55 protein-coding genes (1 of these 55 cut by a window edge) are annotated in these 55,591 nt (G+C 69.7%); 22 read left to right on the forward strand and 33 right to left on the reverse strand.

Features of this window, described 5'->3' with window-relative positions; translation table 11 throughout:
• Positions 1 to 22: 22 nt before the first annotated feature.
• The gene (locus IEY95_RS29090) at positions 23 to 655 is read right to left on the reverse strand and encodes a DUF6230 family protein (RefSeq protein ID WP_189189131.1); all 633 of its coding nucleotides are present in this window, start codon (positions 653 to 655) and stop codon (positions 23 to 25) included.
• 621 nt (positions 656 to 1,276) lie between these two features.
• Entirely contained in the window at positions 1,277 to 2,254 is a 978-nt protein-coding gene (locus tag IEY95_RS29095) for a tetratricopeptide repeat protein (protein WP_189189132.1), read from the reverse strand.
• Positions 2,255 to 2,499: 245 nt separating this feature from the next.
• On the opposite strand from IEY95_RS29095, the gene IEY95_RS29100 reads away from it, so the two are divergent.
• Positions 2,500 to 3,126 carry a TetR/AcrR family transcriptional regulator gene (locus tag IEY95_RS29100; RefSeq protein ID WP_189189133.1) on the forward strand — a complete coding sequence of 209 codons (627 nt, stop codon included), beginning with the start codon at positions 2,500 to 2,502 and terminating at the stop codon, positions 3,124 to 3,126.
• A gap of 110 nt (positions 3,127 to 3,236) precedes the next feature.
• Here IEY95_RS29100 and icmA read toward each other — a convergent pair whose 3' ends face one another.
• From icmA to IEY95_RS29120, 4 genes are all read right to left on the reverse strand, one after another.
• Positions 3,237 to 4,937 carry a coenzyme B12-dependent isobutyryl-CoA mutase large subunit gene (icmA, locus tag IEY95_RS29105; protein ID WP_189189134.1) on the reverse strand — a complete coding sequence of 567 codons (1,701 nt, stop codon included), beginning with the start codon at positions 4,935 to 4,937 and terminating at the stop codon, positions 3,237 to 3,239.
• 75 nt (positions 4,938 to 5,012) lie between these two features.
• Positions 5,013 to 5,351 carry a DUF3817 domain-containing protein gene (locus IEY95_RS29110; protein ID WP_189189135.1) on the reverse strand — a complete coding sequence of 113 codons (339 nt, stop codon included), beginning with the start codon at positions 5,349 to 5,351 and terminating at the stop codon, positions 5,013 to 5,015.
• 118 nt (positions 5,352 to 5,469) lie between these two features.
• Entirely contained in the window at positions 5,470 to 5,979 is a 510-nt protein-coding gene (locus IEY95_RS29115) for a MarR family winged helix-turn-helix transcriptional regulator (protein WP_189189136.1), read from the reverse strand.
• Positions 5,980 to 5,989: 10 nt separating this feature from the next.
• A complete protein-coding gene (locus tag IEY95_RS29120) occupies positions 5,990 to 7,459 on the reverse strand; it encodes an MFS transporter (protein WP_189189137.1) in 1,470 nt (489 codons plus the stop codon).
• A gap of 92 nt (positions 7,460 to 7,551) precedes the next feature.
• On the opposite strand from IEY95_RS29120, the gene IEY95_RS49300 reads away from it, so the two are divergent.
• The gene (locus IEY95_RS49300) at positions 7,552 to 8,535 is read left to right on the forward strand and encodes an ArsR/SmtB family transcription factor (RefSeq protein ID WP_189189138.1); all 984 of its coding nucleotides are present in this window, start codon (positions 7,552 to 7,554) and stop codon (positions 8,533 to 8,535) included.
• A 134-nt stretch (positions 8,536 to 8,669) separates the two neighbouring features.
• Here the strand turns inward: IEY95_RS49300 and IEY95_RS29130 are convergent, their stop codons facing one another.
• Entirely contained in the window at positions 8,670 to 8,963 is a 294-nt protein-coding gene (locus tag IEY95_RS29130) for an MTH1187 family thiamine-binding protein (protein WP_189189139.1), read from the reverse strand.
• Entirely contained in the window at positions 8,960 to 9,304 is a 345-nt protein-coding gene (locus IEY95_RS29135) for a DUF3817 domain-containing protein (protein ID WP_189189140.1), read from the reverse strand. The genes IEY95_RS29130 and IEY95_RS29135 overlap by 4 nt, the downstream gene beginning before the upstream one ends.
• A gap of 178 nt (positions 9,305 to 9,482) precedes the next feature.
• Here IEY95_RS29135 and IEY95_RS29140 point away from each other — a divergent pair, with 178 nt between their 5' ends.
• The 4 genes from IEY95_RS29140 to IEY95_RS29155 all read left to right on the forward strand — a co-directional run bounded on the left by IEY95_RS29140 (position 9,483) and on the right by IEY95_RS29155 (position 12,133).
• Entirely contained in the window at positions 9,483 to 10,115 is a 633-nt protein-coding gene (locus IEY95_RS29140; protein ID WP_189189406.1) for an AIM24 family protein, read from the forward strand.
• Between the two features lies 1 nt (position 10,116).
• Positions 10,117 to 10,767, forward strand: a complete 651-nt coding sequence (locus IEY95_RS29145; RefSeq protein ID WP_189189141.1) for an AIM24 family protein — start codon at positions 10,117 to 10,119, stop codon at positions 10,765 to 10,767.
• Positions 10,764 to 11,564: an AIM24 family protein gene (locus IEY95_RS29150; protein ID WP_189189142.1), complete on the forward strand. Its 801-nt coding sequence runs from the start codon at positions 10,764 to 10,766 to the stop codon at positions 11,562 to 11,564. The genes IEY95_RS29145 and IEY95_RS29150 overlap by 4 nt, the downstream gene beginning before the upstream one ends.
• Before the next feature lie 92 nt (positions 11,565 to 11,656).
• Positions 11,657 to 12,133 (forward strand): MarR family winged helix-turn-helix transcriptional regulator, encoded by a 477-nt coding sequence (locus tag IEY95_RS29155; protein ID WP_189189143.1) that lies wholly within the window; start codon positions 11,657 to 11,659, stop codon positions 12,131 to 12,133.
• A 42-nt stretch (positions 12,134 to 12,175) separates the two neighbouring features.
• Here IEY95_RS29155 and IEY95_RS29160 read toward each other — a convergent pair whose 3' ends face one another.
• The 3 genes from IEY95_RS29160 to IEY95_RS29170 form a co-directional block, all read right to left on the reverse strand.
• Positions 12,176 to 13,453 carry an MFS transporter gene (locus IEY95_RS29160; RefSeq protein WP_189189144.1) on the reverse strand — a complete coding sequence of 426 codons (1,278 nt, stop codon included), beginning with the start codon at positions 13,451 to 13,453 and terminating at the stop codon, positions 12,176 to 12,178.
• A 322-nt stretch (positions 13,454 to 13,775) separates the two neighbouring features.
• Positions 13,776 to 14,732, reverse strand: a complete 957-nt coding sequence (gene meaB / locus IEY95_RS29165; protein ID WP_189189145.1) for a methylmalonyl Co-A mutase-associated GTPase MeaB — start codon at positions 14,730 to 14,732, stop codon at positions 13,776 to 13,778.
• Between the two features lie 43 nt (positions 14,733 to 14,775).
• Positions 14,776 to 15,978: an acetyl-CoA C-acetyltransferase gene (locus tag IEY95_RS29170; protein ID WP_189189146.1), complete on the reverse strand. Its 1,203-nt coding sequence runs from the start codon at positions 15,976 to 15,978 to the stop codon at positions 14,776 to 14,778.
• 146 nt (positions 15,979 to 16,124) lie between these two features.
• Between IEY95_RS29170 and mce the strand changes: the two genes are divergently transcribed.
• From mce to IEY95_RS29195, 5 genes are all read left to right on the forward strand, one after another.
• Positions 16,125 to 16,565: a methylmalonyl-CoA epimerase gene (gene mce / locus IEY95_RS29175; RefSeq protein ID WP_189189147.1), complete on the forward strand. Its 441-nt coding sequence runs from the start codon at positions 16,125 to 16,127 to the stop codon at positions 16,563 to 16,565.
• Between the two features lie 243 nt (positions 16,566 to 16,808).
• Positions 16,809 to 20,657 carry a polarized growth protein Scy gene (gene scy, locus IEY95_RS29180; RefSeq protein ID WP_189189148.1) on the forward strand — a complete coding sequence of 1,283 codons (3,849 nt, stop codon included), beginning with the start codon at positions 16,809 to 16,811 and terminating at the stop codon, positions 20,655 to 20,657.
• Between the two features lie 183 nt (positions 20,658 to 20,840).
• The gene (locus IEY95_RS29185) at positions 20,841 to 21,776 is read left to right on the forward strand and encodes a coiled-coil domain-containing protein (RefSeq protein WP_189189149.1); all 936 of its coding nucleotides are present in this window, start codon (positions 20,841 to 20,843) and stop codon (positions 21,774 to 21,776) included.
• Positions 21,777 to 22,000: 224 nt separating this feature from the next.
• Complete coding sequence (locus tag IEY95_RS29190) at positions 22,001 to 22,969, forward strand: ABC transporter ATP-binding protein (RefSeq protein ID WP_189189150.1); 969 nt, start codon at positions 22,001 to 22,003, stop codon at positions 22,967 to 22,969.
• Between the two features lie 2 nt (positions 22,970 to 22,971).
• Complete coding sequence (locus IEY95_RS29195) at positions 22,972 to 23,742, forward strand: ABC transporter permease (protein ID WP_189189151.1); 771 nt, start codon at positions 22,972 to 22,974, stop codon at positions 23,740 to 23,742.
• Between the two features lie 42 nt (positions 23,743 to 23,784).
• On the opposite strand, the gene IEY95_RS29200 is transcribed toward IEY95_RS29195, so the two are convergent.
• Positions 23,785 to 24,669: a hypothetical protein gene (locus IEY95_RS29200; RefSeq protein ID WP_189189152.1), complete on the reverse strand. Its 885-nt coding sequence runs from the start codon at positions 24,667 to 24,669 to the stop codon at positions 23,785 to 23,787.
• A gap of 272 nt (positions 24,670 to 24,941) precedes the next feature.
• Between IEY95_RS29200 and IEY95_RS29205 the strand changes: the two genes are divergently transcribed.
• From IEY95_RS29205 to IEY95_RS29215, 3 genes are all read left to right on the forward strand, one after another.
• Positions 24,942 to 25,832 carry a hypothetical protein gene (locus IEY95_RS29205; RefSeq protein WP_189189153.1) on the forward strand — a complete coding sequence of 297 codons (891 nt, stop codon included), beginning with the start codon at positions 24,942 to 24,944 and terminating at the stop codon, positions 25,830 to 25,832.
• A 202-nt stretch (positions 25,833 to 26,034) separates the two neighbouring features.
• Positions 26,035 to 27,324: an ABC transporter ATP-binding protein gene (locus IEY95_RS29210; RefSeq protein WP_189189154.1), complete on the forward strand. Its 1,290-nt coding sequence runs from the start codon at positions 26,035 to 26,037 to the stop codon at positions 27,322 to 27,324.
• Entirely contained in the window at positions 27,321 to 28,166 is an 846-nt protein-coding gene (locus IEY95_RS29215) for an ABC transporter permease (protein WP_189189155.1), read from the forward strand. Before IEY95_RS29210 ends, IEY95_RS29215 begins: the two co-directional genes overlap by 4 nt.
• 52 nt (positions 28,167 to 28,218) lie before the next feature.
• On the opposite strand, the gene IEY95_RS29220 is transcribed toward IEY95_RS29215, so the two are convergent.
• On the reverse strand, positions 28,219 to 28,551 hold the full coding sequence (locus IEY95_RS29220; RefSeq protein WP_189189156.1) for an Rv1322 family protein: 333 nt from the start codon (positions 28,549 to 28,551) through the stop codon (positions 28,219 to 28,221).
• A 221-nt stretch (positions 28,552 to 28,772) separates the two neighbouring features.
• Between IEY95_RS29220 and IEY95_RS29225 the strand changes: the two genes are divergently transcribed.
• Positions 28,773 to 29,801, forward strand: coding sequence for an LLM class flavin-dependent oxidoreductase (locus IEY95_RS29225; RefSeq protein WP_189189157.1), 1,029 nt, complete (start codon positions 28,773 to 28,775; stop codon positions 29,799 to 29,801).
• A gap of 147 nt (positions 29,802 to 29,948) precedes the next feature.
• Here the strand turns inward: IEY95_RS29225 and IEY95_RS29230 are convergent, their stop codons facing one another.
• Positions 29,949 to 30,341, reverse strand: a complete 393-nt coding sequence (locus IEY95_RS29230) for an SCO5389 family protein (protein ID WP_189189158.1) — start codon at positions 30,339 to 30,341, stop codon at positions 29,949 to 29,951.
• A 469-nt stretch (positions 30,342 to 30,810) separates the two neighbouring features.
• On the opposite strand from IEY95_RS29230, the gene nucS reads away from it, so the two are divergent.
• Entirely contained in the window at positions 30,811 to 31,482 is a 672-nt protein-coding gene (gene nucS / locus IEY95_RS29235; RefSeq protein ID WP_189189159.1) for an endonuclease NucS, read from the forward strand.
• A gap of 67 nt (positions 31,483 to 31,549) precedes the next feature.
• Here the strand turns inward: nucS and IEY95_RS29240 are convergent, their stop codons facing one another.
• From IEY95_RS29240 to IEY95_RS29255, 4 genes are all read right to left on the reverse strand, one after another.
• Positions 31,550 to 34,078, reverse strand: a complete 2,529-nt coding sequence (locus tag IEY95_RS29240; RefSeq protein ID WP_189189160.1) for an ATP-binding protein — start codon at positions 34,076 to 34,078, stop codon at positions 31,550 to 31,552.
• A 271-nt stretch (positions 34,079 to 34,349) separates the two neighbouring features.
• On the reverse strand, positions 34,350 to 34,673 hold the full coding sequence (locus IEY95_RS29245) for an STAS domain-containing protein (protein WP_189189161.1): 324 nt from the start codon (positions 34,671 to 34,673) through the stop codon (positions 34,350 to 34,352).
• 212 nt (positions 34,674 to 34,885) lie between these two features.
• Positions 34,886 to 35,734: a 3-hydroxyacyl-CoA dehydrogenase family protein gene (locus IEY95_RS29250; RefSeq protein WP_189189162.1), complete on the reverse strand. Its 849-nt coding sequence runs from the start codon at positions 35,732 to 35,734 to the stop codon at positions 34,886 to 34,888.
• 124 nt (positions 35,735 to 35,858) lie between these two features.
• A complete protein-coding gene (locus tag IEY95_RS29255; protein WP_189189163.1) occupies positions 35,859 to 36,500 on the reverse strand; it encodes a TetR/AcrR family transcriptional regulator in 642 nt (213 codons plus the stop codon).
• An 80-nt stretch (positions 36,501 to 36,580) separates the two neighbouring features.
• Between IEY95_RS29255 and IEY95_RS29260 the strand changes: the two genes are divergently transcribed.
• Genes IEY95_RS29260 through IEY95_RS29270 form a run of 3 tightly spaced genes read left to right on the forward strand, consistent with a single transcriptional unit; the run spans position 36,581 to position 38,739 of the window.
• Positions 36,581 to 37,363, forward strand: a complete 783-nt coding sequence (locus IEY95_RS29260) for an ABC transporter ATP-binding protein (protein WP_189189164.1) — start codon at positions 36,581 to 36,583, stop codon at positions 37,361 to 37,363.
• Positions 37,364 to 37,403: 40 nt separating this feature from the next.
• Positions 37,404 to 38,153 (forward strand): ABC transporter permease, encoded by a 750-nt coding sequence (locus IEY95_RS29265; RefSeq protein WP_189189165.1) that lies wholly within the window; start codon positions 37,404 to 37,406, stop codon positions 38,151 to 38,153.
• Positions 38,154 to 38,166: 13 nt separating this feature from the next.
• A complete protein-coding gene (locus tag IEY95_RS29270; RefSeq protein WP_189189166.1) occupies positions 38,167 to 38,739 on the forward strand; it encodes a cob(I)yrinic acid a,c-diamide adenosyltransferase in 573 nt (190 codons plus the stop codon).
• On the opposite strand, the gene IEY95_RS29275 is transcribed toward IEY95_RS29270, so the two are convergent.
• On the reverse strand, positions 38,656 to 39,270 hold the full coding sequence (locus IEY95_RS29275; protein WP_189189167.1) for a hypothetical protein: 615 nt from the start codon (positions 39,268 to 39,270) through the stop codon (positions 38,656 to 38,658). The genes IEY95_RS29270 and IEY95_RS29275 overlap by 84 nt on opposite strands.
• Positions 39,271 to 39,422: 152 nt before the next feature.
• Here IEY95_RS29275 and IEY95_RS29280 point away from each other — a divergent pair, with 152 nt between their 5' ends.
• The 3 genes from IEY95_RS29280 (at position 39,423) to IEY95_RS29290 (ending at position 43,181) form a co-directional block, all read left to right on the forward strand.
• Positions 39,423 to 40,610 (forward strand): sensor histidine kinase, encoded by a 1,188-nt coding sequence (locus IEY95_RS29280; RefSeq protein ID WP_189189168.1) that lies wholly within the window; start codon positions 39,423 to 39,425, stop codon positions 40,608 to 40,610.
• The gene (locus tag IEY95_RS29285) at positions 40,607 to 41,248 is read left to right on the forward strand and encodes a response regulator (protein WP_189189169.1); all 642 of its coding nucleotides are present in this window, start codon (positions 40,607 to 40,609) and stop codon (positions 41,246 to 41,248) included. Before IEY95_RS29280 ends, IEY95_RS29285 begins: the two co-directional genes overlap by 4 nt.
• A gap of 106 nt (positions 41,249 to 41,354) precedes the next feature.
• The gene (locus IEY95_RS29290; protein ID WP_189189170.1) at positions 41,355 to 43,181 is read left to right on the forward strand and encodes a glycoside hydrolase family 18 chitinase; all 1,827 of its coding nucleotides are present in this window, start codon (positions 41,355 to 41,357) and stop codon (positions 43,179 to 43,181) included.
• 10 nt (positions 43,182 to 43,191) lie between these two features.
• Here IEY95_RS29290 and IEY95_RS29295 read toward each other — a convergent pair whose 3' ends face one another.
• The 14 genes from IEY95_RS29295 to IEY95_RS29360 all read right to left on the reverse strand — a co-directional run.
• Positions 43,192 to 43,638 carry a DUF2550 domain-containing protein gene (locus IEY95_RS29295; protein WP_189189171.1) on the reverse strand — a complete coding sequence of 149 codons (447 nt, stop codon included), beginning with the start codon at positions 43,636 to 43,638 and terminating at the stop codon, positions 43,192 to 43,194.
• 129 nt (positions 43,639 to 43,767) lie between these two features.
• Positions 43,768 to 44,142, reverse strand: a complete 375-nt coding sequence (locus tag IEY95_RS29300; protein ID WP_189189172.1) for a F0F1 ATP synthase subunit epsilon — start codon at positions 44,140 to 44,142, stop codon at positions 43,768 to 43,770.
• Between the two features lie 132 nt (positions 44,143 to 44,274).
• The gene (gene atpD / locus IEY95_RS29305) at positions 44,275 to 45,711 is read right to left on the reverse strand and encodes a F0F1 ATP synthase subunit beta (RefSeq protein ID WP_189189173.1); all 1,437 of its coding nucleotides are present in this window, start codon (positions 45,709 to 45,711) and stop codon (positions 44,275 to 44,277) included.
• Complete coding sequence (locus IEY95_RS29310) at positions 45,711 to 46,628, reverse strand: F0F1 ATP synthase subunit gamma (RefSeq protein WP_189189174.1); 918 nt, start codon at positions 46,626 to 46,628, stop codon at positions 45,711 to 45,713. The genes atpD and IEY95_RS29310 overlap by 1 nt, the downstream gene beginning before the upstream one ends.
• 21 nt (positions 46,629 to 46,649) lie before the next feature.
• Positions 46,650 to 48,239 carry a F0F1 ATP synthase subunit alpha gene (gene atpA / locus IEY95_RS29315; protein WP_189189175.1) on the reverse strand — a complete coding sequence of 530 codons (1,590 nt, stop codon included), beginning with the start codon at positions 48,237 to 48,239 and terminating at the stop codon, positions 46,650 to 46,652.
• 130 nt (positions 48,240 to 48,369) lie between these two features.
• A complete protein-coding gene (locus IEY95_RS29320) occupies positions 48,370 to 49,185 on the reverse strand; it encodes a F0F1 ATP synthase subunit delta (RefSeq protein WP_189189176.1) in 816 nt (271 codons plus the stop codon).
• Positions 49,182 to 49,727 carry a F0F1 ATP synthase subunit B gene (locus tag IEY95_RS29325; RefSeq protein ID WP_189189177.1) on the reverse strand — a complete coding sequence of 182 codons (546 nt, stop codon included), beginning with the start codon at positions 49,725 to 49,727 and terminating at the stop codon, positions 49,182 to 49,184. The genes IEY95_RS29320 and IEY95_RS29325 overlap by 4 nt, the downstream gene beginning before the upstream one ends.
• 41 nt (positions 49,728 to 49,768) lie before the next feature.
• Positions 49,769 to 50,005 carry an ATP synthase subunit C-like protein gene (locus IEY95_RS29330; protein WP_019060721.1) on the reverse strand — a complete coding sequence of 79 codons (237 nt, stop codon included), beginning with the start codon at positions 50,003 to 50,005 and terminating at the stop codon, positions 49,769 to 49,771.
• A 74-nt stretch (positions 50,006 to 50,079) separates the two neighbouring features.
• Positions 50,080 to 50,901, reverse strand: coding sequence for a F0F1 ATP synthase subunit A (gene atpB / locus IEY95_RS29335; protein WP_189189178.1), 822 nt, complete (start codon positions 50,899 to 50,901; stop codon positions 50,080 to 50,082).
• Between the two features lie 225 nt (positions 50,902 to 51,126).
• On the reverse strand, positions 51,127 to 51,564 hold the full coding sequence (locus IEY95_RS29340) for a Cg1360 family ATP-synthase-associated protein (RefSeq protein WP_189189179.1): 438 nt from the start codon (positions 51,562 to 51,564) through the stop codon (positions 51,127 to 51,129).
• 291 nt (positions 51,565 to 51,855) lie between these two features.
• The gene (locus tag IEY95_RS29345; RefSeq protein WP_189189180.1) at positions 51,856 to 53,208 is read right to left on the reverse strand and encodes an MraY family glycosyltransferase; all 1,353 of its coding nucleotides are present in this window, start codon (positions 53,206 to 53,208) and stop codon (positions 51,856 to 51,858) included.
• 129 nt (positions 53,209 to 53,337) lie between these two features.
• Positions 53,338 to 54,576: a serine hydroxymethyltransferase gene (gene glyA, locus IEY95_RS29350; protein ID WP_189189181.1), complete on the reverse strand. Its 1,239-nt coding sequence runs from the start codon at positions 54,574 to 54,576 to the stop codon at positions 53,338 to 53,340.
• A gap of 238 nt (positions 54,577 to 54,814) precedes the next feature.
• Complete coding sequence (locus IEY95_RS29355) at positions 54,815 to 55,480, reverse strand: arsenate reductase/protein-tyrosine-phosphatase family protein (RefSeq protein ID WP_189189182.1); 666 nt, start codon at positions 55,478 to 55,480, stop codon at positions 54,815 to 54,817.
• Positions 55,477 to 55,591 carry the 3' end of an L-threonylcarbamoyladenylate synthase gene (locus IEY95_RS29360; RefSeq protein WP_189189183.1) on the reverse strand. 533 nt of this gene lie beyond the right edge of the window, so only the last 115 of its 648 coding nucleotides appear in the window; the start codon falls outside the window, past its right edge — the gene reads right to left on this strand; it ends in the stop codon at positions 55,477 to 55,479. The genes IEY95_RS29355 and IEY95_RS29360 overlap by 4 nt, the downstream gene beginning before the upstream one ends.

Here is a 55,591-nt window from a genome sequence, read left to right on the forward strand (position 1 = left end):
CCCCCCCCCGCCCCCGGGGTGCTTAGTAGCACTCCTTGACGCCCTTGGACAGCGACATCTTCAGGCCGCTGAGCTTGAACGTACCGGCGGTGGTCGCCCACGCCGTCTGCTTGACATCGGTCAGGTCGGCCGAGTCGGCCTGCTGAGCGAACCCGTACGGGTTGGCCGCGTCACCCTTGCCGATGCCCGGACCCTTGCTGGCGTCCTTGGCCGCAACACCGATGTCGATGTTGTGGAACGTCGCGTTGGCCTCGAGGTCCTCGACGTCGATGTACAGGTTCTCGGCCTGGACCGGCGTGCCACCGCCGCCCGCCTTCAGGATCAGGCTGACTGATCCGAGCAGCGGGATGTCCGGGGTGACCACCGACTGGCACATGTTGGTGATCGACGCGTTCTTGAACGCCGAGACCGCGACGGGGTGAGCCGTCTTCTTTCCGTCGAGGGTGTACCCCGAGTCGATGGCTCCGTACTGCGAGAAGCCTTCGCCGTGGAGCGAGTCCGCCGTCACCTTGAACGACTGACCCGACACACTGAACGACGCGGCGAGAGCGCCCTGCGCGAGGGCGACACCTATCGCTGCCGTGGCGGCCACGCTGGGCACCATCACGACCGCGAACCGCTTCCATCTGGTCCCGCCACGCACCTGGGACTCCATATTTCCTCCTTCTCGGACGTACATCTCCTGGCCCTGACTGCCCCATGTCGGCGGCTCAGCCGGGCAGGGATGGGAGAAGTGCTACGTCCTCGGGAAGGAGAGCGCCCGATCTCGGAGGCGCGAACAGCGCCCGAATCACCGGCGATCACCCCCGAGCGACAACCACTGGTCGCGCCTGACACACATCACGCACAACCCTGCTGGACAGGCTCTGCCGAACGGCAAAGACCCCCCTGCCCAAGAGACGGCGCCACTGCCGCCGCCTCTACTCGGTGGGGACCCAGAAAACCCCTTGACCCGATTGGTTGTCGGGGTGGGGGAATGGACCGAGCGTCGCCGATCGTGGTGCATTCTCGCCGCCCGCACAAGGGGGTTCGTTACTCGCTAGTAACGGCCGGATAACCGAACAACGACCCGTCGGTATCGGTCGGCGACACAGGGTGGCCTCAGGCCGGGTGGCAGAACGGTTGATTAGCGGACGAAATCCGACAGATCAAGGCCCCTGACTTACTCCAAGTAACAGCGGCCGCGTTTACCAAGATTTGGTAAAGCGCGGCCACGTGTCGCTCTCTCGGCCAATCTTTCACCTGGGCATCACAAGCCCCGGTGTTTAGGGACAGGTCAGAACAGGGCCCTGGCCAGTGCCCGGCGCGCCGCGATCACCCGCGGATCGTCGGCACCGACCACCTCGAAGAGCTCGAGCAGCCGCAGCCGTACGGCGTCACGGTCATCACCCGCCGTGCGACGCACCGTGTCGATGAGCCGCCCGAACGCGTCTTCGACATGCCCGCCCACCAGGTCCAGGTCGGCGGCGGTGATCTGTGCCTCTGCGTCACCGGGCTTGTCGGCGGCGTCCTTACGCGCCTGCTGCGGGTCGACGCTCTGCACGCGCTGGAGCAACTCGGCCTGGGCGAGGCCCAGTTTGGCCTCCGTGTTGCCCGGGTCGTCACTCAGGACGTTCTTGTACGCCTGGATGGCACCGCCCAAGTCGCCCGCGTCCAGGGCCTGCACGGCGGCCTCGAGGAGCGCGTCGTACGGGCCGGCCGGCACCTCGGGCGCCTCCGGGGCGCTGCCGGGCTCGGCGTCCGCGTCGACGGTCAGGCCGGTGAGGCCGAAGCGCTGCTCGGCCACCTGGACGAGCTGGTCGAGGGTGCCGCGGATCTGCGCCTCGCCGGCCGCACCCTGGAAGAGCGGCAGCGCCTGCCCGGCGACCACCGCGAAGACGGCCGGGATCCCCTGGATCCCGAACTGCTGCATCAGCATCTGATTGGCGTCGACGTCGACCTTGGCGAGGACGAAGCGCCCGTTGTACTCGACGGCCAGCCGCTCCAGCACGGGGCTCAGCTGCTTGCAGGGCTCGCACCACTCGGCCCAGAAGTCGATGACGACCGGCACCTCGGTGGAGCGCTGCAGGACGTCACGCTCGAACCCCGCCTCGTCGACGTCGATGACGAGACTGGCGGGTGACACGGCCCCGCCCCCACCGCCCTGCCTGGCCGCTTCGGCGCGTGCCTGCTCCGCCTTCGCCTTGGCCTCCTGGGCCGCCTTCACCGCGGCGAGGTCGACGACTCCGCTCATGGACATGTTCCGTGGCTGCATGAGTACATCCTCCCCCTTCTGTGCGCGCGCGTGAAAAGCGTTCCGAAAGCCAGGCGTTTTACGACTTGATACGTGATGCTCGGCGCCGGGTCCCCACCTGGCGCCAGTGGTTGTCGCTCGCACACGATCGCGGTGCACGAGCTTTCGCTACGCGTCGTAGCGTAACTGTCGGGAGACCTCTTCGTGGGCGATACCCCGGTGATCTCCCTCACGACTTCACAGAACGGCCGGATATGGTCACTGGCATGCAAAGTCGCACTTCCGCCCCCCGCACGGGGCGCCCGCGCAGCGCAGCCGCGGACGCCGCGATCCTGGAGGCGACGCGCGCGGCGCTGGTCGAACTGGGCTGGTCCAAGCTGACGCTGGGAGACGTGGCGACCCGCGCCGGGGTCGCGAAGACCACGTTGTACCGCCGCTGGGCGGGCAAGAACGAACTCGTGGTGGACGCCGTCGCCGTCCTCTTCGACGAGCTGGAACTCCCCGACCGGGGGAGCCTGGCGGCGGACATCGAGGGCGTCGTGCTCCAGTTCGCGGCGATCCTGGGCCGCCCGGAGGCCAAGACGGCGCTGATGGCCGTCGTGGCGGAATCCACCCGTGACGAGCCCCTGCGCGAGCGCATCCGTACGTCGATCGTCGACCGGCAGAAGCGCCTCGTCCTGGAGGGCCGCGCCCGCGCCACCGCCCGCGGTGAGCTTCCCCCGGAGTCCGACCCGGCCGCCGCCGCCCGGACCGCCGACCTGATCTTCGACATGGTCGCGGGTGCGGTGGTCCATCGCACCCTCGTCAGCGCGGAGCCCGCGGACGAGGAGTGGGTCCGCAGCTTCACCCGTGTACTGCTGCTGGGGCTGAAGGGGGCGACGGGGCAGGACTAGTACGCGCGGTTCCCCGGACCCCTTCAGGGGCGCGGGAAACCGCGCGGGCGGGGTCCGGGGCGGAGCCCCGGGTCGGGACGGGCAGGGGGCGGAGGGGGCGAAGAAACCCCTCAGAAGCCCGCCGGCTCCGTGTACACCCCCCACTCGTCCCGGAGGGCATCGCAGATCTCGCCGAGCGTGGCCTCGGCCCGCACGGCGTCCAGCATGGGCGCGATCATGTTGGCCCCGTCCCGCGCGGCCGCCAGCATGGCGTCCAGAGCGGTCCGGACAGCCGCGTCGTCCCGCCCGGCCTTGCGCCCGCCGAGCACCCGCACCTGCTCCCGCTCGACCTCATGACTGACCCGCAGAATCTCCAGGTCGCCCGTCACCGAGCCATGGTGGACATTGACGCCCACCACCCGCTTGTCGCCCTTCTCCAGCGACCGCTGGTACTGGAACGCGGACTCGGCGATCTCCCCGGTGAACCACCCGTCCTCGATCCCCCGCAGGATCCCGGAGGTGATCGGTCCGATCGGATGCTGCCCGTCGGGGTGCGCCCGCAGCCCCCGCTCCTTGATCTGCTCGAAGATCTTCTCCGCGTCGGCCTCGATCCGGTCGGTGAGCTGCTCGATGTACCAGGAACCACCCAGCGGGTCGGCCACGTTGGCGACCCCGGTCTCCTCCATCAGCACCTGCTGAGTGCGCAGGGCGATCTCCGCGGCCTGCTCGCTCGGCAGCGCCAGCGTCTCGTCCAGCGCGTTCGTGTGCAGGGAGTTCGTCCCGCCGAGTACCGCCGCCAGCGCCTCCACGGCCGTACGCACCACGTTGTTGTACGGCTGCTGAGCAGTCAGCGAGACACCCGCCGTCTGGGTGTGGAACCGCAGCCACTGCGCCTTCTCGGACGTGGCCCCGTAGACATCGCGCATCCAGCGGGCCCAAATCCGCCGCGCCGCCCGGAACTTGGCGATCTCCTCGAAGAAGTCGACATGCGCGTCGAAGAAGAAGGAGAGACCGGGGGCGAAGACATCGACGTCCAGTCCGCGCGACAGGCCGAGCTCCACGTACCCGAAGCCGTCCGCCAGCGTGTACGCCAACTCCTGCGCGGCGGTGGCCCCCGCCTCGCGGATGTGGTAGCCGGAGACGGACAGCGGCTTGTACGCGGGGATCTTCGACGCGCAGTGCTCCATGAGGTCGCCGATGAGGCGGAGGTGCGGCTCGGGCTGGAAGAGCCACTCCTTCTGCGCGATGTACTCCTTGAAGATGTCGGTCTGGAGGGTGCCGTTGAGCACCGACGGATCGACACCCTGCCGCTCGGCGGCCACCAGGTACATGCAGAAGACGGGGACGGCCGGACCACTGATGGTCATCGAGGTCGTCACGTCACCCAGCGGGATGTCCTTGAACAGGACCTCCATGTCGGCCGCCGAGTCGATCGCGACCCCGCAGTGCCCGACCTCGCCGAGCGAGCGCGGATCGTCGGAGTCGCGTCCCATGAGCGTGGGCATGTCGAAGGCCACCGACAGTCCCCCGCCTCCGTTGGCGAGGATCATCTTGTAGCGCTCGTTGGTCTGCTCGGCGTTGCCGAACCCGGCGAACTGCCGGATGGTCCACGTACGCCCTCGGTAGCCGGTCGGATACAGGCCGCGGGTGAAGGGGTACTCGCCCGGCCAGCCGATCCGCTCGAAGCCCTCGTACTCGTCTCCGGGCCGCGGCCCGTACACGGGCTCCACGGGGTCGCCGGAGAGCGTCGTGAAATCTGCCTCGCGCTTGCGCGAAGCGTCGTAGCGGGCCTGCCAGCGTCGGCGGCCTTCCTCGATGGCGTCAGCGTCCATACCTTCGAATTTACTAGGACGTCCTAGTAAATGTCGATGGGACACCGCCGTACGTTGCCCGCACGGCGGTGGAAGTTATGCCTTCGCGACCGCGGGAGAGTCGTCCGCGACCTTGGACTCCAGCTCGTGGGAGACCTTGCGCTCCACGAAGAAGGCGGCCGTGGGGATCGTCCCGGCGAGCAGCACCCACAGCTGCTTGCCGACCGGCCACTTCGCCTTGGAGCCCAGGTCGAAGGCGAAGACCAGGTAGACGACGTACAGCCAGCCGTGCGCGATACCGACGACGCGGGTGAAGTCCGCGGCACCGTCCATGTCGAGCACGTACTTGGCGATCACGCCGAGGGTCAGCAGGACCAGCAGCACACCGGTGACGTAGGCCATCACGCGGTACCTGGTCAGCACGCTCTTCTTCATGGGGACGAGCGTAACGACCCCATTTGCGCGATCTTCGCGCGCCCCCACTCGTCCTCGGACACCCACCCTGGGAGCGAGGCCCTACTCGTCCTCGGACACCCGCCCTCGGAGCGAGGCCCTACTCGTCCTCGAAGTCCCGCGCGGCGACCCGCAGCGGCCGCAGCATCGCGAAGATCTCCGCGCACTCCTCCTCGTCGTACGCCCCGAGCCCGAAATCCATGGCCATCAGGTCGCGGGTGGCCGCGTCGCAGACCTCGCGGCCCTTCTCGGTGATGGAGGCGAGTGTGCCGCGCCCGTCGTTGGGGTTGGGCCGCTTGTCGACGAGCCCGGACCTCACCAGCCGGTCCACGGTGTTCGTGACGGACGTGGGGTGCACCATGAGCCGCTCGCCGATCTTGGACATCGGGAGCTCGCCGGCCTTGGAGAAGGTGAGCAGCACCAGTGCCTCGTAGCGCGCGAAAGTCAGTCCGTACGGCTTGACGACCGCATCCACCTCGGCGAGCAGGATCTGGTGTGCGCGCATGATCGATGTGATCGCGGCCATGGACGGTACGGATCCCCAGCGCTGCTTCCAGTGTTCGTCGGCGCGGGCGATGGGATCGAAGGCAAGGCTGAGCGGCTTCGGCACGCCAAAGACCTTACCGGCCGGTCACATCATGGTCAGCCCCGTCTCGCGTTTCGGTCGCCCGCCCCGGCGCGAGGGGGATTCCGCCCCCTCCGGCACCGGTCGCGACTCCCCTGTCCACCCTCCGCACGACCCCCTTTCCCGCGCACCGCGCCGCCGCCGATTCCGCTCGTCGCGCCTCCACCGCCAGCAGGACGCAGCAGACGGTGCCCAGCACACCCGCGCCCGCGACGGCAGCCCGCACCCCGGCGAACTCCGCGGCCACCCCCGCCAGCGCCATCCCCAGCCCCTGGACGGTCATCAGCCCCGCCGTGTTCAGGGTCATGGCCCGCCCCCGCAGCTCCTCCGGAACGGCCCGCACGAACCACTGGTCGAGGCCGAGCGTGTACGCCGACCCGGCGCCCGCGAGCAGCAGCAGGACCAGCGACCAGCCGAGTCCGGGCCGTAGGGCGTAGCCCACGTAGGGAAGGAGGGTGACGCAGACGAGCGGGAGGACGAGCCGGGTGCGGATGGCCGGGCGCAGCCTCGCCCCCGCGTACAACTCCCCCGCGATCGTGCCGACCGGCAGCGCACACATCAGCAGGCCGAGCCCGGCCGGCCCGGCGCCCAGCCCGTCGGCGTACGGAGCGGCCAGCGCCTCCGGCGCCACGGCGAACATCGGCGGCACCCAGAACAGCAGGAGCAGCGCACGCACGCGCCGGTCGGCGAGCACGAGCCGGGTGCCGCGCAGCGAGTCCCGCACCAGGGCCCCCGCCTGCCGGTCCCGGGCCGGCCGCCGCCGGGTGCCGAGACGCAGCAGTGCGGCGGACGCCAGGAACGTGCACACGGTGACGACGAGGGCGTGCCGCGGCGTGACGACGGTCAGCAGCAGGCCGCCGGCCGCGAAACCGGTGAGCAGCGCGCTCTGCGAGACGATCCGCAGCAGGGAACGGCCGAGTACGAACAAGTCTCCGTCGCCGAGCACGTCGGCGAGGGTCGCCGTCCGTGTGCCCTGGAAGACCGGTGAGACCACGGCGAGGGCGCACCTCATCGCGAGCAGTACGGCCGTGGGCGCGCCCGGCGTCACCATCACGGCCACGCACCCCGCGCACACCAGGTCGCACACCACCAGCACCCGCCGGGCCGGGAAACGGTCGGCGACGCCCGCGAGCAGGGTTCCGCCGACGAGGTACGGCAGGAAGCCGAGCGCGAAGGTGAGGGAGCTCAGCAACGGGGAGCCGGTCAGGTCGTAGACCAGGACCGACAGGGCGATCTCGCTGACCACCAGCCCGAGCAGCGACAGGGCGTGCGCGGCGAAGACGGCCCTGAACTCCCGTACGGCGAAGACGCGGCCGTAGCCCGTGACGTCGGGGGCGGCGTCCGCGGCGCGCGGCGCCGGGGTGCCCGCCGGCCCTGTTCCCTCTGTGTCCTGCGCTTCTGTGTCCTGCGCTTCTGTGTCCTGCGCTTCTGTGTCCTGCGCCTCTGTGTCCTGTGCTTCCCGCATGGGCAGCAGCGTGCCCGCCCGCCGACGGGACCCGTAGAGTTTCGGTCTCAGCCGAATCTTCCGGACCGTCGAAGCCCAGCGTGGGAGGCGCCGTGCCGTCCCTGCTGCACTTCGGGGAGGACGACCTCCTCAACTGCCGCTTCGCGGTGTCCCCGCTGTGGGAGACCCTCGAGGCGGTGCGGACGCTGAACCGTCCCGCGCGCCACGGCTACCACGCGCACTGGCTGCGGCGGATCCGCGCCGCCGCGGCGGGGCTCGACCTCGCGCCCCTGTGGCTGCTCATGCCGCGGCGCGGCTACTCCCCCGACTGGCTGGGCCGGCCTCCGATCGGCCCGGCCGCCACCTTCGGGGAGGAGATCGCGGCGGTCCGCGCGGCCGACCCCGAGTCGGCCCGTGAGGAGACCGCACGGTCACTCACGGACACCCCCGGCGCCCTCGAGTCCGCCCGCGGGCGGGCCCTGCTGGAGGACCCGGTCCGCATGGTCCGGGAGCTGGCCGACCTGGTGGAGGAGGCCTGGCACACCCTCCTCGAACCGGACTGGCCACGGCTGCGGGCCCTGCTGGAGGCGGACGTCTCGTTCCACTCACGGCGGCTCGCCGAGGTCGGCCTCGGCGGGCTGCTTCCGGAGATCGACCCGCGGTTCGGCTGGCGCGCCCGGACGCTGGCCGTCGAGTGGAAGGGGCTCCACGAGCGGGACCTCGCGGGGCAGGGACTCGTCCTGGTGCCCAGCGTCTTCATCTGGCCGGACGTGGTCAGCTCCTTCGACCCGCCCTGGCAGCCCACGCTCGTCTACCCTGCGCGGGGCATCGGCGGTCTGTGGTCCGGGCCGTCGGACCGAGCGCCCGACGCGCTCGTACGGCTGCTCGGGCGGGGGCGGGCCGCCGTGCTCACCGCACTGGCCGAGCCCGCCACCACGACGGTCCTGGCGCAACGTCTCGGGCTCGCGCCGTCCTCCGTATCGGCCCACCTCGCGACGCTCCGCGACGCGGGCCTGCTCACCTCCCGCCGCTACGGCCACCAGGTCCTCTACGAGCACACGCCCCTGGGCCTGGCCCTGGCGTCCGGAGCTGGGTGACCCGCTGGGGCTCCGCGTTCACGGCGCCGGCCGGGGCGCGCTGACGGACGCAGGCCGCGAGGCACGAAGAAACCCCGGCCCAGGGGCCGGGGTTCGGGAGACGGACCTCCACGGGAGGTCCGGTTGACGGAGGCTTACGCGGACAGGTGCCGCTCCACCGTCTCCACCTTGGAGGTCATACCGTCCGTCACGCCGGGACGGATGTCCGCCTTGAGGACGACCGAGACGCGCGGTGCACGCTCCTCGACGACGGCGACGGCGCGCTTGACGACGTCCATCACTTCGTCCCACTCGCCTTCGATCGAGGTGAACATCGCGTCGGTGCGGTTCGGCAGACCCGACTCTCGGACCACGCGGACGGCGTCGGCGACGTACTCCCCAACGTCCTCGCCGACGCCCAGCGGTGTCACGGAGAAGGCGACGATCATGCGTTCACGATCCCTTCCTTGCGGGCGCGAGACGCGATGACCGCGTTCTCGGCCTCGCGCTTGAGCTTGCGCTCGGCGAAGAAGCCGCCGGTCGGCAGGACGGAGAGAACGAAGTAGAGGATGCCGGTCCCCCCGCTCCACTTGGCGCGGTTCCAGGCGTCCGCCCAGAAGATCACGTACAGGATGAAGAGGACGCCGTGGATGGCGCCCATGACGGGCACCGCGTTGAAGTCCGTGGTCCGCTTCAGCACCGAGCAGACGAGCAGCAGCAGAAAGGAGACAGCCTCGGGGGCCGAGACCAGGCGGAGGCGGCGGAGGGCGGAGGCGGTCTTTATGTCCACGGGTCACCTTCGGTGGGAGAGTCGTCAACGCTTTGTGAACGCAAGCACAAGCGTCCGCCCATTGTGGCACTCGGGCTTCGCGCCTCCCGGCAGGGGGTCTCGGGGTGTCTTCGGGGTCCGGATCATCCCGCGGGCTCTGTCGGCGGCCCCACCCGGCGGCTACCTTCACAGCGTGGCGATGTTTCGACTTCAAGGCAGCAAGGTGCTGGCCGTCGACATGACCGGGGACGCCGTAAAGGCGAAGAACGGCTCGATGGTCGCGTACGACGGCCAGATGGCCTTCAAGAAGCTGAGCGGGGGCGGTGAGGGCATACGGGGGATGGTGACCCGGCGCCTCACCGGTGAGCAGATGACGGTGATGGAGGTGAAGGGACACGGGACCTGCTGGTTCGCGGACCGTGCCTCCGAGATCAACCTCGTCGATCTCCAGGGGGACAAGCTGTACGTGGAGTCGAGCAATCTGCTCGCGACGGACGCGGGGCTGCGCACCGGCACGTCCTTCACGGGCCTGCGGGGCGCCTCACAGGGCAACGGACTGTTCACGACCACCGTCGAGGGACACGGGCAGGCGGCGATCATGTCCGACGGCCCGGCGGTGGTGCTGCGGGTGAGCTCCCAGTACCCGCTGACGGTCGACCCGGGCGCGTACATCGCGCACCAGGGCAATGTGCGCCAGTCCTTCCAGTCCGGTGTGACGTTCCGCACGTTGCTCGGCGAGGGCGGCGGCGAGGCGTTCCAGATCCGCTTCGAGGGCGACGGCCTGGTCTATGTGCAGCCCAGTGAGCGCAACACGATCGCGGGGGACGTGTGACATGCCCTTTCGCGAAGTGAACTCGAAGATGGTCGAGGCCACGGTGCTGCCGGGCCAGCGGATGTTCAGCCAGCGCGGCGCGATGCTCGCCTACCGGGGCGAGGTCTCCTTCACCCCCAACATCCAGGGCGGCCAGGGCGGTGTCATGTCGATGATCGGCCGCCGCCTGGCCAACGAGGCCACTCCACTGATGACCGTCGAGGGCTCCGGCACGGTGCTCTTCGGGCACGGCGGCCATCACGTGCAAGTGATCAATCTCACAGGCGACACCTTGTACGTCGAGGCGGACCGGCTGCTCGCCTTCGACGGCACTCTCCAGCAGGGCACGATGTTCCTCGGCTCGCAGGGCGGGGTCATGGGCATGATGCGGGGCCAGGTGACCGGCCAGGGCCTCTTCACCACGACCCTCAAGGGACACGGCGCGGTCGCCGTCATGGCGCACGGCGGCGTCTTCGAGATCCCGATCACCCCGCAGCGCCCGGTCCACGTCGACCCGCAGGCGTACGTCGCCCACCACGGCGACGTACGCAACAAGCTGTCCACGGCGCTGGGCTGGCGCGACATGGTGGGCCGCGGCTCGGGCGAGGCGTTCCAGCTGGAGCTGAGCGGTAATGGTGCGGTGTACGTCCAGGCCTCGGAGGAGAAGCTGTGAGCGCGTACGGGACTCCGGGCGGCCCGGTGATCCACGACCCGATGTCGCTGCCGGTCGACGACAACGTCAACAAGTACACCTTCTGCGTCGAGCTCAAGGGGAGCCAGTGGTTCCTGCAGAAGGGCAAGATGATCGCCTACTACGGGTCGATGGAATTCAACGGCGTCGGACACGGCCGGCTCGACCGTCTCGTGCGCACGTCGTTCCATTCGCCTCTGCACGCGAGCGACTGGGTCGTGGCCGAGGGTTCGGGCAAGATGCTCCTCGCCGACCGGGCCTTCGACGTCAATTCGTATGACCTGGACGACGGCAACCTGACCATTCGCTCGGGCAACCTCCTCGCTTTTCAGCCAAGTCTTGCCCTCAAGCAGTCGATCGTGCCGGGGTTTCTGACCCTGATCGGAACCGGCAAGTTCGTGGCCGCATCCAACGGTCCGGTGGTGTTCATGGAACCTCCGATTCGGGTGGACCCTCAGGCCCTGGTGGGCTGGGCCGACTGCCCCTCCCCGTGCCATCACTACGACCACGGGTACATGACAGGTGTAATGGGCGGTCTACGTGCGATGACAGGCCTCGGCGGGGCCTCTGGAGAGGAGCACCAGTTCGAGTTCGTAGGGGCCGGCACGGTGCTGCTCCAGTCCACCGAAACCCTCATGGCCGAGCAGGCCACGGGCGCGGTCCCGCACGAGCCGGGAGTACCGGGCGCGAGCGGGGTACCAGGTCATCAGGGACAGCAAGCCGGCACACCGCGCCTTCCCGGACAGCTGGGGGACCTCCAGCGTCGCTTCGGGCTGTGAGCGGTAGTCTGCGGAGTGTGACATCGAACGCGTGCGCACAGTCACACCACCCTCACTAGTTCGCCTTTCAACATTTTAGGTAGACTTCATTTATGGAGACCGAGACGGCCACGCGCTGGCTGACCGATGCGGAGCAGTGCGCCTGGCGCACCCACCTGGAGGTCAACAGGCTGTTGACGTACCAGCTCGAGAGGGACCTGCAGCCGTTCGGGCTGACGATGAACGACTACGAGATCCTGGTCAACCTCTCCGAGTCGGAGGGCCTACGGATGCGGATGAGTGACCTCGCGTCCGCCACCCTCCAGTCCAAGAGTCGGCTCTCGCACCAGATCACGCGCATGGAGAACGCGGATCTGGTGCGACGCGAGAACTGCGAGTCTGACCGCCGGGGCCTGTATGCCGTCCTCACCGAGCACGGCATGGAGACGATGAAGAAGGTCGCGCCGTATCACGTGGCGTCCGTGCGGAGGCACTTCATCGATCTGCTCTCCCCGGAGGCTCTGGAAGACCTCCACAAGTCGTTGCGGCCGATCGCCGAGCATCTGCGAGGGCAGCGGGGCAAACCGTAGCGGTTCGGAAGCTGCCGGACGTCCTGGGGCGGTCTGACGTCCTCAGACGGCCGGCTGCTCGGGAGCTGTCGGCTGTTCGTGGCTGATCGCGCAGTTCTCCGCGCCCTCGACGGGGCGCGGAGAAGTGCCCGCACCCCGCACGGAGATCAGGCCCGCGGCGACGGCCACCGCTCCCGAGGCCGCGAAGCACAGGCCCAGTGACACGTGGCCCACCAGGAGCCCGACCCCTGCGGCGCCCCCCGAACTGCCCGCGTTCACCGCGGTGTTCACCCAGGCGCCCGCCTGGGTGCGGAAGCCCGGCGGAGCCGCCTCGTCGGCGATCAGGTAGGACGTGGTCAGGGCCGGGGCGACGAAGAAGCCCGCGCAGGCCACGGCGACGGTCAGTGTGCCGAGGCCGGGAGCGAGCCCCGCGGCGAGCAGGGCGAGACCCAGGCCGCCGGCCTGGAGCGGCAGCCGCACCCGCGCGGGCCTGCGCCAGTTGACGGCGCCGTTCAGCAGGCCGCCCAGCGCGCTGCCCACCGACAGCGCGGCGAGCACCCAGGCCACTACGTCGTCCCCGTGATGGCGCTGCTGGGCGAAGGCCATCACGAGAAGGTCCAGGGATCCCAGAGACAGCCCTACGCCCGCCGCGACGACGACGGGCTGCGCGAGCGCGCGTCCGCCGCGGAACCGGCGCCCGGAGCGTGCCCGCTTCTTCTCCGCGGCCGGTCGTACGCCCGCCACGACCGGCGACAGCACGAACGCGAGGGTGCCGGCCCACACCAGCAGGGCGCTGAGCGCGACCCCGGCGGCCGGCGGCGCGAACTGCACGACCGCGCCCACCAGCAACGGCCCCGAGACGAAGAGGATCTCCTCCGCCACGCCGTCCAGGCTGTACGCGCGCTGCAACAGCAGCCGGTCCTCGACCACTTCGCCCCACACGGCGCGCATCGTGGGGCCGAGGGGCGGCGTGCAACTACCGGCGGCGACGGCCAGCGCGCCGAGTGCCGCCGCCGGCGCTCCCGGCCGCCAGGCTGCCGCCGCGAAGGCCGTGAGCAGGCCCGCGTACAGCGAGGCCATCGGGAGGAGGGCACGGCGGGGGCCGTACCGGTCGATCAGGGCCGCCCTCGCGGGCGACAGGAACACGCTCATCGCGCCGAACAGCGCCATGACCGTGCCGGCCACGGCGTACGACCCGGTTGCCCGGGTCACGGTGAGCATCATGGCCAGCGAGATGATGCCGTACGAGAGCCTGCCGATCAGGGCGGCGGTAAAGGTGCGGCGGGTGTGGGGAATGCGGAAGAGCGCGGCGTACGAGGGCCGCGAGAGCGTCGCAGACATGCGAAAGGTTCCTCGACTTCGAGGCGGGTTGGGGGACGCCTGAGTGCCGCGACGACGCAGCGGCGATGCGCTGCCTGTCCGTCGCGGGCCTGGGCGGGCCCTATGCCAAGAGGAGGAACATGCGGCCCAACTTAGCAGCGGCCGGTGGAAGTTGACCAGGGAGTTTCTCGCCCCCTCCGCCCCTGCCCGTCCCGTCCCTGGGGGCTGCGCCCCCAGACCCCCGCCAAAAGATTGCGCAGTTCCCCGCGCCCCTGAAAAGGGCGCGGGGAACTGCGCGACACTGCGGGACGGGCAGGGCGGAGGGGGCGAGAAACGCCTCGGCTCAGCTCTCTGTCAGGCCCTCCACCAGGGAGTCCGCGGCCCGGTACGGGTCGAGTTCACCCGCCACGATCCGCTCCGCGAGCGCGCCGAGGTGACGGTCACCATGGAGGTCGCCGATGCGTTCACGCAGGGCCGTGACCGCGATGGTCTCCACCTCGTGGGCGGCGCGGGCCAGGCGCCGCTCGGCGAGCACCCCGTGCTCTTCCATCCACGCCCGGTGCTTCTCCAGCGCCTCGACGACCTCGTCGATCCCCTCGCCACGGGCGGCAACCGTCTTGACGATCGGCGGCCGCCAGTCGCCCGGACCGCGGGACTCTCCCAGCCCGAGCATGTGGTTCAGCTCACGCGCCGTCGCGTCGGCCCCGTCCCGATCGGCCTTGTTGACGACGTACACATCGCCGATCTCCAGGATTCCGGCCTTGGCCGCCTGGATCCCGTCGCCCATGCCGGGAGCGAGCAGGACGACCGACGTGTCCGCCTGGGACGCGATCTCGACCTCGGACTGGCCGACACCCACCGTCTCCACCAGCACCACGTCGCAGCCCGCCGCGTCCAGGACGCGGATCGCCTGCGGCGCGGCCCACGCGAGCCCGCCCAGGTGGCCGCGCGTGGCCATCGAGCGGATGTACACCCCGGGGTCGGACGCGTGCTCGGACATGCGCACGCGGTCGCCGAGCAGCGCGCCTCCGGAGAACGGCGAGGAGGGGTCGACGGCCAGCACTCCGACGCGCTTGCCCTGTCGCCGGTACGCCGTCACCAGGGCCGAGGTCGACGTCGACTTGCCGACGCCCGGCGATCCCGTCAGCCCCACCACGTACGCGTTACCGGCCAACGGCGCCAGCGCCGCCATGACCTCACGGAGCTGCGGTGCCGCCCCCTCCACCAGGGAGATCAGCCGGGCCACGGCCCGCGGCCGTCCTTCCCTGGCCTGGGCCACCAGCGAGGAGACGTCCTGCATCACAGCTCCGTTCAGTCGAGATTCCGCAAGAGGGGAACGCGTGTCAGGCCTTGGGTACCCGCACGATCAGCGCGTCACCCTGACCGCCGCCACCGCACAGCGCGGCCGCGCCCACGCCGCCGCCGCGCCGCTTCAGCTCAAGGGCGAGGTGCAGCACGAGCCGGGCACCGGACATCCCGATCGGGTGACCGAGAGCGATGGCGCCGCCGTTGACGTTCACCTTTTCCGTGGACACCCCGAGATCCTTCATTGACTGCACGGCGACCGCCGCGAAGGCCTCGTTGATCTCGATCAGGTCGAGGTCCTCGACCTCCAGGCCCTCCTTCTTGAGGGCGTGCACGATCGCGTTCGAGGGCTGCGACTGCAGGGAGTTGTCCGGGCCTGCCACGTTCCCGTGCGCGCCGATCTCGGCGATCCACTCCAGGCCGAGCTCCAGCGCCTTGGCCTTGCTCATCACGACCACGGCGGCCGCGCCGTCCGAGATCTGCGACGAGGTGCCGGCGGTGATCGTGCCGTCCCTGGTGAAGGCGGGGCGCAGCTTGCCGAGCGACTCGACGGTCGTCTCGCCGCGGATGCCCTCGTCCTTGCTGAAGACGACGGGCTCGCCCTTGCGCTGCGGAATCTCGACCGGCGTGATCTCCGCCTCGAAGATGCCGTTCTTCTGCGCGGCGGCCGCACGCTGGTGCGAGAGGGCCGCCACTTCGTCCTGCTCCGGACGGGCGATGCCGAGCCGCGTGTTGTGCTTCTCCGTCGATTCGCCCATGGCGATGTTCTCGAAGGCGTCCGTCAGACCGTCGTACGCCATGGCGTCGAGCATCTCGATCGCCCCGTACTTGTAGCCCTCACGGGACTTGGGGAGGAGATGCGGCGCGTTCGTCATCGACTCCTGGCCACCCGCGACGACGACATCGAATTCGCCCGCTCGGATCAGCTGGTCGGCGAGCGCGATGGCGTCCAGGCCCGACAGACACACCTTGTTGATGGTGAGCGCCGGGACGCTCATCGGGATGCCCGCCTTGACCGCGGCCTGGCGTGCCGGGATCTGCCCTGCCCCGGCCTGGAGCACCTGGCCCATGATCACGTACTGCACCTGGTCGCCACCGATCCCCGCACGGTCGAGGGCGGCCTTGATCGCGAAGCCTCCGAGGTCGGCTCCGGAAAAGGACTTCAGGGAGCCGAGCAACCGTCCCATCGGGGTGCGGGCACCCGCGACGATCACGGAAGTCGTGCTGTTCGTTCCAGACATGAGGTGCGATCCCCTTCCAGCTTGCACAGCTGAGGAGTGAACGAGGGTTTACTTGAATGTACTGAGCGGTAAGCCAGCCGTCATCCGGCCGCGAGTGTGATCGCGCGCACGTTGCGTAACCACCTCCGGAGCGCTGCACTGACTCCATGCTGACGCGAATCGACCACATTGGGATCGCCTGTTTCGACCTCGACAAGACCGTCGAGTTCTACCGGGCCACGTACGGCTTCGAGGTCTTCCACTCCGAGGTCAACGAAGAGCAGGGCGTACGCGAGGCCATGCTCAAGATCAACGAGACGTCCGACGGCGGCGCCTCCTACCTCCAGCTCCTGGAGCCCACCCGCGACGACTCCACCGTGGCGAAGTGGCTCGCCAAGAACGGCGAGGGCGTGCACCACATCGCCTTCGGTACGGCGGACGTCGACGCCGACGCCGCCGACATCAAGGACAAGGGCGTACGCGTGCTCTACGACGAGCCCCGGCGCGGGTCCATGGGCTCCCGCATCACCTTCCTGCACCCAAAGGATTGCCACGGTGTCCTGACAGAACTGGTCACTTCGGCTGCTGTTGAGTCACCTGAGCACTGACCCCCGTATATCTGGGCCGGTAGGGTTGGGGGCGGCCGTCGCCTTTTCGCGGGGACGGCCGAGGTCCTGCCGCATTCCAGCGCGCAGAACCGAGGGCCGGGGTCCAGGTTTCGAGGGACGAGCGTCGGGGCAGCAGCCCATGCTCCGCCGTTGATCTGACACCATTCCCCGGGGGCCCCGTTCGGCGGATGGACGGAGCTCGTTTGGAGAGACTTGCGACCAGGGGACGGATGGGACCGCGCAGTGCGGGGCTACGAACGCCAGGAGCGAGAGCCGGCGGCTGACGTCGACCACCTCTCTCGGTTCGAGGCCGAGATGGAGCGGCTGAAGACCGAGCGGGAGAAGGCCGTCCAGCACGCCGAGGACCTCGGCTATCAGGTCGAGGTGCTGCGCGCCAAGCTGCACGAGGCGCGGCGCAGTCTGGCGACCCGTCCTGCCTACGACGGCGGCGACATCGGGTACCAGGCCGAGCAGCTGCTCCGTAATGCCCAGATCCAGGCCGACCAGCTGCGCTCGGACGCCGAGCGCGAGCTGAGCCAGGCCCGCGCGCAGACGCAGCGGATCCTGCAGGAACACGCCGAGCAGGCCGCGCGCCTTCAGGCGGAGCTGCACCAGGAAGCGGTCACGCGCCGCCAGCAGCTCGACCAGGAGCTGGCCGAGCGCCGGCAGACCGTCGAGTCGCACGTCAACGAGAACGTGGCATGGGCGGAGCAACTGCGCGCCCGCACCGAGTCGCAGGCCCGCCGTCTCCTGGAGGAGTCGCGCGCCGAGGCCGACCAGGCGCTGGCCGCCGCCCGCACGGAGGCCGAGCGGGTCGCCGCCGAGGCGCGGCAGCGGCTCACCACCGACGCCGAGGCGGCCCGCGCCGAGGCCGAGCAGCTGCTGCGCCGGGCCCGCACGGACGCCGAGCGGCTGCTGAACGCGGCGTCCACGCAGGCCCAGGAGGCCACCGACCACGCCGAGCAGCTGCGCAGCTCCACCGCGACCGAGTCGGACACCGCCCGCCGCCAGGCCACCGAGCTGAGCCGGGCCGCCGAGCAGCGCATGACCGAGGCGGATGCGGCGCTGCGCGCGGCGCGGGCCGAGGCCGACAAGGTCGTCGCCGAGGCGAAGGAGTCCGCGGCCAAGACCCTCTCCAGCGCGGAGTCGGCGAACGAGCAGCGCACGCGCACGGCGAAGGAGCAGGTCGCCCGGCTGGTCAGCGAGGCCACCAAGGAGGCCGAGACCACCAAGTCCGAGGCCGAGCAGGTCGTCGCGGAGGCGCGCGCCAAGGCCGAGAAGATCGTCGCGGAGGCCGAGAAGAACGCCCGCAGCCTCACCGCCGAGGAGACCGCGTCCCAGCTCGCCAAGGCCGCCCGTACCGCCGAGGACGTGCTCGACAAGGCGTCCGAGGAAGCCAAGACGACCACCAAGGCCGCCGCCGAGGAGGCCGAGCGGATCCGCACCGAAGCGGAGGCCGAGGCCGACCGGCTGCGAGCCGAGGCGCACGACATCGCCGAGCAGCTCAAGGGCACGGCGAAGGACGACACCAAGGAGTACCGCGCCAAGACGGTCGAACTGCAGGAGGAGGCGCGCCGTCTGCGCGGCGAGGCCGAGCAGCTGCGCGCCGACGCGGTCTCCGAGGGCGAGCGCATCCGCGCGGAGGCTCGCCGCGAGGCCGTCCAGCAGATCGAGGAGGCGGCCAAGACCGCCGAGGAGCTGCTCGCCAAGGCGAAGGCCGACGCGGACGAACTGCGCCAGACCGCCGCGACGGACAGCGAGAAGGTCCGCACCGAGGCCATCGAGCGCGCCACCACACTGCGCCGGCAGGCCGAGGAGACCCTGGAGCGCACCCGTGCCGAGGCCGAGCGGCATCGGGCGGAGGCGGTCGAGCAGTCCGAGGCGATCAACGCGGAGGCCGAGCGTGCGGCCGAGCGGCTGCGCGAGGAGACCGAGCGCGCCATAGCGGCTCGCCAGGCCGAGGCCGCCGAGGAGCTGACCCGTCGCCACACGGAGGCCGAGGAGCGCCTCGCCGCCGCCGAGCAGGCGCTGACGGACGCGCGCGCGGAGGCCGAGCGGATCCGCCGCGAGGCCGCCGAGGAGACGGACCGGCTGCGCACGGAGGCCGCCGAGCGGATCCGCGCGCTGCAGGCACAGGCCGAGGCCGAGGCCGAGCGACTGCGCAACGAAGCGGCCGCGGACGCGTCCACCTCACGCGCCGAGGGCGAGACCATCGCCGTACGACTGCGTTCGGAGGCCGCGGCGGAGGCCGAGCGGCTGAAGTCGGAGGCCCAGGACAGCGCCGATCGCGTACGGGCGGAGGCGCAGGCCGCGGCCGAGCGGCTGGCGACCGAGGGCGCCGAGACGCTGGCCGCCGCGCAGGAGGAGGCCGCCAGGCGCCGCCGCGAGGCCGAGGAGCTTCTCGGCTCCGCGCGCCAGGAGGCCGACCAGGAGCGCGAGCGGGCCCGTGAACAGAGCGAGGAGCTGCTGGCTTCCGCGCGCAATCGCGTCGACGAGGCGCAGGCCGAGGCCGTACGCCTGGTCGAGGAGGCCGACCGGCGGGCGACCGAGATGGTCTCGAGCGCCGAGCAGACCGCTCAGCAGGTGCGCGACTCCGTCGCCGGGCTGCACGAGCAGGCCCAGGAGGAGATCGCGGGTCTGCGCAGCACCGCCGAGCACGTGGCGGACCGCACGCGGACCGAGGCGCAGGAGGAGGCGGACCGGGTCCGCGCCGACGCGTACGCGGAGCGGGAGCGGGCGTCCGAGGACGCGGCGCGCATCCGGCGGGAGGCGGCCCAGGAGACGGATGCCGCCTCGTCGCTCGCGGAGCGCACGGTTTCCGAGGCCATCGCCGAGTCCGAGCGGCTGCGCTCGGACGCCGCCGACCACGCCCAGCGTGTCCGCACCGAGGCGTCCGACGCCATCGCGAACGCCGAGCAGGATGCTTCGCGGACCCGTGCGGACGCCCGGGAGGACGCCAACCGGATCCGTTCGGACGCGGCCACGCAGGCGGACACCCTCATCACCGAGGCGGCGGCGGAGGCCGAGCGGCTCACGACCGAGACCGCCGCCGAGGCCGAGCGCGTACGGGCCGAATCCGTGGCCAAGGCCGAGCAGCTCATCTCGGACGCGACCGGAGACGCGGAGCGGCTGCGGGCCGAGGCCGCCGAGACGGTCGGTTCCGCGCAGCAGCACGCCGAGCGGGTCCGCGCCGATTCGGAGCGCGTCAAGGCCGAGGCGGCGGCGGAGGCCGAGCGGCTCACGTCGTCGGCGCGCGAGGAGGCCGAGCGCACGCTGGACGAAGCGCGCCAGGAGGCCAACAAGCGCCGCTCCGAGGCGGCCGAGCAGGTCGACACCCTCATCTCGGAGACCGCGTCCGAGGCGGACAAGCTGCTCTCCGAGGCGCAGCAGAGCGCGCAGAAGACGACGGCGGCAGCCGAGTCGCAGGCCGACACGATGGTCGGGGCGGCGCGCAACGAGGCCGAACGACTGGTCTCCGAGGCGACCGTGGAAGGCAATTCCCTGGTGGAGCGGGCCCGTACGGACGCGGACGAGCTGCTGGTCGGCACGCGCCGGGACGCGACGGCGATAAGGGAGCGGGCGGAGGAGCTGCGCGACCGCATCACCACGGAGATCGAGGAGCTGCACGGGCGGGCCCGCCGTGAGTCGGCCGAGGCGATGAAGACGGCCGGCGAGCGCTGCGACGCGCTCGTGAAGGCGGCCGAGGACCAGCTCGCCGAGGCCGAGGCGAAGGCGAAGGACCTGGTGTCGGAGGCCAACTCCGAGGCGAGCAAGGTGCGTATCGCCGCGGTCAAGAAGGCGGAGGGTCTCCTCAAGGAGGCCGAGCAGAAGAAGAACTCGCTCGTCACCGAGGCCGAGAAGATCAGGTCCGAGGCGATCCAGGAGGCGAAGGCCGCGGTCGAGGAGGGCAAGCGCGACCTGGAGGTCCTGGTGCGCCGCCGCGAGGACATCAATGCGGAGATCTCCCGTGTCCAGGACGTCCTGGAGGCGTTGGAGTCTTTTGAGGCCCCGTCCGGCAACAAGGACGGTGGGATCAAGGCCGGCGCCGCCGCGGGCGCGACTCGTTCGGGTGGCAAGTCGTCAGAGGGCTAGCCAGAAGCACCGATTCCATGCTTTGTAGGGACCTTTGTCACAGGCTCTGGCAAGCCCTCCGACAGTTAGCCACCCAAAAGGAGTGTCATTCTCCAGATCAAACACGTATCCGCTCGATGACACACCGCTTTGACCCCTAGGATTCCCCCTATCACCTCACCGGTCTCATTCGACAGGAACCCCATGAGCGACACTTCCCCCTACGGCTTCGAGCTTGTGCGGCGTGGGTACGACCGCGCGCAGGTGGACGAACGCATCTCGAAGCTCGTCTCCGACCGTGACAGCGCTCTGGCCCGTATCACTGCTCTGGAAAAGCGCATCGAGGAGCTCCACCTCGAGACGCAGAACGCCCAGGCCCAGGTCAGCGACGCCGAGCCGTCGTACGCGGGTCTCGGCGCGCGCGTCGAGAAGATCCTCCGCCTCGCCGAGGAGGAGGCGAAGGACCTGCGCGAGGAGGCCCGTCGCGCTTCCGAGCAGCACCGCGAGCTCGCCGAGTCTGCGGCCCAGCAGGTCCGCAACGACGCAGAATCGTTCGCTGCGGACCGCAAGGCCAAGGCGGAGGACGAGGGCGTCCGGATCGTCGAGAAGGCCAAGAGCGACGCCTCGCAGCTGCGCGCCGATGCGCAGAAGGACGCGCAGTCCAAGCGCGAAGAGGCGGACGCCCTCTTCGAGGAGACCCGTGCCAAGGCCGCCCAGGCCGCCGCCGACTTCGAGACGAACCTCGCCAAGCGCCGCGAGCAGTCCGAGCGCGACCTGGCCTCGCGTCAGGCCAAGGCCGAGAAGCGTCTCGCGGAGATCGAGCACCGCGCGGAGCAGCTCCGCCTGGAGGCCGAGAAGCTGCGCACGGACGCCGAGCGCCGCGCCCGCCAGACGGTCGAGACGGCTCAGCGCCAGGCCGAGGACATCGTGGCCGACGCGAACGCCAAGGCCGACCGCATCCGTTCGGAATCCGAGCGCGAGCTCGCGGCTCTCACCAACCGCCGCGACTCGATCAACGCCCAGCTCACGAACGTCCGCGAGATGCTCGCGACGCTCACGGGCGCCGCGGTGGCCGCCGCCGGCACGCCGGCCGAGGACGAGCCGATCTCCCGTGGGGTTCCGGCCCAGCAGTCCCGGTAATCACCGAGCACCGTCAAAGGCCCGCACCCTCCGCCGGGGGCGCGGGCCTTTGTCGTACGACGAGGGGCGCGCGCCGTCGAGGGGGGCGCGGGGCCGTGACATGGTGCGCCTCCGCCGCGCGGACGCGCCCGGCCCGGGCGGCGCGGCAGCCGGCCACGGCGAGCAAGCGGCAGAGCCCCCGTGCTCAAGTGGCAGGGCCAAACCGCCCGACTTAGCGTGGCCGCATGATTGAGCTCGAGGGGCTGACCAAGCGGTACGGCGAGAAGGTGGCGGTGAACAACCTCACCTTCGCCGTTCGACCCGGCATCGTGACCGGCTTCCTCGGCCCCAACGGCGCCGGAAAATCCACGACGATGCGGATGGTGCTCGGGCTCGACCACCCGACCGCGGGCGATGTCCGGATCGACGGTCAGCACTACGACCACCTGAGGGACCCGCTCACATACATCGGCGCCCTGCTGGACGCGAAGGCCATGCACGGCGGCCGCAGCGCGTTCCATCACCTCCTCTGCCTCGCCCAGAGCAACGGCATCCCCAAGGCACGCGTCCACGAGGTCCTCGACACGGTGGGGCTCACCCCGGTGGCGAACAAGAAGGCCAAAGGCTTCTCGCTCGGTATGGGCCAGCGGCTCGGCATCGCGGGCGCGCTGCTCGGTGACCCGCGAATCCTGATGTTCGACGAGCCGGTCAACGGGCTGGACCCCGAGGGCATCCACTGGATCCGCAATCTGATGAAGTCGCTCGCGGCTCAGGGCCGTACCGTCTTCGTCTCCTCCCATCTCATGAGCGAGATGGCGCTGACCGCCGACCACCTCGTCGTCATCGGCCAGGGCAGACTCCTCGCCGACACTTCCATGGCCGACTTCATCCAGCAGAACTCGCGGTCGTACGTCCGTATCCGCTCCCCCCAGCGCGAGCGGCTTCTCGACGTGTTGCACGGCGCCGGGATCACGGTCGTCGAGACGGGCAGCGGCATGCTCGAAGTGGACGGCGGCAAACCGGAGCACATCGGCGAGCTGGCCGCGCAGCACCAGATCGTGCTGCACGAGCTCAGCCCCCAACAGGCCTCCCTGGAGGAGGCGTTCATGCAGCTGACCGCGGAGTCGGTGGAGTACCACGCGCACGCCGACACCCCGCACACACCGACCCCGCGGCCGGCCCCGCAATGGGGCGGCGACTGGAAGAGGGGCTGACCATGGCGGCCACCCAGGTTCTCAAGTCGGAGTGGACCAAGATCCGGTCCGTCGCGTCCACCGTGTGGACGCTCAGTCTCGCCGCGATCGTCACCATCGCTCTCGGCATCCTGATCTCGCTGCTGTCGAAGAACGAGTTCGACAACATGCCCGTGCGGGAGCGGCTCTCCTTCGACCCGACGTTCATCAGCTTCGCGGGCATGACCCTCGGTCAGCTCGCGATGATCGTGTTCGGGGTGCTGGTCGTGGGCAACGAGTACAGCACCGGCATGATCCGCACCTCGCTCGCCGCGGTCCCGCAGCGCGGCACGTTTCTGTTCAGCAAGATCGCGGTGGCGGCGGGCCTCGCCCTCGTCGTCGGCATGATCACCAGCTTTGTCGCCTTCTTCCTGGGGCAGGCGGTGCTCGGCGTGCACAAGGCGTCCATCGGCGACCCGGGTGTGCTGCGCGCGGTGATCGGCGGCGGGCTCTACATGACGCTCATCGCCGTCTTCTCGATGGGCGTCGCGGCGATGCTGCGCAGTCCGATGCTCTCGCTGGGCATCCTGATGCCGTTCTTCTTCCTGATCTCCAACATCCTGGGCGCCGTCTCCGCGACCAAGAAGGTCGGCCGCTATCTGCCCGACCAGGCCGGCAGCAAGATCATGCGGGTCGTGACCCCGATCGGCGACGACACTCCGTACGGCCCCTGGGGCGGCCTCGTGATCATGGTGCTGTGGGTGGCCGCGGCGCTCATCGGGGGTTATGCGCTTCTCAAGAAACGGGACGCCTGAGACTGCGTGCGATCGCTCAGGAGCCCGGGCGCGTGAGCTGACTCAAGAGCGCGGGCGCCTGACCTCGTCCTCGTCGGGCGGCGTCCGCCGGATCAGCCCGTCGAAGTCCGTCCAGCCCTCCCAGCGCCACACGTCCTTGTCCAGGTCCGGCTGGAGCGGCACGAAACGGCCGAGCTCGAAGTCGCCGCCCTCCAGGTCGAACCAGCGCTCGTCGGCGACCTCGGTGCCGAGACCCACGGTGCGCGCGGTCAGCCGCACGAGCAGCTTCACGCCGTACGACCCGGACAGGTTCTTGCCCTGGATGCGCCGGAAAGGCAGCTCGGCCACCGGTGCCTCGACCGGTATCCACACCGTGAAGGGCGCCCCACGCTCGACCGCGAGCCAGGACCGCTCATCGGCGGGCTCGCCCTTCGCGTCCAGGACCTTCAGCCACTGCTTGTAGATGACGAGGCTGCCATCGTGCGGGGAGCGTTCCAGATAGCGCAGGTGGGCTCGGGCGCGCAGGTCCACGACCGACAGATTGTCGAAGCGGTTGTAGAAGCGGACGGCGATGATCGCGTGGTCACTGTTCGCGTGGAGGCGCGAGTAGCCGGGGAAGTCCGCGGTCCAGGCGTGCGAGATGCTGGCCCGCTGCCGCCAGACGAAGGGCCGCAGGGCGAACATCTTGATCAGGACGATGCCGAGGAGCACCGCGGGCACCAGGGAGCCGGTGACCGAGGCGAGGGTGGCGAGCAGCTGGTGCGCGGTGCTGTCCGGTTCGGGTTCGAGGTTGTCCGTGCCGACGCAGGCGCGCAGCACGGTGAGGCTGAGGTCGAAGAGCCGCTCCTCGTTCGAGAACCGCTCGGCCATCGATCGGGGCGAGTGCTCGGTCAGCGTCCAGGCGGTCGCGATGACCAGCGAGAGTCCGGCCAGCGCGCCGAGCGTCATCAGGAGCAGGGCATGGACGGTGCGTCCGGCGATCCACCAGCGAACGGACGTACGAAAGCGCGGATGCGCCCGGCCCCGCCCCGGCCTTCTCAGTAAACGCAACTCGCCACCCCCGTAACCGACTTCGTCCCCATTCGTACAATGGGACGGCATGATTCCCGGTGTCCGGTCCGGCCAATCCCGTCCAGACGGGGAGACCAGGCCCCGCCCCGGGTACATCTCGCGTGGAAGGCTGTGCCCGTATCGCGCGACCACCCCCGAAGGGCGTCACCGTGACGACGAAGGACCGAAGCCTTGAGGCACTGGGCCTGGACGACGTGCCCGCCAAGAAGCCGCTCACCTATCCCGGCCGTCCCACCACCGAGCCCTCCCTGCTGACCGGCGGCGAGCTGCTCCAGCTCGACGTGCGGCCGCTCAGGCTCGGCGAGTGGTACGTGGAGGAGCAGGAGGCGCAACAGCGGCTCGACGAAGCGCTCGCCGACCTCGGCCAGGTCGTCACCGGACGTCGTCACCCGGTCATCGCGGTCGGCTCGAACGCCTCCCCCGGGCAGGTCGCCCACAAGCTGACCCGGCTCGGCATCCCGGCGACGGTGCCGATGGTGCCGGTGCGCGTGCAGGGCATCGGGGTCGGCTGCTCGGGGCACATCAGCCCGGCGGGCTACGTGGCCGGGACGCCGTACGTCGACCGGGGCGCCGAGACCACGCTCGTGGTGACCTGGCTGGATTCGACGCAGTTGAAGGCGGTCGACGACACCGAGTTCCCGGACTACCGGCGGGCGATACTCCCGGGCGACACGTTCGCGATGACGATGCCGTCCGGGGAGCGGCTCGGCGGCGCGTACATCTACTTCAGCGCGCACGGCGTGCTGGCCGACCCGGTCACGGGACAGCCCCGTCCGGGGGGCGGCGACCAGTCCGAGCTGCTCGCCTCGCTGCTCGCGGACTCCGCGCGGCTGCGCGAGCTGCTCGGCCCCGATCCGGCGACCTGGGTGCGGCGTGCTGGGGGCGAGCGGTCGCTGCGCGAGCGGGGCACCCGGATCTTCGGCGAGGAGGGCTGGGTGCTGCCCCAGACCGACTTCCTGCCGTACGTCGACGAATCGGCGGAACTGCGGCTGTACGACGACCTGCCGCCGCTGGACGACTCGCTGCCGTTTCGGGTGTGAGGGTTCCGTTTCCGGCCTGACCAGGCACGACGGGTACCTGCCAAAGGCGGGAGTGCGGGTAAGAGCCCTTACCCGATCTCTCCCCCTTTTGACCTGCGCTGTTTTACTTTCTCTTGAGTGGAACCGTCAGCGCCCCGATATCCTCCTAACCCTTACGGGGGCGTGCGCCCCGACGTCCTGAACCTTTCGATGGGTGCGGAGCATGATCGAGGCAGTCGGCCTGACGAAGCGCTACGGCGCCAAGACGGCCGTGTACAACCTTTCCTTCCAGGTGCGGCCGGGCGCCGTCACCGGCTTCCTCGGGCCCAACGGCTCGGGCAAGTCGACGACGATGCGGATGATCCTCGGCCTGGACAACCCCACCTCGGGGCAGGTGACGATCGGCGGCTTCCCGTACCGCAAGCTGCCGAACGCGCCCCGCCAGGTCGGCGCGCTCCTCGACGCCAAGGCCGTGCACGGTGGCCGGCACGCCCGCAACCACCTGCTGTGCCTCGCCCAGCTGTCGGGCATCCCGGCCCGCCGCGTGGACGAGGTGCTCGGTGTCGTCGGGCTCCAGGACGTGGCCAGGAAGCGCTCCAAGGGCTTCTCGCTCGGCATGGGTCAGCGGCTCGGCATCGCCGCCGCGCTGCTCGGCGACCCGCAGGTGCTGCTCTTCGACGAGCCGGTCAACGGCCTCGACCCCGAGGGCATCCTCTGGGTGCGCAATCTGATGAAGTCCCTCGCGGCGGAGGGCCGCACGGTCTTCGTCTCCTCGCACCTGATGAGCGAGATGGCGCTGACCGCCGACCACCTGATCGTGATCGGCCGCGGCCAGCTGCTCGCCGACATGAACATCAAGGACTTCATCTCGCACAACTCGGCCGACTTCGCCCGGGTCCGCACCCCGGACACCGAGCCGCAGCAGCGCGAGAAGCTCACCGCCGCGCTGACGGAGGCCGGCGGCCAGGTGCTCCCGGAGCAGGACGGCGCCCTGCGCGTCACCGGTCTGCCGCTGCCCCGCATCAGCGACCTCGCGCACTCCGCCGACGTACGCCTGTGGGAGCTGTCGCCGCACCAGGCCTCGCTGGAGGAGGCGTACATGCGGATGACGCAGGGCGCCGTCGACTACCGCTCGACCATCGACCAGAAGGCCGGGCTCCAGCAGGAGCTGCCGCCCGGTGCCGTGCCGCCCCAGCAGCTGCCGGTTGCGGGCCAGGGCCAGCCGGGCTGGTACGCACCGCCGCCGCCCCAGCAGGGGGGGCAGCCGTTCGGGATGCCGCAGGGTCAGCCGGGCCTGTACGGCGCACCGGGTGCTCCGGGCGCCCCCGGTGCCGGTCAGCCGGGCCCGTACGGCGCACCGGGTGCTCCCGGCGGTGCCGCGGACGCCAACCCGTATGCCCAGGCGCAGCCCCAGGCCCCCGCGCAGCCCGTCCAGGCCCCCGCGCAGCCGCCCGCCGCGCCCGCCGCCGCACCCGCCGCCCCCGACCTGACCAAGCCCGAGGACGCCCGATGAGCACGCCCCAGCCCCCGATGCCGCAGCAGGCCGTCGCTGCCCCCAACTGGCAGGCGGCGCCCGGCACTTCGTACACGTCACCGATTCCGATCACCCGCACCCACCTCGGTCACGCGCTCACCTCCGAGTGGACGAAGATCAAGTCGGTGCGCTCCACGATGTGGACGCTCGGCATCTTCCTGCTTCTGGTGATCGGTATCGGCTTCCTGGTCGCCGCGCAGACCTCGAACTCCGACTTCACCGACGTCCCGTACACGATCCCGGCCTTCTTCGGCCTGATGCTCGGGCAGATCTGTCTGATCACGCTGGGCGTCCTGGTGGTCTCCTCCGAGTACGGAACGGGCATGATCCGTACGACGTTCACGGCCTCGCCGCAGCGGCACCGGGTACTCGCCGCGAAGCTGATCATCTTCTTCGCGGTGGCGTTCGCCGTGTCCGCCTTCGCGATCGGCCTGGTCGGCCTGATCACCTCGGGGATGCACGGCGGCTCCTCCAACGTCTCGTGGGGCGGCACGGTCGTCATGGGCGCGCTGTACGTCTCGCTGCTCGGTGTCCTCGCGCTCGCGGTGGGCTCGATGCTGCGCCACTCGGCCGGCGCGATCACCACGATGCTCGGTGTCGTGCTGGTGCCCGCGATCATGCCCGCGTTCCTGATGATGTCCGAGAGCATGCGCACGATCGGCGAGAAGATGCAGGAGTACAACGCTCCCAACGCCCTCGCCAGGATCTTCCGTCTGGACAGCGAGAGCGGGCACGGCGGTGCGCAGCTCGGTCTGCTCGCCGGAGTGACGGCGGCGGCGATCGCCGGCGCCTTCGTGCTGCTGGAGCGCCGGGACGTCTGACCCCGCCCGGACCGATATCCGAAGTCGCCCAGGACCTGGGCGCGTTGACCGCCTAGAACCTGGGCGCGTTACGGGACCGCTGCACCCGCGAGGTGCGGCGGTCCTTCGCGTTCCAGCAGGCCTTGTGCCAGTGCCGGCGGTCGTCGACGCCGGAGTGCTCCGGCCAGGCCACCACGTGCGGGACACCGGAGGGGATCATCTGGTCGCAGCCGGGGCAGCGGTAGGTCTTGCCCTCGGCGCTCGCGCCCGCCACATGGCGCACGCTCCACTCCTCGCCCTGCCAGCTCTCCGTGGACTCCCAGCCGCCGTAACGGCCCGAGCGGTCCTCGTCCGCGCTCCGACCGGACGAGCCGGCTTCCTTCGGACGGTTGCGACGCGGGGACACAGGACACCTCACGGAGCTATACAGGGAGCAGGGGCCATCTCCAGCCTACGCGGCACGCGCAGGGGTTCGCGTACTCCACGAACCTGCACAGATCCCCCACCGGGCGGCCCATTTCGCAGACAATCCGCAAATCTCTCCGCCAGGCCGTGACTTCGGCACGTGTCATGCGGTTATGCCCGATGGGGGAGCTCCCTGTCGGAGCCGAGGAAGCAGGAAGTGCGATGCACGTAGGAAGTTTTGTACTGGCGGCCCAGTTCCCGGGACAGGGCCAGGGGGAGACCCTCCACCGGGCGGTGCGGTCCGCCGAGGTCGCCGAGGAGGCCGGACTCGACTCGGTCTGGCTGGCCGAGCACCACTTCGTGCCGTACGGCACATGCCCGTCGGCCGTCACACTCGCCGCGTTCCTGCTCGGCCGCACCAGTCGCATCCGGGTCGGCACGGCGGTCAGCGTGCTGCCCACCGTCCACCCCGTCGCGCTCGGCGAGCAGGCCGCCCTGCTGCATCTGACGTCCGGCGGACGGTTCTCGCTGGGCGTCGGGCGCGGCGGCCCCTGGGTCGACCTCGAAGTCTTCGGTTCAGGACTGGAGGCGTACGAGAAGGGGTTCCCGGAATCACTCGATCTGCTGGTGCGCTGGCTGTGCGAGCCGTCCGTGCAGGGCACCTCGGAGCGGTTCAGCTTCCGTGAAGTCGCCGTCGTCCCCCGGCCGTCGGAAGCGCTGAGTGGCGCTCCCGGGCCCGAGGTCGTCGTCGCCTGCACCTCACCGGCGAGCGTGCGGCTCGCGGCCGAGCGCGGGTTGCCGATGCTCCTCGGGATGCATGTCGGGGACGAGGAGAAGGCCGAAATGGTCGCGCTGTGGCGGCAGTACGCGCGCGCGGCCGGGCACCCGGCGGACAAGATCTTCGCGGCGGCCCATGTCTCCGCCGGTGTCTGCCAGATCGCCGACCGTCGCACCGAAGCCGTCGAGACGCTCCTCAAGGCGGTGCCCGGCTGGCTGAAGCAGGGGCTGGACGCCCATGTGACGGTCGACGGCCGCGCCCGCTCGATGCGGGACCCACTGGCGTACACCGAACTGCTCTGCGGGCTGCACCCGGTGGGGACCCCCCGGCTGTGCGCCGACCGGCTCGCCGCGACCTCGGAGCGGACCGGCATCTCACGCTTCGCCCTGCTCGTCGAGGGTTCGGGGGACCTGGCGGCGACGGAGGAGAACGTACGCCGTCTCGGAGCCGAGGTGCTGCCGCACCTCAGGTGACCGGTCGCCGCCGGTCCAACGGGCTGTAGGGCCCGTCCAACAGGCCGTCCAGCCCCTCCCCCGGGCCGGACGCGCCGGGAGCTTGCCGCCCCGGTACAAAATGCACCTCCCGCGTACGGAGCGGCAAGCAATTGCGGCATCACCGCGTCAGCAGTCCCGGAACTCCGGGGACTGATTCAGCAGCTGACTGCGGACCGAGGTGAAGCGTGCCAGCGTGTCGTCCACTGTGGCGTCCAGCGGGAACACCGCCACCCGGTGGCAGTTCTGAAAGGCCAGCCGCACTCCGAAGTGACGCTGCAGCGCGCCGCGTATCGCGTCACTCGCGAGCGCACGCAGCAGCTGGCCACGTGCCTGCTCGTCCGGCGGAGGCGTCTGGTTGTCGGCGAAGTTGCCGCCGTCCACCTTCAGCTGGGCCACCAGGGAGCTGATCATCTCCCACGCGTAGGGCAGGGAGGTCCGGACGCAGTCGACGAAGTCAGCTTCGTCGACCTCGCCTCGCTCGGCCTGTTGGAGTAGGGCCGGTGAGACGTCGAGCGACATGGGTTCTCCTCTCGCACCCCCAGACCTCGGGGGTTGCCGGACAGGGATAGGGAATTCGCGATATCGAACACCCTGAGTACACGCATCGCGACCTCCCGTTTATACGGTAAGCAACGGCCGGTGACGGCACCAGGAGAATGCGCACATAGCGAACTCTCAGTAGGCACACAATCAGCCACGACCGAACAGGCTTCTTCCAGGAAGAAAGGGGCGGGACCGGAGGGACCTCGGATGAGGGTGGTGGTGGGAGACGGGCGGAAAAAGGGGCGGGACCGGAGGGACCTCCGTTGAGGGTGGTGGTGGGAGACGGGCGGAAAAAGGGGCGGGACCGAAGGGCCCTCGGATGAGGGTGGTGGCGGGAGACGGGCGGAAAAAGGGGCGGGACCGGAGGGACCTCGGTTGAGGGTGGTGGTGGGTGACGGGCGGGCGAATCGCGTGCACCACTGCCCGTCGAGTAGCGTTGCCGACCATGCGTCTCGTCATTGCCCGCTGTTCCGTGGACTACGCGGGCCGGCTCACCGCCCATCTCCCGTCGGCTCCCCGTCTCATCCTCGTGAAGGCGGACGGCAGCGTCTCGATCCACGCGGACGACCGGGCCTACAAGCCCCTCAACTGGATGTCGCCGCCCTGCACGCTGAAGGAGGGTTCCGGCGACGAGGAAGGTACCTGGACCGTCATCAACAAGGCGGGCGAGAAACTCATCATCACGATGGAAGAGATCCTCCACGATTCCTCGCACGAATTGGGCGTGGATCCCGGCCTGATCAAAGACGGCGTGGAAGCACACCTTCAGGAGCTCCTCGCGGACCGCATCGAAACGCTCGGCGAGGGCTACTCGCTCATCCGCCGCGAGTACATGACGGCCATCGGCCCGGTCGACATCCTGTGCCGGGACGCCGACGGGCAGACCGTCGCGGTGGAGATCAAGCGGCGCGGTGAGATCGACGGCGTGGAGCAACTCACGCGCTATCTGGAGCTGTTGAACCGCGACCCGCACCTCGCGCCGGTGCGTGGCATCTTCGCCGCCCAGGAGATCAAGCCGCAGGCCCGCGTCCTCGCCACCGACCGCGGCATCGGCTGCGCGGTCCTGGACTACGACGCGCTGCGCGGGATCGAGGACGACAAGCTGCGGTTGTTCTGACCGTACGTACGAGGACAGCAGAGGGCCGGGTCCGCATCATCGGACCCGGCCCTCTTGCGTCGTACGGTCAGATCACCGCGCCGCTCGGCGCCGTGGCCGGGCTGCTGCCGGCAGGCACGCTGCTCCCCGGTGCGCTGGCGGTGGTGCTCGCCGGGGCACTGGAGGCCGGGCCGCTCGCGGAGTCCGACGTGGACGGCGTCGTCGGCGTGCTGGACGTCGGCGTCTCGGAAGGCGTGTCCGACGGGGTCGGCGTCGGCGACGTCGAGGTGGTCGGCGGCTTCGACGTGGACGACGGCGGCTTGGACGTGGACGACGGGGGCTTCGAAGGCGACTTGGACGGCGACTTCGAGGGCGTACCCGAACCGTGCGTGCCGCTCGGATCGTCGGACGGCTCACCGCTGCCCGTGTCCGAAGGCGTCGGATCGTCCGACGTCCCGTACGTGCCGTCGGGCCCCGGATCCGTGGGCGTCGCCGCGACCCCCGTGTCGGAGTCGCCGCCCTTCTTCGCCTTGTCCGCGCCCAGGCTGTCCTCGTCGCTGCCCTGGCTGGCCGAGGGGTTGACGCCGACCTTCTCGGACGGGGTGTCGTTGTGGTCCGAGGTCGCGCCGAGCGTCACCACGGTGCCGAGCACGGCGGCGAGGAGCGCGCCCGCGCCCGCGGCCACCAGGTTGCGCCGGGTACCGCTCACCAAGCGGCCCGTGATGCCCGAACGCTTCGGCGCGGGGCCGCCGGGGGCTGCCCGGTGGGTGACCAGCGTGGAGGGCTCGCCGGGGGGTTCGGCCATCGTGAAGGCCGCCGGTACGCCACCGGGCGGCGACGCCGACTCCTCGTAGCGGGCGTCGGACACCTCCTCCCCAACGGTGGACCCGAGGCCGGGTGTGTCGCCGGAGCGGTCGGCGACCAGCGCGAGGGCGCGGCGGCCCGCGACCGTGCCGCGCTTGTCGGCGAGGGCGCCACGCAGCCCGATGGAGGCCTCCAGCTCGGCGCGGGCCCGGTCCAGTTGGTCGCCGCAGAGCGCGAGGATGCCCAACTCGTGGTGGAAGTAGGCCTGTTCGCCGACCGCGCCGGAGAGCCGGGAGGCCTCGACCCCGGACCGCAGCGCGCGCTCCCAGGCGTTCCAGTGCAGGCCGGCGGCGAACGCGGGCGCGGCCGTGCGGGCCAGCCTCACGGCGACGCTCTCGTTCTCCTCGCCGATCGGGGCCGTGGTGAGCGGGACCAGCACGGTGAGCGCCGCGAGCAGCGCGTCCGCCTCGGCACAGACCCGCTCCGGGGTGACCGAGGGGTGCCCGGCCCACCAGGTGTAGTGCTGAGCCGCGGCGCGGGCCTGCTCCTCGATGCCGTCCACGTAAACGGCGGCTTCCAGCTGGGCCTGCACTCCGGCGGCGAGCCGGTAGCGCGAGCCGACCGGGGAGACCAGCGCGCAGCTCGCCAGTTCGGCGAGTGCGGCGTCGGCGTGGGTGTCGCCCACGAGCGCGGGCAGGTGCGCCTGGTGCGGCACCTCGCCGCCGAGCGCGACCGCGAACCGCAGGGTGGCGCGGGCGGATTCACTCAGCCGGGAGGCGAGCAGCGCGGCGGGCGCGGCCCCCTCGGCGAGCGACGGCAGCGGTACCTCGTGGCCGTCCTCGGCGTCGAAGGGCGCGTCGACCGGCACTTGCTGGAAGACGCCGAACTCGTCGACGGCGCCCTGGCTGGCCCGCAGCTGGTCGCGTTGCCGCAGCAGTGCCCCGGCCTGCATGAAGCGCAGGGGAAGGCCCTCGGACTCGAACCAGAGGTCGCCCGCCCAGTTCGACTCGTCCTCGGTCAGGACGCGGCCGACGGCACGCTCCAGGAGTTCGAGGCCCGCGCTGCGGTCGAGCCCGCCCAGGAACACCTCTTCGAGGAGGGAGTCGCTGGACGGCGCGGGGACGTCGGGCGTCGCGCTGATGACGAAGGCGCACTCGGGGGTGGCGTCGAGCAGCTCGTCGAGCGCGCTGCCGCCGAACTCCACGTCGTCGAGGACGACGACCGCGCCGATCTCGTGAACGAGCCGGTGCAGTTCGTCCCGTTCCGGGCGGTGCAGGGGCGCGTCGTAGACGGCGGCGAACAGCTCGTGCAGCAGATCGCCGGCTGTGCGCCGGTAGCCGGAGAGACGTACGACGCCGTCGGGCGCGAGGTCCGCGCAGTCCTCGGCGACCGCGTCGAGCAGGCTGGTGCGGCCCGAGCCGGAGGGTCCGGTGAGGCGTACCGAGCGACCGCGCGCGAGGAGGCGTACGAGCCGCTCACGCTCCTCCTGGCGCTCCAGGAGCGGCAGCCGGGGCTGCGCCGGCCCCGGCGGGACGGGCGGCTGAGCCGCGCGGGCCCGCTCGACGCGTTCGGCGGCGCTGAACTTCGCCGGCGGCCGCGGCCGCTCGTGCGGCGGGCAGTTCTCGATCTCGCTGCCGTCGACGGGGTTGACGGTGAGCAGGAAGTCGCCCGAGACGAGCTGAACCGTGCGGGCGGGCACGGGCGAATGCTGGCCCAGGTCGGGTGTGAGCGGATCGCGCGGCGGGCGCGAGCGAGGCGCCTGGCCGTCGTCGTCATGGCCGTACTCTTCGGGTCCCCGGTTGTTCGGGTCCATGTTCCAAGCCCCCCAAAAGCGTCGTGTGCCGAGCCCCTCCCGGCCTTACTGCACACCGCGCTGTCGCTTCTGGTCCGGTGCCCGCTCGTAGGGTTTCGGGTGGCGGGCAGCCGAACCCTAAACCTTCGCACAGTATCTACGAACTGCCGGGGTACCGCGCCGTCCGAGACGTCACAGCTTCGTGAGGATTGTGCGCGTGGTGCGTTTCGTACGCCGGTCAGGACGCGTGTACGAGGTCTCACTCCCGAGGCGGTGACACGCCCCTGGTGGCTCAGACCCGGGGCAGGGAGTCCACCCCGATGCCGCCCTCGATCGCCAGGATCCGGTGCAGTCGGGTGGCGACCAGCAGGCGCTGCATCTGCGGTGGTACGCCGCGCAGCACGAGCCGTCGGCCGCACCGCCCGGCCCGTCGGTGGGCCCCCATGATGACACCGAGCCCGGTGGCGTCCCAGGAGTCCAGCTCGGACAGGTCCAGCACCAGGTCGCCGACTCCGTCGTCGACGGCCGAGTGCAGGACCGTACGGGCGTCCGCCGCGCTGCGTACGTCGAGGCGGCCCCCGACGACCAGCTCGGCGTGGTCGCCCCTGATGTACATATGCGCTCCCCGAGAGTGCGTCTCGTACTCCGCGTGTGTCTGTTCGCAGTCGCGTCTGTCTGTTGTGCACGGTCTGACTGCCTGAAGGCCGCAGAGGTTGCCGTCTGTAAGCGAACCGATACCGAATTCACCTCATGGAGTGATACCCCAGAGGCGCGTGCGGTTTCCGTGCCTGGGTGCGGCGCCCTTGTCCGGGCGCCGCAGAATCGTTCTCAGTGCTTGTAGAAGCCCTGCCCGCTCTTGCGCCCGATGTCACCGGCGTCAACCATCCGGCGCATCAGCTCCGGTGGGGCGAACTTCTCGTCCTGGGTCTCGGTGTAGATGTTGCTGGTGGCGTGCAGCAGGATGTCGACACCCGTCAGGTCGGCGGTGGCCAGGGGGCCCATGGCGTGGCCGAAGCCCAGCTTGCAGGCGAGGTCGATGTCCTCGGCGGTGGCCACGCCCGACTCGTACAGCTTCGTCGCCTCGACGACGAGCGCCGAGATGAGGCGGGTGGTCACAAAACCGGCGACGTCGCGGTTGACGACGATGCAGGTCTTGCCGACGGACTCGGCGAACGCCCGCGCGGTGGCGAGCGTTTCGTCGCTCGTCTTGTAGCCGCGCACCAGCTCGACGAGCTGCATCATCGGCACCGGCGAGAAGAAGTGCACGCCGACGACCCGCTCGGGGTGCTCGGTGGCCGCCGCGATCTTGGTGATCGGGATGGCGGAGGTGTTGGAGGCGAGCACGGCGTCGTCGCGGACGATCTTGTCGAGCGTCCGGAAGATCTCGTGCTTGACCTCGAGCTTTTCGAAGACGGCCTCGACGACGATGTCGGCGTCGGCGGCCGCGTCCAGGTCGGTGGTGGCGGTGATGCGCGCGAGCGCCGCGTCCGCGTCCGCGGCCTCCAGCCTGCCCTTGCTCACGAACTTGTCGTACGAGGCCCTGATGCCGTCGAGGCCCCGGGCCAGCGCCTCGTCGGTGACATCGCGCAGGACGACGTCCCAACCCGCCTGGGCGGAGACCTGGGCGATACCGGACCCCATGAGTCCGGCTCCGATGACCGCGAGCTTCCGTGCCACTCCGACTCCCCTTAACACGCTGTTCAAGTTGCCTCTTCGGCGGACCTTAGCGCTCGGGCGTGCCTGTGTGACCGGTAAGTAATGCGCGTCACGTCTCAACTGACGGACATCACACCGGGGCGTGTCATTCCGCCGCCCGTACGGCGTAGTTGAGGACCTTCTCGCTCAACAGCTCCTCCATGTCGTCGAGGAGCACCAGCACTTCACGTGACACTTCACCCGGATTCCGACCGGCCATCATTTCTCGTCCGATAACGGACATGACGGTCTGGTGAACCCAGTTGATCTGACCGGCCATCAGGCCGGGCAGAGGGTCGTCGGCGGGCGCGCCGGTCTCCTCGCGCAGCGCCTCCTCCAACTTGTCGACGACCTCCTGACTGATCGCCCACAGCCGCGAGCGGAGCGCGGGGGCGTCGTGGATGACCCGCATGAAACGGGCGTAACCGTCCATCAGGCCGAGCCGGGGCGAGACGGCCTCGAGCTCTTCGCGCAGTTCGCGCACCACCGCGGCGGCGGCCGACTCACCCTTCTCCCGGCCGCGCACCCAGCGGGCGAGCCGGTCGACGACCCCTTTGGAGCGGTCGAGGAAGAGGTCCTCCTTGGCCGGGAAGTAGTTGTAGACGGTGTTGACGGAGACGTTCGCGGCGTCCGCCACCTCCGCCACCGTCACCGCGTCGAACCCGCGCTCCAGGAACAGTCCCGTGGCGACATCCGAGATGTACTGCCTGGTCTGCCGCTTCTTGCGCTCCCTGAGTCCCTCAGCCATGCCCGCATCGTAGCTTTCACTGGACCCTCTTAAATCTTGGAGTCATTGCAAAATTTCAGGGACTCTGTTTTTCTGAGGACATGGCAATCATCAGTACGGCCGGTCTGGCCCATACCTTCCGGACGAAGCGCGGCCCGGTGGAGGCGGTACGCGGTATCGACCTCACCGTGCGGCCGGGCGAGATCCTCGGGTTCCTCGGGCCGAACGGCGCGGGCAAGACGACCACGCTCCGGATGCTCACCACACTGCTGCCGCCCACCGGCGGCGCGGCCACGGTCGCGGGCTGTGACCTGGCCACCGACCCGGGCGGAGTGCGCCGCGCCACCGGCTATGTGGCGCAGTCGGGCGGCGTCGACCCGCAGGTGACGGTGCGGGAGGAACTCGTCACCCAGGGACGGCTGTATCGACTGACGAAGACCCAGGCGGTCGAGCGCGCACAGGAGTTGGCGCGCGACCTGGACCTCGCGGAGTTGCTCGACCGCAGAACAGCCGCGCTCTCCGGCGGCCAACGGCGTCGCCTCGACATCGCGATGGGGCTCACCCACCGCCCCCAGGTGCTCTTCCTCGACGAGCCGACGACGGGTCTGGACCCCGGCAGCCGGGCCGACCTCTGGGACCTGGTCCGCCGACTGCGCGACGAGTACGGCACCACGGTCTTCCTGACCACCCACTACCTCGACGAGGCGGACGCCCTCGCCGACCGGCTCGTGATCGTCGACAAGGGAGTCGTGGTGACCGAGGGAACCCCCGGCGCACTGAAGCTGGAGTACGGCGGCTCGATCGACGCGACGCTCCAGGACACGTTCCTCGCGATCACCGGACGCGGCCCCGCGTCGGCCGACTCCGCACCCGTGGCCGTATAGCCGACTCCCTCCCCCGTATCCATAGAGGACCTGGAACGACATGCTGCTCCACGACACCGCGCTGATCTTCGGCCGCTACGCCCGCCAGACCCTGCGCTCCCGCTTCGCGATGCTCTTCGGCGTCCTGATGCCGCTGCTGTACCTCCTCTTCTTCGGCCCTCTCCTGACCGACCTGCCGCTCGGCTCGCCGGGCAACTCCTGGCAGGTCCTGGTCCCCGGGCTGCTGCTCCAACTCGGGCTGTTCGGAGCCGCGTTCGCCGGATTCACGATCATCATCGAGAAGAACCAGGGGATCGTGGAGCGGATGCGGGTCACCCCCGTCAGCCGGCTGGCACTGCTCCTCGGCAGGGTGCTGCGCGATGCCGCCGTCTTCGTCTTCCAGGCCGTGCTGCTGGTCCTGGCGGCGCTGGCGATGGGCCTGCGCGCCCCGGTCACCGGCATCCTGATCGGCTTCGCGTTCGTCGCCCTGCTGACGCTCTCCCTCGCCTCCCTCTCGTACGCCCTGGCCATGAAGGTCCGCACACCGCAGGAGTTCGGCCCCGCGATCAACGCGATGACGATGCCGTCCATGCTGCTGTCGGGCCTGATGCTGCCGATGACCCTGGCGCCGGGCTGGCTGAACGTGCTCTCCCACTTCATGCCGTTCCGCTACCTGGTGGACGCGGTGCGCGACGCGTACGTGGGCTCGTACGCCACGGCCCACATGCTGTACGGCGTCCTGGTCGCCCTCGGCTTCTCGGCGCTCTCCGTGACGGTGGGCACACGAGTCTTCCGGAAGGCCGGAGCGTAACTACGCTGGCCTCATGGTCAATCTGACGCGCATCTACACCAGGACCGGCGACCAGGGCACCACCGCCCTCGGCGACATGAGCAGGGTCGCCAAGACCGATCTGCGGATCTCGGCGTACGCGGACGCCAACGAGGCGAACGCGGTGATCGGGACGGCGATCGCGCTCGGCGGCCTGGACGAGGAGATCGTCAAGGTGCTCACCCGCGTCCAGAACGATCTGTTCGACGTGGGCGCGGACCTGTCGACTCCGGTGGTCCAGAACCCGCAGTTCCCGCCGCTGCGGGTGGAGCAGTTCTACATCGACAAGCTGGAGGCGGACTGCGACCTCTTCAACGAGCGGCTGGAGAAGCTGCGCTCCTTCATCCTGCCCGGCGGCACGCCCGGCGCGGCGCTGCTGCACCAGGCGTGCACGGTTGTCCGGCGGGCTGAGCGCTCCACCTGGGCCGCCCTGGAGGCGCACGGTGAGGTCATGAATCCGCTCACCGCGACCTACCTCAACCGGCTATCGGACCTGCTGTTCATCCTGGCCCGTACGGCCAACGGTGAGGTCGGGGACGTGCTGTGGGTCCCGGGCGGGGAGCGCTGACGCCGGGGCCTTCTTCGGCCACAGCGCGTAGGTGAGGGCGACCAGGCCATGGATCGCCGTCGCTCGCAGCGCCACCCACTGGAAGGACCGCAGCGAGTCCGTGTCGCCGTCGCCCACGTACTGGATCGCGGCCTGCAGGAGGGCGCAGGCGACGGCGGCCGCCAGCACCGTACGCAGCCACATCCTGCCCTCGTGCCTGGCCCGGGCCATCCCGTGACGGGGTGGCCTCACCGGGGGCGGGCCCCCGGCGAGCCGGTGCGCGGCGTGGCCGTCGAGCCATCGGATCGTGTAGTGGCCGTAGGCCACGGTGAAGCCGATGTACAGGGCGGCGAGCCCGTGCTCCCAGCCCGGCTTCGCGCCGTTCTTGAGGTCGACGGCGGTGACCACGAACAGCACCACCTCGAGCAACGGCTCGCACAACAGCAGCGCCACGCTCGTGCGACGCCACTTCACCAGGTACCGGACGGCCAGCCCCGCCGCCAGCAGCACCCAGAAACCGACCTCGCACGCGACGATCAACCCGACGATCACGGTTCGCTCCTCTCGATCCCCTTTCCAGGCTCCCGGCGGTCGGCGCCCGAATCGTCGTCGGCGGTGACGACGTCGCGGTACATCGAAAGATGCAGTTCCGGACCCTTCCCGGGAAGCACGCGGACGGCCCGTGCGCCGTGTTGGATGGACGTATGGCCCTACGACTCCCCCGCCCGCACCGCGACGACGTGCGCATCGCGGTCGGCGGTCTGTTCGGCGGGCTCCTGCTGTGGGTCCTCGGCCTCGGTCCACGGGAGGCCACCGACAGCCTCGTCCTGCTGCCGCAGCGCTGGGCCCTGCTGGTGCCGCTGGTCGTCACGGCCGGCTGCGAGCTGCTGCGCCGCACCCGGCCCAGGCCGGCCCTACTGATCGGCACGGCCGCGCTGGTCGCGGACACGGTGACGCAGGGCAGCGTGGTCACGGTCGTGATGTTCACCGACCTCATGTACGCGGCTGTTTTGTACGGCACCCCCGCCACCGCCCGGCGCCTGCCGTGGCTCACCGGACTGCTCACGGTGATCGGCGCGGTGGTGCCGCTCATGCTCTGGCGCGACCCTCAGGCCCTGCTGATCGGCGTGGGTGTCGGCGTGGTGGCGCTCGCGCCCGCCGCCACCGGCTGGGTGGTCCGCAACCACCGCGACACCGCCATCGCCGAACGTCTGCGCGCCGAACAGACCGCCCTGCTCGCCGAGATGGACCGCACACAGGCGGTCACCGCCGAACGGGCCCGCATGGCACGGGAGCTGCACGACATGGTCGCCAACCATCTGTCCGCCATCGCCATCCACTCCACCGCCGCGCTCTCCCTCGACGACCCGAGGACGTCCAGGGAAGCCCTCTCGGTCATCCGCGAGAACAGCGTCGAGGGGTTGGCGGAGATGCGCCGGCTGATCGGCATCCTGCGCGACGGCAGCGGCGACCGGGAACCGACCGCGGCCCCCACCCTCGACGGACTCGGCGCGCTGGTGGAGAGCGCCCGCGCCAACGGGCTCGATGTCGTGCTGGTGACCGACCACGCCGACGGACTCCCCGCACCGGTCGAGCTGGCGGCGTACCGCATCGTCCAGGAATCCCTGACCAACGCCCTCAAGCACGCCTCCCCCGGCGCGGTCAAGGTAGGGGTCGCCCAGCGGGACGGCTCCCTGACGGCGTGCGTCACCAGTCCGTACGGCGACCGGGGCGGGCCGCGGGCCCCGGGCTCGGGCGCCGGTCTGGTCGGCATGCGGGAGCGGGTCGCGCTGCTGCGCGGCACCCTCGAGGCCGGCCCCGAGGTTTCCCCCACCGGCAGGGTCTGGGCCGTCCGCGCCACCCTGCCCCTGACCCGAGGAGAATCCGTATGATCCGGGTGCTCGTCGCCGAGGACCAGTCCGCGGTGCGTGCCGGGCTCGTCCTCATCCTGCGCAGCGCTCCCGACATCGAGGTGGTCGGCGAGGCGGAGAACGGGGAGCGGGCGGTCGCGCTGGCGCGTGAACTGCGGCCGGATCTCATCCTGATGGACGTTCAGATGCCCCGCCTCGACGGGGTGTCCGCCACCCGCCAGGTCGTCGCCGAGCAACTCGCCGACGTCCTCGTGCTCACCACCTTCGACCTCGACGAGTACGTCTTCGGGGCGCTGCGGGCGGGCGCGTCCGGCTTCCTGCTGAAGAACACCGAGGCCAAGGATCTGCTGGAGGCGGTACGGACGGTGGCGCGCGGGGAGGGACTCATCGCCCCGGCCGTCACCCGCCGGCTGATCGCGGAGTTCGCCGCCAAGCCCGTACGGGAGCCGACGGCTGATCCGTCCGTCCTGGACGCTCTCACCCGACGGGAGCGCGAGGTGCTGTCCTGCCTCGGGGAGGGGCTCTCCAACGCGGAGATCGCGACCCGTCTCGACATGGCGGAGGCGACCGTGAAGACCCACGTCAGCCGCCTGCTGGGGAAGCTGGAGCTGCGGAGCAGGGTCCAAGCGGCCGTGCTGGCACAGGAGTTGGGCGTGTAACAACTGACGACAAGCCGCCGTCTCACTGGTCTGGACCTATTGACCTATGGTCCAGACCTTTCTATTGTCCACCGCACCTCATCAACTCCCCCGGAGGAGACGCAGGATGCGTTTCAGACACAGAGCCGTCGCAGGGCTCACCACCCTGCTGCTTCCGCTCGCCGCCCTCGTCGGGCTCGCGAGCCCCGCCTCGGCGGCCACCACCGCCACCGCCACGTACACCAAGACCCAGGACTGGGGTACCGGCTTCGAAGGCAAGTGGACCGTCAAGAACACGGGGACCACGGCCATCAGCTCCTGGACCATCGAGTGGGACTTCCCCTCCGGTACGTCCGTCACCTCTGCGTGGGACGCCGACGTCACCAACTCCGGCACCCACTGGACCGCCAAGAACAAGTCCTACAACGGCACCCTCGCCGCGGGCGCCTCCGTCTCCTTCGGCTTCAACGGCGCCGGATCGGGCTCGCCCTCCAACTGCACGCTGAACGGCGGCAGTTGTGACGGCGGCACCACCGTCCCCGGCGACAACCCGCCCTCCGCGCCCGGCACTCCGACCGCGTCCTCCCTCACCGACACCTCGGTGAAGCTCTCCTGGACGGCCGCCACCGACGACAAGGGCATCAAGAACTACGACGTCCTGCGCGACGGCGCCAAGGTCGCGACGGTGACGACGACCTCGTACTCGGACACCGGTCTGACCGCCGGCACCGACTACTCGTACACCGTCCAGGCCCGCGACACCGCCGACCAGACCGGCCCCGCGAGCGGCGCGGTCGCCGTGCACACCACGGGCGGCGGCACCACTCCCCCGCCCACCGGCAACGCCGTCAAGCTCGGCTACTTCACCGAGTGGGGCATCTACGGCCGCAACTACAACGTCAAGAACCTGGTGACGTCCGGCTCCGCGGCGAAGATCACGCACATCAACTACGCCTTCGGCAACGTCACCAACGGCCAGTGCGCGATCGGCGACTCCTACGCCGACTACGACAAGGCCTTCACCGCCGACCAGTCGGTCAGCGGCGTCGCCGACACCTGGGACCAGCCGCTGCGCGGCAACTTCAACCAGCTGCGCCAGCTGAAGGCCAAGTACCCGAACCTCAAGGTGCTGTGGTCCTTCGGCGGCTGGACCTGGTCCGGCGGCTTCGCCCAGGCGGCGGCCAACCCGACCGCCTTCGCGCAGTCCTGCTACAACCTGGTCAAGGACCCGCGCTGGGCCGACGTGTTCGACGGCATCGACATCGACTGGGAGTACCCGAACGCCTGCGGTCTGAGCTGTGACACCAGTGGTGCCGCGGCCTACAAGAACCTGATGTCCGCGCTGCGTGCGAAGTTCGGCAGCGGCAACCTGGTGACCTCGGCCGTCACCGCCGACGGCTCCTCCGGCGGCAAGATCGACGCCGCGGACTACGCGGGCGCGGCCCAGTACGTCGACTGGTACAACGTGATGACGTACGACTTCTTCGGAGCCTGGGCGGCCCAGGGCCCGACGGCCCCGCACTCCCCGCTCACCTCGTACAGCGGCATCCCGACCGCCGGCTTCACCACGGCCGACGCGATCGCCAAGTACAAGGCGAAGGGCGTGCCCGCGAGCAAACTGCTGATCGGCATCGGCTTCTACGGACGCGGCTGGACCGGCGTCACGCAGGACGCGCCGGGCGGCACGGCGACCGGGCCCGCGGCGGGCACGTACGAGCAGGGCATCGAGGACTACAAGGTCCTCAAGACGTCCTGCCCGGCCACTGGCACGATCGCCGGTACGGCCTACGCGCACTGCGGCAGCAACTGGTGGAGCTACGACACTCCGGCCACCATCGGCACCAAGATGACCTGGGCCAAGAACCAGGGCCTGGGTGGCGCGTTCTTCTGGGAGTTCAGCGGGGACACCAGCAATGGCGAGCTGGTGAGCGCCATCAACAGCGGACTGGGCTAAGAGCTAAGAGCTAAGCCACATTGACGCGCTGACCGGGCGGGGCTGCTTCCAGCCACGCGAGAAATCCGGTCAGCGCGTCTTCGCTCATCGCCAGTTCGAGGCGCGTCCCGCGATGGAGACAGGTGAGGATGATCGCATCGGAGAGCAGCGCGAGTTCCTCCTCGCCCTCGGGGGTGCGGCGGCCCGCCACCTCGATGGCCGAACGCTCCAGGACGCGGCGCGGGCGGGGGGCGTAGGAGAAGACGCGATACCACTCGATGCGGTCACCGTTGTAGCGGGCGACTCCGTAGCTCCACCCTTTGCCGCTGAGGTCCCCTTTCTCGGGGACGTCCCAGCGCAGGCTGCAGTCGAAGGTGCCGCCGGAGCGCTGGATCAGCCGGCGGCGGAGGCCGAAGACGAACAGCCCCACCACTACGAGCGCCACTACCAACCCGCACACAGTCAGAGCGAGGACCATCGACACCGACCTCCTCGTCTCCTAGGTAACGGAAAAGAAAAAACCTCCGCATTTGCCTCAGCCGCGGCTGGGGCCGGAGTCATCCGGTCCCAGCCGCGGCTGAGGCAAAGCATCACACAGTGCGCAGTGTCAGCGCGCCGACACCGCACGCAGTCGAACGTCCGCGCGGCGCTCGGCAGCGGCGTCGCCCTCCGCCTTCGCGCGCTCGAGCTCCCGCTCCGTGCGCTGGACATCGATCTCGTCCGACAGCTCGGCGATCTCGGCCAGCAGCGACAGTTTGTTGTCCGCGAATGAGATGAAACCGCCGTGCACCGCGGCGACGACCGTTGCACCATCACTCGTACGGATGGTCACCGGGCCCGACTCCAGCACACCGAGCAGCGGCTGGTGACCGGGCATGACGCCGATGTCGCCGGACGTGGTACGCGCGACGACCAGGGTGGCCTCGCCGGACCAGACACTGCGGTCCGCGGCGACGAGCTCGACGTGCAGCTCAGCAGCCAAGGTGGGCTCCTCGGGTCACCACCCGGCGTTGCTGCCGGGTGTTGGGTCAAAGTCTAGTAGGCGTACGGAGGGGGCCGGGACGCACCCCGCGAGGTGCGTCCCCGCCCCCCTCAGCACGAGACGGGGCCGGCGTCAGGAAACGCCGAGCTCCTTGGCGTTGGCCTTGAGGTCCTCAATGCCACCGCACAGGAAGAACGCCTGCTCCGGGAAGTGGTCGTACTCGCCGTCGATGATCGCGTTGAAGGCCGAGATCGACTCGTCCAGCGGGACGTCCGACCCGTCGACGCCGGTGAACTGCTTGGCGACGTGGGTGTTCTGGGACAGGAAGCGCTCCACGCGACGGGCACGGTGGACGGTGAGCTTGTCCTCCTCGCCCAGCTCGTCGATACCGAGGATCGCGATGATGTCCTGAAGGTCCTTGTACTTCTGAAGAACCGACTTGACGCGCATCGCGGCCGCGTAGTGGTCCGGCGCGATGTAGCGGGGGTCCAGGATGCGGGACGTGGAGTCCAGCGGGTCCACGGCCGGGTAGATGCCCTTCTCGGAGATCGGACGGGAGAGAACCGTCGTCGCGTCGAGGTGGGCGAACGTGGTGGCCGGGGCCGGGTCGGTCAGGTCGTCCGCGGGGACGTAGATCGCCTGCATCGAGGTGATCGAGTGACCACGGGTCGAGGTGATGCGCTCCTGGAGGAGACCCATCTCGTCGGCCAGGTTCGGCTGGTAGCCCACCGCGGAGGGCATACGGCCGAGCAGGGTCGAGACCTCGGAACCGGCCTGCGTGAAGCGGAAGATGTTGTCGATGAAGAACAGCACGTCCTGCTTCTGCACATCGCGGAAGTACTCCGCCATGGTCAGACCCGCGAGGGCCACGCGCAGACGGGTGCCCGGGGGCTCGTCCATCTGGCCGAAGACAAGGGCGGTCTTGTCGATGACGCCCGAGTCCGACATCTCCTCGATGAGGTCGTTGCCCTCACGGGTGCGCTCGCCGACACCGGCGAACACGGAGACACCGTCGTGGTTGTTGGCGACGCGGTAGATCATCTCCTGGATGAGCACCGTCTTGCCGACGCCGGCACCACCGAACAGACCGATCTTTCCACCCTTGACGTACGGGGTGAGAAGGTCGATGACCTTGACGCCGGTCTCGAACATCTCGGTCTTCGACTCGAGCTCGTCGAAGCGCGGGGCCTTGCGGTGGATGGACCAGCGCTCGCCCGAGTACTTCTCGTCGGTGTTCAGCACCTCACCGAGGGTGTTGAACACCTTGCCCTTGGTGAAGTCACCGACCGGGACGGTGATACCCGTGCCGGTGTCGGTGACGGCAGCCTGGCGGACCAGACCGTCGGTGGGCTGCATGGAGATCGTGCGGACCAGGCCGTCACCCAGGTGCTGGGCGACCTCCAGGGTCAGCGTCTTCTTCTCGCCGACGTTGGCCGGGTCGGCCACCTCGACGTGAAGGGCGTTGTAGATGTCCGGCATCGCGTCGACGGGGAACTCCACGTCGACGACCGGGCCGATGACCCGGGCGACGCGGCCCGTGGCAACGGCCGTCTCTGAAGTCGTCGTCATTACTTGTCACTCCCCGCGGTCGCGTCGGCAAGGGCTGCGGAGCCACCGACGATCTCGCTGATTTCCTGGGTGATTTCGGCCTGGCGGGCCGCATTGGCAAGACGGGAGAGCGAGGTGATCAGATCTCCCGCGTTGTCGGTCGCCGACTTCATCGCGCGGCGCGTGGCGGCGTGCTTGGAGGCAGCCGACTGGAGCAGCGCGTTGTAGATACGGCTCTCGACGTACCGCGGCAGCAGGGCGTCGAGGACGTCCTCCGCCGACGGCTCGAACTCGAACAGCGGAAGGATCTCGCCCTTGGTGGACGGCTCCTCCGCAACCTCTTCGAGACGCAGCGGCAGCAGGCGGCCGTCGACCGCCGTCTGCGTCATCATCGAGACGAACTCGGTGTAGACGATGTGGAGTTCGTCCACGCCGCCCGCAGCCGTGTCCTTCTCGATGGCCTCGATCAGCGGAGCCGCGACCTTCTTCGCGTCCGCGTAGGCGGGCTCGTCGGTGAAGCCCGACCACGACTCCACGACCTTGAGCTCGCGGAAGTTGTAGTGGGCCAGACCGCGGCGGCCGACGATGTACGTGTCGACCTCCTTGCCCTCGGCCTCAAGGCGGGCGGTCAGCAGCTCCGCCTCCTTGATGGCGTTGGAGTTGAAGGCGCCGGCCAGTCCGCGGTCGCTCGTGAGGAGCAGCACCGCGGAACGGGTCGCCGTCTCCGCCTCCGTGGTCAGCGGGTGCTTGGTGTTCGAGCCGGTGCCGACCGCCGTGACCGCGCGAGTGAGCTCGGTCGCGTACGGCGCGGAGGCCGCCACCTTGCGCTGCGCCTTGACGACGCGCGAGGCGGCGATCATCTCCATCGCCTTGGTGATCTTCTTGGTCGCGGTGACGGATCGGATGCGACGCTTGTAGACCCGGAGCTGGGCTCCCATGAGTCAGGTCCCTTCCTTACGTCACTTGGCCGCGGCCGGAACGTCTTCGCCGAGAAGCTTGCCGTCCGAGGTCTCGAACTGCTTCTTGAAGTCCGCGATGGCGTCCGCGATGGCGGTGAGGGTGTCGTCCGACATCTTCGCGCCCTCCTTGATGGAGGTCATGAGGCCCTGCTCCTTGCGGTGCAGGTACTCCAGGAGCTCCTTCTCGAAGCGGCGGACGTCGGAGACCGGTACGTCGTCCATCTTGCCGGTGGTACCGGCCCACACGGAGACGACCTGGTCCTCGGTCGGCATCGGCTGGTACTGAGGCTGCTTGAGCAGCTCGACCAGTCGCTGACCGCGCTCCAGCTGGGACTTCGACGCGGCGTCCAGGTCGGAACCGAAGGCGGCGAACGCCTCCAGCTCGCGGTACTGGGCGAGGTCGAGACGGAGTCGGCCGGACACCTGGCGCATCGCCTTGTGCTGGGCGGAGCCACCGACGCGGGAGACCGAGATACCGACGTTCAGGGCCGGACGCTGGCCGGCGTTGAACAGGTCGGACTCCAGGAAGCACTGGCCGTCGGTGATGGAGATGACGTTGGTCGGGATGAACGCCGACACGTCGTTCGCCTTGGTCTCGACGATCGGCAGACCCGTCATCGAACCGGCGCCCATGTCGTCGGAGAGCTTCGCGCAGCGCTCCAGCAGACGGGAGTGCAGGTAGAAGACGTCACCGGGGTAGGCCTCGCGGCCCGGCGGGCGGCGCAGCAGCAGGGACACGGCGCGGTAGGCGTCGGCCTGCTTCGAGAGGTCGTCGAAGATGATGAGGACGTGCTTGCCCTCGTACATCCACTGCTGACCGATGGCCGAACCGGTGTACGGCGCCAGGTACTTGAAGCCGGCCGGGTCGGACGCCGGGGCGGCGACGATGGTCGTGTACTCCAGCGCGCCGGCCTCTTCGAGGGCGCCACGCACGGAGGCGATGGTCGAACCCTTCTGACCGATGGCGACGTAGATGCAGCGGACCTGCTTCTTCGTGTCGCCCGAGCGCCAGTTGTCGCGCTGGTTGATGATCGTGTCGACGGCCAGCGCGGTCTTGCCGGTCTGACGGTCGCCGATGACCAGCTGACGCTGGCCGCGGCCGATCGGGGTCATCGCGTCGACGGCCTTGTAGCCGGTCTCCATCGGCTCGTGCACCGACTTGCGGACCATGACGCCCGGGGCCTGCAGCTCGAGGGCGCGGCGGCCGGTGGTCTCGATCTCGCCGAGGCCGTCGATCGGGTTGCCGAGCGGGTCGACGACGCGGCCGAGGTAGCCCTCGCCCACGGCGACGGACAGCACCTCACCGGTGCGCTGCACCGGCTGGCCCTCCTCGATGCCGCTGAACTCGCCGAGGACGACCGCACCGATCTCGCGCTCTTCCAGGTTCAGCGCGAGACCGAGGGTTCCGTCCTCGAACTTCAGCAGCTCGTTCGCCATGGCCGAGGGGAGACCCTCGATCTTGGCGATACCGTCGCCGGCGACGGTGACCGTACCGACCTCCTCGCGCGAGGCCGCGTCCGGCTTGTACGACTGGACAAAGTTCTCCAGCGCGTCCCGGATCTCCTCCGGCCGGATCGTGAGCTCCGCCATCTGGGTTCCCTGCTCTCCTTGTTGGGCCCGAAGTTTCACTTGGGGGGATGGGGACTCCCCCCTGAATGAGGTGAATCCTCTGCACGGCCCAACCAGGGCCGTAAGTACGTACTGCTTGCTTATGGAGTTGCTAGCTCGCCATGCGGCGGGCGGCGTCCTCGAGTCGGTCCGCGAGGGAGCCGTTGATGACCTCTTCGCCGACCTGCACCCGGATCCCGCCGACGACATCGGGGTCGACGTCGAGGTTGAGGTGCATCTGACGGCCGTAGAGCTTCGCCAGAGCGGCACCGAGGCGCTGCTTCTGTCCGTCACTCAGCGCGACCGCCGACGTGACCACGGCGACCATGCGGTTGCGGCGCTCGGCGGCGAGCTTGGACAGGGACTCGAGTCCCGCCTCCAGGCTACGTCCACGCGGCGCGGTCACAAGGCGCGTCACCAGACGCTCGGTCGTCACATCGGCCCGGCCGCCGAGCAGGCTGCGCAGCAGCTCGCTCTTGGCCGCCTTCGCGGCGGCGCGGTCGGTCAGCGCGGCACGCAGCTCGGTGTCCGAAGAGACGATCCGGCCGAACCGGAACAGCTCGTCCTCCACGTCGTCGAGCACATTCGTCCGCTGGGCGGCCGTGAGGTCGGCGGTGGCGGCCAGCTCCTCGAGGGAGTCCACCAGGTCGCGAGGCTGCGACCAGCGGGAGCGCACCATGCCGGCCACCAGGTCGGCGGTCGTACCGCTGACCTGACCGCCGAGCAGGCGCTGGGCCAGTTCGGCCTTGGCCTCGCCAGGCTGCGCCGGGTCGGTGAGGACCCGACGCAGGGACACCTCACGGTCGAGCAGCGCGGTGACGGCGGCCAGCTCGTCGGCGAACTGCGCCGCGTCCACGGACGTCGAGTCCGTCAGCGCGTCGAGACGCTTACGTGCGGAAGCCAGGGCCTCGCGGCTCGCTCCGTTCATCGCGCCGCCTCGGCCTTCTCCTCGAGATCAGCGAGGAAGCGGTCGATCACGCGGCTCTGCCGGGCGTGGTCCTCGAGGGACTCACCGACGAGCTTGCCGGCCAGGTCGGTGGCCAGGTGGCCGACGTCCTGACGCAGCGCCTGAGCGGCGGTCCTGCGGTCGACCTCGATCTGCGCGTGACCGGCGGCGATGATCTCCTCACGCTGCCGCTGGCCTTCCGCGCGCATCTCGGCGATGAGCGTGGCGCCCTGCTCCTGCGCCTCCTGGCGCAGCCGCGCGGCCTCGTGCCGGGCCTCGGCGAGCTGAGCCTTGTACTGCTCAAGAACGCTCTGGGCCTCGGTCTGAGCGGCCTCGGCCTTTTCGATACCGCCCTCGATGGCCTCGCGACGCTGCTCCAGAACCTTGTTGATGTTCGGGAGGAGCTTCTTGGCGAGGAAGCCGAAGACGATGACGAAGGCGATCAGGCCGATGACAAGCTCGGGGATCGGCGGAATGAGGGGACTTTCCGTCTCCGCAGCCGCGATAGTGAGCAGCTGGCTCATATCAGTGCCTTTCGTCTAGTGGGCTGTCGTGGATCCGCAGATCACTTGCCGTAGACGAACGGCATGACCAGACCGATGAGGGCGAGCGCCTCACAGAAGGCGAAGCCAAGGATCTGGTTGGCGCGGATCAGGCCGGCAGCCTCGGGCTGACGGGCCAGAGCCTGGGTGCCGTTACCGAAGATGATGCCGACGCCGACGCCAGGACCGATGGCGGCGAGGCCGTAGCCGATGGAGCCGAGCGAACCGGAGACGGCGGCGAGGGTCTCAGTGGCAGCCATGCTGATTCTTCCTTCTCTGTACGGACCGGCGGGGGTTGGCCACCGGACGCTTAGGGGGTTTTGCAGGGGTGTGCTCAGTGGTGCTCAGCGAGCGCGCCCTGGATGAAAGTGCAGGTCAAGAGCACGAAGACATACGCCTGCAGGGCCTGGATGAAGAGCTCGAAGGCCGTCATCACGATGACCATGATGAAAGAGACACCGGCGTAGGCGATCCCGATGCCGTTCAGCAGGTACCAGCTGGCGATCGTGAAGAGCAGCAGCAGCGTGTGGCCCGCGAACATGTTCGCGAAGAGTCGCACGGCATGCGTGAACGGCCGGACGAGCAGGTTCGAGAAGAACTCGATGAACATGGCCAGCGGGAGAACCGGGCCCAGCGTCTTGTCGTAGCCGGTGAAGTTCTTGAACGCACCGACGAACCCGTGTCGCTTGAAGGTCAGCGAGACCCACAGGACATACACGATCAACGCGAGGACCGCGGGATACGAGATGATCGCCGTGACCGGGAACTGGGCGATCGGCACGATCGACCAGAGGTTCATCATCCAGACGAAGAAGAACAGCGAGACGACCAGCGGGACGTACTTCTCGCCTTCCTTCTTGCCGATCGTCTCGTAGACGACGCCACGACGGATGAAGTCGTAGCCCGACTCGGCGACCATCTGCAGCTTGCCCGGGACAACCTTCGGCTTGCGGAAGGCGGCCCAGAAGAAGCCGACAACGATGATCGAGCCGAGCAGCGCCAGAAGCATCGTCTTGTTGAAGTACAAGTTGCTGTCCCCGTCGCCCAAGAGGGGCTCGAACAGGAACGAGTGCAGGCCGGGAGCCGGGAATCCACAGCCGTCGAAGATGTGGCAATCGGTCTCGAAGGCGAGCACCTGCGTCGGGTCAGCACTCACCGCGGGCTCCTTCAGCGTGGCGCATAGGTACGGCAACCTCGTTGTGTCGGCGCGGCGCGCAGCCGCGGTTCGGCACTGGACTGGTGTTACGGATGTGGGGGCGGCTGTGGGGCATCAAGCCTCGCGATTGAGCAGGCGTCAGCTCAGATGCCCGCGCCCGCGATGCCGCAGTTGGCACCGGACGATAGCAGGATCTCTTACGCGCCTTTATCCCGGCCCTACCCCTCACGACGAGTGCCCCGTCTTCTCGGGCTTGTCGCCGTTCGAGGAGTCGGGTTCGACGTAAAGGATCTTGGCCTTCATCTGGGCACGCGCCTGCGCACCGATCCACGCGAGCGTGGCGGCGACGAGCGAGATCGCGAAGGCCTTGGGGTTGAACAGCGAGGTGTTCTTGAACGCGGCGACGAAGATGAACAGCAGGAGAATCTGCGCCGTGTAGAGCATGAGGCCCATCGCCTGAAACAGGTGCGGAAGCGATTTGGCGGTGCGCTGCAGAACGTAGAGCCCGATACCCATGAAGAGGATCACGACCAGCGTCGCGACGATCGCCCCGATCGCTCCCTTGCCGCCCGCGACCACACCACTGACGACGGCGGCAATCGCGCCGACGGCAGCTGTGGGCACAGCGGCCTGAAGGAGAATCCGGGCGTCATTGGACGGCATGGCGGCAACTCCGCTTGTAAGGGGGCGTGTCGTCATGGACGAGCGTAGTCCCGGGATGAGAGAGAACCTCACGCCAAGGGACCGTCGCACTACGGTCCTTCGGCTCTGTCCCGGGTTCTCGTGAACCGTATCACAAACTATTTGATGCGGTCTTTACCTAGAAGGTGTGCTTGCTGTCACACATGAGAGTGATGCCGCGCGTCTGTGCATCCAGCGCGCCAAGTTGTCTGGTATTTGGGCGCTTTGCACCCCCACGACTTGGCAACGCGTTAGTCAGATTCTTACCTTGCGTCAGCGCGACGATCCGGCTTTGCGCCGATCCAGGAAGCGTGAACGGGCACCAATTGCCGTCGCTCCGTTGACTCCTGAGACACCGGCCGCGACCGGCGCGCGGTGCTCGCGGGCCTCCTCCGGCTCCTCGGCCTCCGCCGTCCCGTGTGTGACGGACGGCTCGGCCTCGGCCGCGGAGGCGGCCCTGCGGCGGCGGTAGCGCGGCGGCACGAGGTGCTCGGCCCAGCGCGGGGCGCGCGGCGTGAAGCGCGGCAGCAGGAGCAGGACCAGGCCCACGGCGCTGAGCGCCGCGATGCCGAGCACGATCCACATGGACGCCGAGTTGACCGAGAAGGCCAGGGCGCCGAAGGCGATCAGCGCCGACCAGAAGTACATGATCAGCACGGCGCGGCTGTGCGAGTGGCCGACCTCCAGCAGACGGTGGTGCAGATGTCCGCGGTCGGCGGCGAAGGGGGACTGTCCGCGCCAGGTGCGCCGCACGATGGCCAGTACCAGGTCGGCGGCCGGCACCGCGATGATCGTCAACGGCAGCAGCAGCGGGATGTAGACGGGCACCATCTGGTGCACAGTGTTGCGCTCCGAACCGGAGAACAGGTTCATCGCGTCGGGATCGACCTGGCCGGTGATGGAGATCGCACCGGCGGCGAGCACCAGGCCGATGAGCATCGAGCCGGAGTCGCCCATGAAGATCCGCGCGGGGTGCATGTTGTGCGGCAGGAAGCCCAGGCACATGCCCATGAGGATCGCCGCGAACAGCGTCGCCGGGGCGGCGGCCTCGATGCCGTAGCTGTACCAGATGCGGTACGCGTACAGGAATGACGCGGCGGAGGCGATGCACACCATGCCGGCGGCGAGCCCGTCGAGGCCGTCGACGAAGTTCACCGCGTTGATGCTGATCACCACGAGCGCGACGGTGAGCAGGGTGCCCTGCCACTGGGTGAGCGCGACCAGGCCGACGCCGGGGATCGGCAGCCACAGGATCGTCAGACCCTGCATGACCATGACGCCCGCGGCGATCATCTGGCCGCCCAGCTTGATCAGCGCGTCGATCTCGAACTTGTCGTCCAGGACACCGATCAGCCAGATCAGCGCCGCCCCGGAGAGCAGCGCGCGCGGCTCGTTGGAATTCGAGAACACCGCGTTGAGGTTCTTCAGGTGGTCGGCGACCAGCAGGCCCGCGCACAGCCCGAAGAACATCGCGATGCCGCCGAGCCGTGGAGTGGGTTCCCGGTGCACGTCGCGCGCACGGATTTCCGGCATGGCTCCGGCCACGATCGCGAACTTCCGTACCGGCCCTGTCAGCAGATACGTCACCGCGGCCGTGACGCAGAGCGTCAGCAGGTATTCACGCACGGGCTTCCCCACAGGTCTCGCTGGCCATCTCAGCCCCACACCCTAGCGATGCGCGCATATGGTTGGGGACTTCCGGGTAGCGACGATGGTTGCACGAGTGGCTGTGCACAAGGACGCGCCTACCCCTCTCTAGCCGGGATAGGGCGGAAATCTTCCGGTGAGCTCCCGCACTTCTTCACGCGCTTTCTTGGCTTCGATGTCCTCCCGCAGCACCCCCGCGAGCAGTACGGCGATCCGCGCCATCTCCGCCTCGCCCATCCCCTGGGTGGTCAGCGCCGCCGTACCGAGCCGCAGGCCACGGGCGTCGCCGTGGGGCAGCGCGCAGCAGTCCAGCACCATCCCGGCGGCCGCGAGCCGGCCCCGGGCGGTCCGCCCGTCGACTCCGAGCGGCGCGGGGTCGACGGTCAGCAGATGAGTGTCGGTGCCTCCGGTGATGACCGCGAGGCCCTCGTCGCCCAGTTCATCGGCCAGCACCCGGGCATTGGCGACCACCTGATGGGCATACGCCGAGAAGGCCGGTGTTGCCGCCTCACCGAACGCGACGGCCTTGGCGGCGATGGTGTGCATCTGCGCGCCGCCCTGGGTGAACGGGAAGACGGCCCGGTCGACGCGCTCGGCCAGCTCGCTCCCGCACAGGATCATGCCGCCGCGCGGCCCGCGCAGCACCTTGTGTGTCGTCGCGCACACGACATCCGCGTACGGCACCGGATTGGGCGCCGCTCCACCCGCGACCAGCCCTATGGGGTGGGCGGCGTCCGCGATGAGATAGGCGCCCACCCTGTCGGCGATCTCCCGGAAGGCGGCGTAGTCGATGTGCCGGGGGTAGCAGATGGACCCGCAGACGATGGCTTTCGGGCGGTGCGCACGAGCGAGCGTGTGCACCTGCTCGTAGTCGATGAGCCCGGTTTCCGCCTCCACGCCGTAGCCGACGAAGTCGAACCAGCGGCCCGAGAAATTGGCGGGCGACCCGTGGGTGAGGTGACCGCCGAAGGACAGGCCCATCGCCAACACGGTGTCACCGGGGCGCAGCAGGGCGGCGTACGCGGCCAGAACGGCCGAGGACCCGGAGTGCGACTGCACGTTGGCGTGGTCGGCACCGAAGAGGGCCTTGGCCCGGTCCACCGCGAGCCGCTCCGCGACGTCGACGATCTCGCAGCCGCCGTGATGACGGGCGCCCGGATACCCCTCGGCGTACTTGTTCGCCAGCGGCGACCCGAGCGCGGTGAGCACAGCCGGCGAGGTGAAGTTCTCGGCCGCGATCAGCTGCAGCGTCGTCGACTGCCGGTCCAGCTCCCCGAGGAGAATCTCGGCGAGTTCCGGGTCCTGGCGCCGCAGGGCATCCGCTTCCAGCGTTTGTGTGACCGGCATGGTGGACTCCGGACCTCGGCGGGGGGTGCGCTACGTCCAATGTAGGCCGGTGACCCATGGTGCGCCCGGTGTTGCGGCCGTACCGCTCCGGCCGATCGTCCCGCAGGGCGACGGGAGTCCCCCTGTTCTGGGGGTCCCTCCCAGGCCCTTAAGGCACTGGGGGAGAAGCCGACGGCTCGGGGAGGTCGGGCACGGCCTGCGGCGCCGGGTGCCGTGCAGGGGAAACCCCGGCGGCGGCCTACGTACGCGCGGGCACCCCGGTCAGCGCGGTCACCACAGGGTCCAACGCCTCGTTGATCTCGTCCCCGATCGACCGGAAGAACGGCAGCGGCGCCCCGTACGGGTCGAACACCTCGTCCGCCTCCGCGGTGGGCGCGAGAAGCCACCCGCGTAGAGCCGCGGCAGCCTGGACAAGCGCGCGGGCACGCTCGATCACACCCTCGTTCAGCGGCGGGAGCGTCGCCGTGTCTATCGCCCGTACGAGCCGCGTGAACTCCTTCAGGGTGAAGGTGCGCAGCCCTGCCGAGTGCCCCATGGAGATGACCTGGGCCCGGTGGTCGCGGGTGGCCGTCAGGACCAGATCGGCGCGGATGACATGGTCGTCGAGGAGCTCGCGGCCGACGAAGCCGGACGGGTCCGCGCCGAAGTCCGTGAGGACCGTCGCGGCGTTGGCCTCCATGGGCGCCCCCTCGTGCCCCCAGGTGCCCGCGCTCTCCACGATGAGGCCACCCCACAGGGGGTCGCCGAGCCGGTCCGCCAGGGCATGCCGGGTCAGCCGCTCGGTGATCGGCGAGCGGCACACGTTGCCGGTGCTGACGTGGAGGATGCGGAAGGACCCCCTGGAGGACCCATTGGCCCCCGTGATCCCCGTGCCTATGCCACGCCCCGCGTCAGGGGCTGTCAATTCGCCACCTCGAGGTCGGGTACGACCTTCCGGAGCTCCTCCGCCGACAGTGCCCCCTCGCGCAGCAGCACGGGTACCTTGCCGGTCACATCGACGATCGAGGACGGGACG

The sequence above is a fragment of the Streptomyces albiflavescens genome (assembly GCF_014645835.1).
Taxonomy (GTDB): domain Bacteria; phylum Actinomycetota; class Actinomycetes; order Streptomycetales; family Streptomycetaceae; genus Streptomyces; species Streptomyces albiflavescens.

Bases quoted from the DNA above. Each gene is read 5' to 3' on its own strand.
- IEY95_RS29090 (WP_189189131.1), bottom strand. From the start codon at position 655: ATGGAGTCCCAGGTGCGTGGCGGGACCAGATGGAAGCGGTTCGCGGTC.
- IEY95_RS29095 (WP_189189132.1), bottom strand. From the start codon at position 2,254: ATGCAGCCACGGAACATGTCCATGAGCGGAGTCGTCGACCTCGCCGCG.
- IEY95_RS29100 (WP_189189133.1), top strand. From the start codon at position 2,500: ATGCAAAGTCGCACTTCCGCCCCCCGCACGGGGCGCCCGCGCAGCGCA.
- icmA (WP_189189134.1), bottom strand. From the start codon at position 4,937: ATGGACGCTGACGCCATCGAGGAAGGCCGCCGACGCTGGCAGGCCCGC.
- IEY95_RS29110 (WP_189189135.1), bottom strand. From the start codon at position 5,351: ATGAAGAAGAGCGTGCTGACCAGGTACCGCGTGATGGCCTACGTCACC.
- IEY95_RS29120 (WP_189189137.1), bottom strand. From the start codon at position 7,459: ATGCGGGAAGCACAGGACACAGAGGCGCAGGACACAGAAGCGCAGGAC.
- IEY95_RS29130 (WP_189189139.1), bottom strand. From the start codon at position 8,963: ATGATCGTCGCCTTCTCCGTGACACCGCTGGGCGTCGGCGAGGACGTT.
- IEY95_RS29140 (WP_189189406.1), top strand. From the start codon at position 9,483: ATGTTTCGACTTCAAGGCAGCAAGGTGCTGGCCGTCGACATGACCGGG.
- IEY95_RS29145 (WP_189189141.1), top strand. From the start codon at position 10,117: ATGCCCTTTCGCGAAGTGAACTCGAAGATGGTCGAGGCCACGGTGCTG.
- IEY95_RS29155 (WP_189189143.1), top strand. From the start codon at position 11,657: ATGGAGACCGAGACGGCCACGCGCTGGCTGACCGATGCGGAGCAGTGC.
- IEY95_RS29160 (WP_189189144.1), bottom strand. From the start codon at position 13,453: ATGTCTGCGACGCTCTCGCGGCCCTCGTACGCCGCGCTCTTCCGCATT.
- meaB (WP_189189145.1), bottom strand. From the start codon at position 14,732: ATGCAGGACGTCTCCTCGCTGGTGGCCCAGGCCAGGGAAGGACGGCCG.
- IEY95_RS29170 (WP_189189146.1), bottom strand. From the start codon at position 15,978: ATGTCTGGAACGAACAGCACGACTTCCGTGATCGTCGCGGGTGCCCGC.
- mce (WP_189189147.1), top strand. From the start codon at position 16,125: ATGCTGACGCGAATCGACCACATTGGGATCGCCTGTTTCGACCTCGAC.
- IEY95_RS29185 (WP_189189149.1), top strand. From the start codon at position 20,841: ATGAGCGACACTTCCCCCTACGGCTTCGAGCTTGTGCGGCGTGGGTAC.
- IEY95_RS29190 (WP_189189150.1), top strand. From the start codon at position 22,001: ATGATTGAGCTCGAGGGGCTGACCAAGCGGTACGGCGAGAAGGTGGCG.
- IEY95_RS29195 (WP_189189151.1), top strand. From the start codon at position 22,972: ATGGCGGCCACCCAGGTTCTCAAGTCGGAGTGGACCAAGATCCGGTCC.
- IEY95_RS29200 (WP_189189152.1), bottom strand. From the start codon at position 24,669: ATGACGCTCGGCGCGCTGGCCGGACTCTCGCTGGTCATCGCGACCGCC.
- IEY95_RS29210 (WP_189189154.1), top strand. From the start codon at position 26,035: ATGATCGAGGCAGTCGGCCTGACGAAGCGCTACGGCGCCAAGACGGCC.
- IEY95_RS29215 (WP_189189155.1), top strand. From the start codon at position 27,321: ATGAGCACGCCCCAGCCCCCGATGCCGCAGCAGGCCGTCGCTGCCCCC.
- IEY95_RS29225 (WP_189189157.1), top strand. From the start codon at position 28,773: ATGCACGTAGGAAGTTTTGTACTGGCGGCCCAGTTCCCGGGACAGGGC.
- IEY95_RS29230 (WP_189189158.1), bottom strand. From the start codon at position 30,341: ATGTCGCTCGACGTCTCACCGGCCCTACTCCAACAGGCCGAGCGAGGC.
- nucS (WP_189189159.1), top strand. From the start codon at position 30,811: ATGCGTCTCGTCATTGCCCGCTGTTCCGTGGACTACGCGGGCCGGCTC.
- IEY95_RS29240 (WP_189189160.1), bottom strand. From the start codon at position 34,078: ATGGACCCGAACAACCGGGGACCCGAAGAGTACGGCCATGACGACGAC.
- IEY95_RS29245 (WP_189189161.1), bottom strand. From the start codon at position 34,673: ATGTACATCAGGGGCGACCACGCCGAGCTGGTCGTCGGGGGCCGCCTC.
- IEY95_RS29255 (WP_189189163.1), bottom strand. From the start codon at position 36,500: ATGGCTGAGGGACTCAGGGAGCGCAAGAAGCGGCAGACCAGGCAGTAC.
- IEY95_RS29260 (WP_189189164.1), top strand. From the start codon at position 36,581: ATGGCAATCATCAGTACGGCCGGTCTGGCCCATACCTTCCGGACGAAG.
- IEY95_RS29265 (WP_189189165.1), top strand. From the start codon at position 37,404: ATGCTGCTCCACGACACCGCGCTGATCTTCGGCCGCTACGCCCGCCAG.
- IEY95_RS29270 (WP_189189166.1), top strand. From the start codon at position 38,167: ATGGTCAATCTGACGCGCATCTACACCAGGACCGGCGACCAGGGCACC.
- IEY95_RS29280 (WP_189189168.1), top strand. From the start codon at position 39,423: ATGGCCCTACGACTCCCCCGCCCGCACCGCGACGACGTGCGCATCGCG.
- IEY95_RS29285 (WP_189189169.1), top strand. From the start codon at position 40,607: ATGATCCGGGTGCTCGTCGCCGAGGACCAGTCCGCGGTGCGTGCCGGG.
- IEY95_RS29290 (WP_189189170.1), top strand. From the start codon at position 41,355: ATGCGTTTCAGACACAGAGCCGTCGCAGGGCTCACCACCCTGCTGCTT.
- IEY95_RS29295 (WP_189189171.1), bottom strand. From the start codon at position 43,638: ATGGTCCTCGCTCTGACTGTGTGCGGGTTGGTAGTGGCGCTCGTAGTG.
- atpD (WP_189189173.1), bottom strand. From the start codon at position 45,711: ATGACGACGACTTCAGAGACGGCCGTTGCCACGGGCCGCGTCGCCCGG.
- IEY95_RS29310 (WP_189189174.1), bottom strand. From the start codon at position 46,628: ATGGGAGCCCAGCTCCGGGTCTACAAGCGTCGCATCCGATCCGTCACC.
- atpA (WP_189189175.1), bottom strand. From the start codon at position 48,239: ATGGCGGAGCTCACGATCCGGCCGGAGGAGATCCGGGACGCGCTGGAG.
- IEY95_RS29320 (WP_189189176.1), bottom strand. From the start codon at position 49,185: ATGAACGGAGCGAGCCGCGAGGCCCTGGCTTCCGCACGTAAGCGTCTC.
- IEY95_RS29325 (WP_189189177.1), bottom strand. From the start codon at position 49,727: ATGAGCCAGCTGCTCACTATCGCGGCTGCGGAGACGGAAAGTCCCCTC.
- IEY95_RS29330 (WP_019060721.1), bottom strand. From the start codon at position 50,005: ATGGCTGCCACTGAGACCCTCGCCGCCGTCTCCGGTTCGCTCGGCTCC.
- IEY95_RS29340 (WP_189189179.1), bottom strand. From the start codon at position 51,564: ATGCCGTCCAATGACGCCCGGATTCTCCTTCAGGCCGCTGTGCCCACA.
- glyA (WP_189189181.1), bottom strand. From the start codon at position 54,576: ATGCCGGTCACACAAACGCTGGAAGCGGATGCCCTGCGGCGCCAGGAC.